General features: G+C 69.2%; 49 protein-coding genes and 4 tRNA genes (2 of these 53 running past the window's edge). 29 read left to right on the plus strand and 24 right to left on the minus strand.

What is annotated here, in order from left to right:
- Positions 1-1,606, plus strand: the 3' portion of a protein-coding gene (locus ACZ4EF_RS00525) for a DUF4357 domain-containing protein (RefSeq protein WP_467501975.1). It extends 263 nt beyond the left edge of the window; the window shows 1,606 of its 1,869 coding nt (coding positions 264-1,869); its start codon lies beyond the left edge, outside the window; the stop codon is at positions 1,604-1,606.
- The gene (locus ACZ4EF_RS00530; protein ID WP_467501976.1) at positions 1,603-2,814 is read left to right on the plus strand and encodes an McrC family protein; all 1,212 of its coding nucleotides are present in this window, start codon (positions 1,603-1,605) and stop codon (positions 2,812-2,814) included. The genes ACZ4EF_RS00525 and ACZ4EF_RS00530 overlap by 4 nt, the downstream gene beginning before the upstream one ends.
- A gap of 16 nt (positions 2,815-2,830) precedes the next feature.
- On the opposite strand, the gene ACZ4EF_RS00535 is transcribed toward ACZ4EF_RS00530, so the two are convergent.
- Together ACZ4EF_RS00535 and ACZ4EF_RS00540 are read right to left on the minus strand one after the other, a co-directional pair.
- Positions 2,831-4,489, minus strand: a complete 1,659-nt coding sequence (locus tag ACZ4EF_RS00535; protein WP_467501978.1) for an N-6 DNA methylase — start codon at positions 4,487-4,489, stop codon at positions 2,831-2,833.
- Between the two features lie 460 nt (positions 4,490-4,949).
- Entirely contained in the window at positions 4,950-5,207 is a 258-nt protein-coding gene (locus ACZ4EF_RS00540; RefSeq protein ID WP_467501980.1) for a helix-turn-helix domain-containing protein, read from the minus strand.
- Between the two features lie 75 nt (positions 5,208-5,282).
- On the opposite strand from ACZ4EF_RS00540, the gene ACZ4EF_RS00545 reads away from it, so the two are divergent.
- The 4 genes from ACZ4EF_RS00545 to ACZ4EF_RS00560 all read left to right on the plus strand — a co-directional run bounded on the left by ACZ4EF_RS00545 (position 5,283) and on the right by ACZ4EF_RS00560 (position 13,095).
- Positions 5,283-6,413: a site-specific DNA-methyltransferase gene (locus ACZ4EF_RS00545; protein WP_467501982.1), complete on the plus strand. Its 1,131-nt coding sequence runs from the start codon at positions 5,283-5,285 to the stop codon at positions 6,411-6,413.
- 114 nt (positions 6,414-6,527) lie between these two features.
- Complete coding sequence (locus tag ACZ4EF_RS00550) at positions 6,528-7,652, plus strand: hypothetical protein (protein WP_467501984.1); 1,125 nt, start codon at positions 6,528-6,530, stop codon at positions 7,650-7,652.
- A 45-nt stretch (positions 7,653-7,697) separates the two neighbouring features.
- Positions 7,698-9,926: an ATP-binding protein gene (locus ACZ4EF_RS00555; protein ID WP_467501986.1), complete on the plus strand. Its 2,229-nt coding sequence runs from the start codon at positions 7,698-7,700 to the stop codon at positions 9,924-9,926.
- A 529-nt stretch (positions 9,927-10,455) separates the two neighbouring features.
- On the plus strand, positions 10,456-13,095 hold the full coding sequence (locus tag ACZ4EF_RS00560) for a valine--tRNA ligase (protein ID WP_467501988.1): 2,640 nt from the start codon (positions 10,456-10,458) through the stop codon (positions 13,093-13,095).
- Positions 13,096-13,164: 69 nt separating this feature from the next.
- Here ACZ4EF_RS00560 and ACZ4EF_RS00565 read toward each other — a convergent pair whose 3' ends face one another.
- The 3 genes from ACZ4EF_RS00565 to ACZ4EF_RS00575 are packed head-to-tail and all read right to left on the minus strand — an operon-like array spanning position 13,165 to position 16,184.
- Positions 13,165-14,088 (minus strand): glycosyltransferase family 2 protein, encoded by a 924-nt coding sequence (locus ACZ4EF_RS00565; RefSeq protein WP_467501990.1) that lies wholly within the window; start codon positions 14,086-14,088, stop codon positions 13,165-13,167.
- A 19-nt stretch (positions 14,089-14,107) separates the two neighbouring features.
- Entirely contained in the window at positions 14,108-14,782 is a 675-nt protein-coding gene (locus ACZ4EF_RS00570) for a class I SAM-dependent methyltransferase (protein WP_467501992.1), read from the minus strand.
- A 43-nt stretch (positions 14,783-14,825) separates the two neighbouring features.
- Positions 14,826-16,184: a hypothetical protein gene (locus tag ACZ4EF_RS00575; RefSeq protein ID WP_467501994.1), complete on the minus strand. Its 1,359-nt coding sequence runs from the start codon at positions 16,182-16,184 to the stop codon at positions 14,826-14,828.
- Positions 16,185-16,850: 666 nt separating this feature from the next.
- On the opposite strand from ACZ4EF_RS00575, the gene ACZ4EF_RS00580 reads away from it, so the two are divergent.
- The 3 genes from ACZ4EF_RS00580 to ACZ4EF_RS00590 all read left to right on the plus strand — a co-directional run bounded on the left by ACZ4EF_RS00580 (position 16,851) and on the right by ACZ4EF_RS00590 (position 19,863).
- A complete protein-coding gene (locus ACZ4EF_RS00580) occupies positions 16,851-18,077 on the plus strand; it encodes a helix-turn-helix domain-containing protein (protein WP_355336051.1) in 1,227 nt (408 codons plus the stop codon).
- A 659-nt stretch (positions 18,078-18,736) separates the two neighbouring features.
- The gene (locus ACZ4EF_RS00585; protein WP_467501996.1) at positions 18,737-18,949 is read left to right on the plus strand and encodes a hypothetical protein; all 213 of its coding nucleotides are present in this window, start codon (positions 18,737-18,739) and stop codon (positions 18,947-18,949) included.
- 719 nt (positions 18,950-19,668) lie between these two features.
- The gene (locus tag ACZ4EF_RS00590) at positions 19,669-19,863 is read left to right on the plus strand and encodes a hypothetical protein (protein WP_467501998.1); all 195 of its coding nucleotides are present in this window, start codon (positions 19,669-19,671) and stop codon (positions 19,861-19,863) included.
- A gap of 646 nt (positions 19,864-20,509) precedes the next feature.
- Here the strand turns inward: ACZ4EF_RS00590 and ACZ4EF_RS00595 are convergent.
- From ACZ4EF_RS00595 to ACZ4EF_RS00620, 6 genes are all read right to left on the minus strand, one after another.
- Positions 20,510-20,650, minus strand: a complete 141-nt coding sequence (locus ACZ4EF_RS00595) for a hypothetical protein (RefSeq protein WP_467502000.1) — start codon at positions 20,648-20,650, stop codon at positions 20,510-20,512.
- A gap of 41 nt (positions 20,651-20,691) precedes the next feature.
- Positions 20,692-21,396, minus strand: a complete 705-nt coding sequence (locus ACZ4EF_RS00600; RefSeq protein WP_467502002.1) for a nucleotidyltransferase domain-containing protein — start codon at positions 21,394-21,396, stop codon at positions 20,692-20,694.
- 146 nt (positions 21,397-21,542) lie between these two features.
- On the minus strand, positions 21,543-22,361 hold the full coding sequence (locus tag ACZ4EF_RS00605) for a hypothetical protein (protein WP_467502004.1): 819 nt from the start codon (positions 22,359-22,361) through the stop codon (positions 21,543-21,545).
- Between the two features lie 287 nt (positions 22,362-22,648).
- Positions 22,649-22,722: transfer RNA gene (locus tag ACZ4EF_RS00610), tRNA-Pro, on the minus strand.
- A gap of 12 nt (positions 22,723-22,734) precedes the next feature.
- Positions 22,735-23,403, minus strand: a complete 669-nt coding sequence (locus ACZ4EF_RS00615) for a Pr6Pr family membrane protein (protein WP_467502006.1) — start codon at positions 23,401-23,403, stop codon at positions 22,735-22,737.
- A gap of 35 nt (positions 23,404-23,438) precedes the next feature.
- Positions 23,439-24,368 carry a metallophosphoesterase gene (locus ACZ4EF_RS00620; RefSeq protein WP_355336098.1) on the minus strand — a complete coding sequence of 310 codons (930 nt, stop codon included), beginning with the start codon at positions 24,366-24,368 and terminating at the stop codon, positions 23,439-23,441.
- A 264-nt stretch (positions 24,369-24,632) separates the two neighbouring features.
- Between ACZ4EF_RS00620 and ACZ4EF_RS00625 the strand changes: the two genes are divergently transcribed.
- Positions 24,633-25,091: a GatB/YqeY domain-containing protein gene (locus tag ACZ4EF_RS00625; RefSeq protein WP_391042635.1), complete on the plus strand. Its 459-nt coding sequence runs from the start codon at positions 24,633-24,635 to the stop codon at positions 25,089-25,091.
- Between the two features lie 137 nt (positions 25,092-25,228).
- Here ACZ4EF_RS00625 and ACZ4EF_RS00630 read toward each other — a convergent pair whose 3' ends face one another.
- Positions 25,229-27,586, minus strand: a complete 2,358-nt coding sequence (locus tag ACZ4EF_RS00630; RefSeq protein WP_355336102.1) for a transglycosylase domain-containing protein — start codon at positions 27,584-27,586, stop codon at positions 25,229-25,231.
- 397 nt (positions 27,587-27,983) lie between these two features.
- Between ACZ4EF_RS00630 and ACZ4EF_RS00635 the strand changes: the two genes are divergently transcribed.
- Entirely contained in the window at positions 27,984-28,316 is a 333-nt protein-coding gene (locus tag ACZ4EF_RS00635; protein ID WP_093716024.1) for a WhiB family transcriptional regulator, read from the plus strand.
- Between the two features lie 71 nt (positions 28,317-28,387).
- Here the strand turns inward: ACZ4EF_RS00635 and bagB are convergent, their stop codons facing one another.
- Positions 28,388-29,722, minus strand: a complete 1,335-nt coding sequence (gene bagB, locus ACZ4EF_RS00640; RefSeq protein WP_355336104.1) for an ATPase BagB — start codon at positions 29,720-29,722, stop codon at positions 28,388-28,390.
- 3 nt (positions 29,723-29,725) lie between these two features.
- Positions 29,726-30,844: an ATPase BagA gene (gene bagA / locus ACZ4EF_RS00645; protein ID WP_391159350.1), complete on the minus strand. Its 1,119-nt coding sequence runs from the start codon at positions 30,842-30,844 to the stop codon at positions 29,726-29,728.
- 209 nt (positions 30,845-31,053) lie between these two features.
- Here bagA and ACZ4EF_RS00650 point away from each other — a divergent pair, with 209 nt between their 5' ends.
- The 5 genes from ACZ4EF_RS00650 to ACZ4EF_RS00670 all read left to right on the plus strand — a co-directional run bounded on the left by ACZ4EF_RS00650 (position 31,054) and on the right by ACZ4EF_RS00670 (position 34,896).
- Positions 31,054-31,215: a DUF4177 domain-containing protein gene (locus ACZ4EF_RS00650; RefSeq protein ID WP_188284144.1), complete on the plus strand. Its 162-nt coding sequence runs from the start codon at positions 31,054-31,056 to the stop codon at positions 31,213-31,215.
- Positions 31,212-31,679 carry a RidA family protein gene (locus ACZ4EF_RS00655; protein WP_355336109.1) on the plus strand — a complete coding sequence of 156 codons (468 nt, stop codon included), beginning with the start codon at positions 31,212-31,214 and terminating at the stop codon, positions 31,677-31,679. Before ACZ4EF_RS00650 ends, ACZ4EF_RS00655 begins: the two co-directional genes overlap by 4 nt.
- 120 nt (positions 31,680-31,799) lie before the next feature.
- Complete coding sequence (locus tag ACZ4EF_RS00660; RefSeq protein ID WP_467502011.1) at positions 31,800-32,819, plus strand: NUDIX hydrolase; 1,020 nt, start codon at positions 31,800-31,802, stop codon at positions 32,817-32,819.
- Positions 32,816-33,649 (plus strand): MBL fold metallo-hydrolase, encoded by an 834-nt coding sequence (locus tag ACZ4EF_RS00665; protein ID WP_467502013.1) that lies wholly within the window; start codon positions 32,816-32,818, stop codon positions 33,647-33,649. Before ACZ4EF_RS00660 ends, ACZ4EF_RS00665 begins: the two co-directional genes overlap by 4 nt.
- Positions 33,646-34,896, plus strand: coding sequence for a cytochrome P450 (locus ACZ4EF_RS00670; protein ID WP_467502015.1), 1,251 nt, complete (start codon positions 33,646-33,648; stop codon positions 34,894-34,896). The genes ACZ4EF_RS00665 and ACZ4EF_RS00670 overlap by 4 nt, the downstream gene beginning before the upstream one ends.
- 100 nt (positions 34,897-34,996) lie before the next feature.
- Here the strand turns inward: ACZ4EF_RS00670 and ACZ4EF_RS00675 are convergent, their stop codons facing one another.
- Genes ACZ4EF_RS00675 through ACZ4EF_RS00685 form a run of 3 tightly spaced genes read right to left on the minus strand, consistent with a single transcriptional unit; the run spans position 34,997 to position 37,664 of the window.
- On the minus strand, positions 34,997-35,554 hold the full coding sequence (locus ACZ4EF_RS00675; protein WP_467502017.1) for a hypothetical protein: 558 nt from the start codon (positions 35,552-35,554) through the stop codon (positions 34,997-34,999).
- A 23-nt stretch (positions 35,555-35,577) separates the two neighbouring features.
- The gene (locus ACZ4EF_RS00680) at positions 35,578-36,567 is read right to left on the minus strand and encodes an ABC transporter permease (RefSeq protein ID WP_467502019.1); all 990 of its coding nucleotides are present in this window, start codon (positions 36,565-36,567) and stop codon (positions 35,578-35,580) included.
- A complete protein-coding gene (locus ACZ4EF_RS00685; protein ID WP_467502021.1) occupies positions 36,564-37,664 on the minus strand; it encodes an ABC transporter ATP-binding protein in 1,101 nt (366 codons plus the stop codon). The genes ACZ4EF_RS00680 and ACZ4EF_RS00685 overlap by 4 nt, the downstream gene beginning before the upstream one ends.
- A gap of 101 nt (positions 37,665-37,765) precedes the next feature.
- On the opposite strand from ACZ4EF_RS00685, the gene ACZ4EF_RS00690 reads away from it, so the two are divergent.
- Positions 37,766-38,248 (plus strand): GbsR/MarR family transcriptional regulator, encoded by a 483-nt coding sequence (locus ACZ4EF_RS00690; RefSeq protein WP_355336119.1) that lies wholly within the window; start codon positions 37,766-37,768, stop codon positions 38,246-38,248.
- A gap of 31 nt (positions 38,249-38,279) precedes the next feature.
- On the opposite strand, the gene ACZ4EF_RS00695 is transcribed toward ACZ4EF_RS00690, so the two are convergent.
- Positions 38,280-39,125, minus strand: a complete 846-nt coding sequence (locus ACZ4EF_RS00695) for a diacylglycerol kinase family protein (protein ID WP_355336121.1) — start codon at positions 39,123-39,125, stop codon at positions 38,280-38,282.
- Positions 39,126-39,259: 134 nt separating this feature from the next.
- On the opposite strand from ACZ4EF_RS00695, the gene ACZ4EF_RS00700 reads away from it, so the two are divergent.
- Entirely contained in the window at positions 39,260-40,543 is a 1,284-nt protein-coding gene (locus ACZ4EF_RS00700; protein ID WP_355336123.1) for an adenylosuccinate synthase, read from the plus strand.
- A gap of 95 nt (positions 40,544-40,638) precedes the next feature.
- Here the strand turns inward: ACZ4EF_RS00700 and ACZ4EF_RS00705 are convergent, their stop codons facing one another.
- Complete coding sequence (locus ACZ4EF_RS00705) at positions 40,639-42,366, minus strand: serine/threonine-protein kinase (protein WP_467502024.1); 1,728 nt, start codon at positions 42,364-42,366, stop codon at positions 40,639-40,641.
- 244 nt (positions 42,367-42,610) lie between these two features.
- Between ACZ4EF_RS00705 and ACZ4EF_RS00710 the strand changes: the two genes are divergently transcribed.
- Together ACZ4EF_RS00710 and ACZ4EF_RS00715 are read left to right on the plus strand one after the other, a co-directional pair.
- A complete protein-coding gene (locus ACZ4EF_RS00710; RefSeq protein WP_401314282.1) occupies positions 42,611-43,297 on the plus strand; it encodes a GntR family transcriptional regulator in 687 nt (228 codons plus the stop codon).
- Between the two features lie 53 nt (positions 43,298-43,350).
- Complete coding sequence (locus ACZ4EF_RS00715) at positions 43,351-44,001, plus strand: hypothetical protein (protein ID WP_188284155.1); 651 nt, start codon at positions 43,351-43,353, stop codon at positions 43,999-44,001.
- An 85-nt stretch (positions 44,002-44,086) separates the two neighbouring features.
- Here ACZ4EF_RS00715 and ACZ4EF_RS00720 read toward each other — a convergent pair whose 3' ends face one another.
- Positions 44,087-44,833, minus strand: coding sequence for an SLATT domain-containing protein (locus ACZ4EF_RS00720; RefSeq protein ID WP_402710510.1), 747 nt, complete (start codon positions 44,831-44,833; stop codon positions 44,087-44,089).
- 236 nt (positions 44,834-45,069) lie between these two features.
- Between ACZ4EF_RS00720 and purD the strand changes: the two genes are divergently transcribed.
- The 4 genes from purD to ACZ4EF_RS00740 all read left to right on the plus strand — a co-directional run bounded on the left by purD (position 45,070) and on the right by ACZ4EF_RS00740 (position 51,383).
- Positions 45,070-46,317, plus strand: a complete 1,248-nt coding sequence (gene purD, locus ACZ4EF_RS00725) for a phosphoribosylamine--glycine ligase (protein WP_355336130.1) — start codon at positions 45,070-45,072, stop codon at positions 46,315-46,317.
- 195 nt (positions 46,318-46,512) lie between these two features.
- Entirely contained in the window at positions 46,513-48,321 is a 1,809-nt protein-coding gene (locus ACZ4EF_RS00730; RefSeq protein ID WP_467502026.1) for a hypothetical protein, read from the plus strand.
- A gap of 520 nt (positions 48,322-48,841) precedes the next feature.
- Positions 48,842-50,326 (plus strand): N,N-dimethylformamidase beta subunit family domain-containing protein, encoded by a 1,485-nt coding sequence (locus tag ACZ4EF_RS00735; protein ID WP_391042664.1) that lies wholly within the window; start codon positions 48,842-48,844, stop codon positions 50,324-50,326.
- 154 nt (positions 50,327-50,480) lie between these two features.
- Entirely contained in the window at positions 50,481-51,383 is a 903-nt protein-coding gene (locus tag ACZ4EF_RS00740) for a phosphoribosylaminoimidazolesuccinocarboxamide synthase (RefSeq protein WP_355336135.1), read from the plus strand.
- 66 nt (positions 51,384-51,449) lie between these two features.
- Here the strand turns inward: ACZ4EF_RS00740 and ACZ4EF_RS00745 are convergent.
- The 4 genes from ACZ4EF_RS00745 to ACZ4EF_RS00760 form a co-directional block, all read right to left on the minus strand.
- Positions 51,450-51,525, minus strand: a tRNA-Gly gene (locus ACZ4EF_RS00745).
- A 156-nt stretch (positions 51,526-51,681) separates the two neighbouring features.
- Positions 51,682-51,757 (minus strand) — tRNA-Gly (locus ACZ4EF_RS00750).
- Between the two features lie 49 nt (positions 51,758-51,806).
- A tRNA-Gly gene (locus ACZ4EF_RS00755) sits at positions 51,807-51,878 on the minus strand.
- 141 nt (positions 51,879-52,019) lie between these two features.
- Positions 52,020-52,337: a histone-like nucleoid-structuring protein Lsr2 gene (locus tag ACZ4EF_RS00760; protein WP_188284161.1), complete on the minus strand. Its 318-nt coding sequence runs from the start codon at positions 52,335-52,337 to the stop codon at positions 52,020-52,022.
- Positions 52,338-52,740: 403 nt separating this feature from the next.
- Between ACZ4EF_RS00760 and purS the strand changes: the two genes are divergently transcribed.
- The 5 genes from purS to ACZ4EF_RS00785 all read left to right on the plus strand — a co-directional run.
- Positions 52,741-52,986, plus strand: coding sequence for a phosphoribosylformylglycinamidine synthase subunit PurS (gene purS / locus ACZ4EF_RS00765; RefSeq protein ID WP_093716007.1), 246 nt, complete (start codon positions 52,741-52,743; stop codon positions 52,984-52,986).
- Positions 52,983-53,663, plus strand: a complete 681-nt coding sequence (gene purQ / locus ACZ4EF_RS00770) for a phosphoribosylformylglycinamidine synthase subunit PurQ (RefSeq protein WP_355336137.1) — start codon at positions 52,983-52,985, stop codon at positions 53,661-53,663. The genes purS and purQ overlap by 4 nt, the downstream gene beginning before the upstream one ends.
- Positions 53,660-55,909: a phosphoribosylformylglycinamidine synthase subunit PurL gene (gene purL, locus ACZ4EF_RS00775; RefSeq protein WP_391130439.1), complete on the plus strand. Its 2,250-nt coding sequence runs from the start codon at positions 53,660-53,662 to the stop codon at positions 55,907-55,909. The genes purQ and purL overlap by 4 nt, the downstream gene beginning before the upstream one ends.
- 276 nt (positions 55,910-56,185) lie before the next feature.
- Positions 56,186-56,581, plus strand: a complete 396-nt coding sequence (locus ACZ4EF_RS00780; protein WP_355336141.1) for a hypothetical protein — start codon at positions 56,186-56,188, stop codon at positions 56,579-56,581.
- 108 nt (positions 56,582-56,689) lie between these two features.
- On the plus strand, positions 56,690-56,913 hold the start of the coding sequence (locus tag ACZ4EF_RS00785; protein ID WP_391130444.1) for a DinB family protein. 304 nt of this gene lie beyond the right edge of the window; 224 of the gene's 528 nt are visible here — the first part of the coding sequence; the start codon lies at positions 56,690-56,692; its stop codon lies beyond the right edge, outside the window.

Below are 56,913 nucleotides of genomic sequence, written 5' to 3' on the forward strand. Positions count from 1 at the left end.
GCCCGGGTGGTTGGAACTGGCCCAGGACGTCGACTGCGGGTCCCCGTCCTTCGCCGCAGGCGTGCTGGTCGGGGCACCGCGCAACGGCTGGGTGGACTGGAAGACGGAAGCGGGGGCGCCGCTCGCGGACTTCATGGAGGGGGTCTGGTCAGGTCCTGCCAGGGCCTGGCTCGTCCGGGGCTCCAATGTGTCCGGAGCCGATCTCGTCCAGAAGCTGTGGCTTCCCGAGGAGCGAGTCTCGCTCGCCGCCCCTCGCCTGCGCCAGGGGATCGGCCAGGGGACCAGCAAGGAGCGCCTGCGCACGGTTGTCGAGGAGGACTGGGGCACCACGGCCACGTACAACCAGAAGCTGGAACTCGTCGAGGAACTCCACGCGTTCCTGTCCCGGATGAAGCCCGGCGACACCGTGTGCACACTCTCCGGCGGACGGTTCTACGTCGGCGAGATCACCGGCCCCGCCGAGCAGACCGCCTCCGACAACGGCCGGTCCAATCTGCGGCGGCCCGTCGAGTGGCAGAGCACCGGCCACCCGTACGACGTGCTGCCCGAGGAGATCCAGCAGCGGCTGTCCATCCAGCACGACATCGTGGATCTCACCACCGTCCAGCCGCTCATCGAGGGGCTCGGCCTCTCCGACGAGGAGCTGGCAGACGAGGCCGAGGCCATAGAGAACGACCCCAGCGGCACGACACCCGCCCTCACCGCCCGGCGTGAGCTGGAACTCCCCGTGCCGGAACAGCACCTAGCCGACGAACTGCTGGTGCACGACGTGGCCTGGCTGCGGGACATTCGCGACCTGCTGTGGGACGAACGGCAGCTGATCCTCTATGGGCCGCCCGGAACCGGCAAGACGTACACGGCCCTCAAACTGGCCGAATACCTCGGCGGCGGGCCCGAGCAGGTGAAGCTCGTGCAGTTCCACCCCTCTTACGCTTACGAGGACTTCTTCGAGGGGTTCCGTCCGCGCGAGGACCCGGATACAAGGGAAGTCGCCTTCCGCCTCACCGCCGGTCCCCTGCGCGAGCTGGCCGACCTGGCGTCCCGCGAGGGCAATCGGCACATCCCGCACTTCCTGATCATCGACGAGATCAACCGGGCCAACCTGGCCAAGGTCTTCGGAGAGTTGTACTTCCTCCTGGAGTACCGCAACAAGTCGGTACAGCTCACCTACTCCGGCGACGACTTCGCACTGCCGCCGAACCTCTTCGTCATCGGCACGATGAACACCGCCGACCGGTCGATCGCCCTGGTGGATGCGGCGATGCGCAGGCGCTTCGCCTTCGTCGAGCTGTCACCCCGTACCGAGCCCACCAGCGGCCTGCTACGGCGCTGGCTCGACCGAGAGGGGCTCGACACCCGGGCCGCGGACCTGCTGGACGCGCTCAACTCCCGTATCGAAGAACCGGACTTCCGTATTGGCCCCTCCTACCTGATGAAGAGGGGGGTACACCGGCAGGGCGGTCTGGAGCGTACCTGGCGGACCAAGATCCTGCCGCTGCTGGAGGAGCAGCACTACGGGGAGTCCTTCGACATCGAAAAGCGCTACGGTCTCGATGCCTTGGCCCGGTCCATCGGCGACGGCGAATCATACGAGCCCTCGAAGTGACGACTGTCGAGTTGACCGAGTACGGCCCGCCCGTCACCGTGTCGCTCCCGGACGAAGTCGGGCGCTCGCTCGCTGCCTCCAGGATCATCGAGGCCGCCCCCGATCCCTACCAGGCGGGCTCTTGGCGACTGCGCGCCGGCGGCAAGGTCGGCGCCGTGGCCTTGAGGTCACCGGGGCACAGCGCCGTCACCCTCCGCATCGCCCCCAAGGTGCCGGTGGCGCGGCTGTTCTTCCTCATCGGCTACGCGTCCAACCCCCACATCCACCGGGACGGGGAGGTGAGCGTTGCCGAGCAGGACGAGGTGCTTCCCGCGCTGGCGCTGGGATTCGAGAGATCTCTCGAACGTGCCCTGCGGCAGGGAGTGCTCCAGGGATACCGGCACACGGAAGAGGCCGCACCGGTCGTCCGAGGACGTATCAGGGAAGCGGATCAGGTCCGGCGGCATTATGGGCGGGCGTTCCCGGTCGAGGTCGCCTACGACGACTACGGGACCGATATCGCCGAGAACAGGCTGCTGCGCGCTGCCACGGAGCGGCTGCTGACCGTGCCCAGAGTGCCCGACAGCGTACGCCGCCGGCTGCGCCACAACCGCGGCCGGTTGCTGGACGCACAGCCGCTGATCCCCGGCAGCCGTGATCTGCCGCAGTGGAGGGCGAGCCGGCTCAACCTCCGCTACCAGCCCGCGCTACGGCTGGCCGAGACGGTGCTGCGCAGCCTGTCCGTCGAGCACTTGAGCGGCCGGATCACCATCGATGGGTACCTCTTCGACACGCATAAGATCTTCGAGGACTTCGTCTGCACCGCACTGCGCGAGGCGCTGGCGCAATACGGGGGGCGCAGCGCACTTCAGGCGCAGGGTGTGCACCTCGATGAGGCCGAGGCTCTTCGGATGCGTCCGGACCTGGTCTGGTACGGCGACCATGGCATCCCACGAGCTGTCGCGGACGCCAAATACAAGGCGGAGAAGCCCGAAGGATTTCCGGACGCCGACCTTTATCAGATGCTTGCCTACTGCACGGCGCTCGGGCTCCGCGACGGTCATCTCGTCTATGCGAGGGGCTACGAGCCGACCGCGACCCATCGGGTGCGGCACGCGAAAATCCGCATCCACCAGCACGCCTTGGCCCTGGAGCAGTCGCCCGACGAGCTGCTGGCCGCGATCACGTCCATCGCCCGCTTGATGGTCGAAGGCGAGGTCGCGACGTGACCTCCCCCGGAATCCGTCAGGCATCGTCCTCGGGAGGCAGAAGTGCCCCGTTGGTGAGGCCGTCACGGGCAAGAGCGCTGACCTGTTCTGCCAGCCGGGTAACTTCGCCGATGTGCCCCTCGAACTCTTTGAGCGCGCGGAAGGCGGCGCCGTAACGGCGTTGTTCGTCCACGGCCATCTGCGGGATGCGCGCACCCTTGACATCGAGGCGGTAGGAACCGCTGCTGCTCGTCGAACGGCGGTTGTTGGAAGCGCTGCGTAGGAATCCTCTGAGATATTCGGTGTCCAACTGCGCGCTAGTCGAGGTCGGTTCAGGTGAAGCGAGGTCGACGAGCCCGGCACGGGAAAGGTCGGCAAGACTGACCGTCGCGCCGTCCAGCGTCCCCGGCCCTTCGCCGGCTGTGAGGGCGGGCAGCAATGCGGTCAACCGGTTGAGCCGCTCCTCGATGCCCCGTTGCAAGGCGCGGTACTCGGCGGAGAAGTCCTGTCGGGAACCGCTCAAGTGTGCGCTCGGCGTGAGGTCAACGGAGTCATTCAGAAGATCGATCAGCGGTACGTCGACGACTTGCTCGGCTGTCGGCTCCATGGGGCCGTCGGGGGCATTGGTGGTGAGGTCCACCATCCGCACCGAAGTCGCGCTGGGAGAGGGGCCGCTAGGACGGTGCAGCGTCCACAGGTGCACTGGTTGAGCGTGTGATGGCACCATGCCGGGCGGCAGTGCGACGATCTCCTTGAGGAGGCCACGGCGGACGATCTCGGCCCGGATGCGCCTGCCCGCCTTGCGGTAGGCGACTGAAGCGGGCATGACTACCAGCGACCGACCGCCCGGAGCAGTATGGGCGTAGCAGTGCTGGAGCCAGGCTAGATCCCCCTCCGCCTTGGAGGGCGTGCCCAGTTCCCAGCGGGCGTCGAGGAGCAGTTCCTCCCGGCCCCAGTCCGGACCGGCGGTCGGGGGGTCACACAGGACGAGGTCGGCTCGTAGCTCCGGCCAGCGGTCCTCGCGGAGGGAATCCCCGGTCTCGATGGCGGTGTCCTGCGATCCGGCGAGCTCGGCTCGGGCCTGGGCTAGTTCCCCAGCCGCTGGATCGATCTCCTGGCCCCGGCGTACCGGTCCTTCGGCCGGTCCGACGGAGAGAAGGAGGGTCCCGATACCGCAGGCTGGATCGAAGATGACGGAGTCGTCGGGTACTGGTCCCACGAAGTGGCTCACGGCCTTGACGAGCCGCGACGATGTGATCTGGTCGAAGCTGGCACGCCGGGCGGAGTCCAAGAGACGTTCGACCAGTTGGTCGATGACTTTGGCTGCTGATTCCTGCGCCGCCAACCCCGAAGCCAGATCGGCCAGGTTGTCGTCCAACCTCGAAACGTCGTCGTGTGTGAGGAAGCGGGCAACGCCCGCGATGCCTGCGACTATGTCGTCGCCGAAGGCACCCCGCAGTGCTTGCCACAGGCGGACGTCGTCCGAAAGGTCGGTGCCCTTCTGCTGCTTGGCCAGCCAAGAACGGACCTCGGTCAGCGAAAAGAGAGGCGTGCTCGCTCCACCGTCGGCAGGTGCTGGGAAGTCGCTGTACCGCCGCCTCCAGTTGGAAACAGCGGCACGCGTCACCCCCGCCAGCCTGGCGATCTCTGCACCGGTGATCAGCGATTCGGAGGCTGGGGGAGTGGATTCCGTCATAGCTCCACCGTACACGCAGTTGCGAGCGAAGCCGATAGGTTGTGCGTTGGCAACGTCAACGAGCATGTCGAGCGTCCTGGTTGGTCGGCGTTCGGCCAGGCGCACGGGTTGCGGGCTGCGCGGTCTTCTCGCCGCATGCTTCCATTTATGCCCATCTGTCCTGCTGCATCGCACTGGGTACGCTGCAGTGACAGGACCGTGCGCGACCGCGTCCTGCTCGCTACGGCCAGCGGCCGTGATGCGCATGTTGCCGGTACCTGCCCGCCCTCAACAGCGCGGGCATCGAACGGATCATAGGCCGCTCGACCGCCTGGACGCTGCAGTTGGGCCCGCACGCCAACGCGGCGAATCTACTCAAGCGCCGTGAGGTGTCCGGACTTCCTCGGCCTGCCGCTTTCGCTGCGACAAGCGACACGTCCGCTTTGCCATGCAAGCCGCCTAGAGGCGGCCGAGGAGACGTTCAGTCGGAGGTGCTGACGCTCGGGGAGCCGGAAGAATGAAGATCGTTTTGAGAGGGTCGGCGAACGAATGCGTACAGCTCGTCGAGTGAAAGCCCCAGCTCAGTGGCCAGGGCGGCAACGGTAAAGAACTCCGGCGTGGACGTGCGGCCCTTCTCGATGCTGCGCACGGTCTCGACGGAGATCCCCGCATTGCGGGCGACGGTCTCAGCTGACCGCCCTGAGGCGCGCCGCGCATTCGTCAGTTGGGAAGCCAGCATTTGCCCGCGGTGGTGTGCGGCGGGATCTAGCCTCCTTCGTGACATGGGTGTAACTATACCTGTATCATTACCCCCATGACGGTAACCGCGGCGGCCGCTATTGCTAGTTGGCCCGAGGATGTGTTGCGGCTGAACGCCGTCTGCCCGTACTACACGATGTTTCCGCTGGACTTCCCGCTCCAGCAGCTCGCCGCCCACCCCGCTGCGACCCGGGTGCTGGATCCGTTCTGCGGGCGGGGTACCACGCTGTACGCCGCACGTTTGGCAGGACTGCCGTCGGTGGGCATCGACATCAATCCGGTGGCCGCCGCTATCGCTCAGGCCAAGCTCATCCAGGTCACACCGGGCGCAGTGGTCCGGCTGGCCCGGCAGATCCTTGACGGTGGTGTGCGAGGGGGACTACCCGAGGGTGATTTCTGGCGGTGGTGCTTCGAGCGGCAGACGCTGCGCGAGCTGGTGACCTTGCGCGAGGCCCTGCTGGAGATATCCACGCCGACGGCGGCCATGCTTCGGGCGGTCATGTTGGGCATCTTGCACGGGCCGCGCAACAAGACCTTCCCGTCCTACCTGTCGAATCAGATGCCACGGACCTACGCTTCCAAGCCCGCCTACGCGGTGAGATTCTGGACCAAGCGCGAAATGGAGCCGGTGCGTGTCCCAGCGCTGGAGGTCATTGGGCGGCGGGCCAAACGGTTGCTGGATGCGACCCCGCTCACTCAGGGCGGGAAGGTCTACCTGGGCGATTCCGTCGAGACTCTGGATGGGCTTCGGCAAAAGTTCGACCTGGTGGTCACCTCGCCACCGTATTACGGCATGCGCACCTATGTGGCCGACCAATGGCTGCGCTCGTGGTTCCTAGGGGGCCCGCCGGAAGTCCCATACGGCACGCATGGGCAGATCGCGCGGCAGCCGAATCAAGAAGCATTCATCCATGCTCTAGCCGAGGTTTGGGCCGCTGTCGGCCGCCGCTGCCGCCAGGGTGCCCGGCTTGCGATCCGTTTCGGGGCTCTGCCTTCGGCGCGCACCGATCCTGAGGAGATGCTGCTGGCCTCCGTGAGGGAGTCGAGGGCCGGGTGGGTCGTCAAGGAGGTCCGCCAAGCCGGCACCCCCACCGGACCGAGGCGGCAAGCCGAGCAGTTCGGCAAGGCCGGCTCCGCTGTCGACGAGATTGACCTCATCGCCGAGCTGACCGGGCTGCCGCGCTGACGCGGTTACTTCCTACAACTGCGTGACGGATTCTCAGTGCCTCGTGCCATCCTGTGTAGGCCAGACGAGTGAATCACTCACCTGTGGCAGCACGAACGTGGTGTGGGGAGAGGCATGTTCGACGCGGAACAGATCAAGCAGCTCAAGCAACTGATCGGCGCCCAGGTTGAAGCCGGTCGTGTGGAGCTGGAAAAGCTTGTCGAACAGGCCCGTGCCATCCGCTCAGATGTCAGGGTGATAAGACCGCGGGCAGCGACATCGGTCGCCCTGATGGCGTCGGATGGCGGCAACAATAAGGTCGCCTTCAACCCGTTCTACTTGCAGGTCGTCCGCGTCGTGGACTCCAACGGCAAAGAGCTGTGCATGGAGGTGGTCGCCCCGATCTCCGACATCGACGACCTGAGCCGCCGTCAGTTCGACGGTGACGGCAACCCCAGCACAGCCCTGGGCAGGATGATGAACGGTCTAGGTGTCGAACGACTGCAGGACCTGTCACCAATGATGTCCGGCAACTCCCCCAGTTGGGTCCAAGTTTTCAGGGACTTGTGTGAGTGGGCCACTCTCTATGACCTCATCTGTCACCGCGACTACGCCGTGGACACTCTGATCGTCCGAGACGGCCTGTTGCGCGCCAAGATCTTCAAAGGTGAGCTGTTCGTAAAGATGGGCGAGCTGATGTACCAGGCCATAGACCGGATCTACCGTCAGGACCGGCGCAGAGTGTGGCTGGTTGGCCTGGCCAAGAAGACCCAAGTCCTGGAGTACTACCGGCTGGCGATCTCACTGTCCGGCGTGTTCGACAACCACGCCGCCTGTTTCGCAAAGGTGCCGTCGGAGATGCTTGACGAGGTGTACCTCTGGGACGAGTACACCCGGGGCATCGACGACGACTCCAAAGGCGAGAAGCCGAAGTTCAACTTCGGATCGATGTACTTCGTCCGCTTCGGTCCCTACTCCGGCGATCCTATCTGGACCGTCGATGTCATGTCCCGCCAGGACAGGGAGGCCCAGGCAATTTTCGGCTATCTGCAGGCCGACGCGGTGGCTGGATTTCCCATCCCGCTCTATCCGAACTGCATCCAGCAGGCCGATAGCTTCTCCCGTGTCGCCGACCTGGACATGGACATCATCGAGGATCACCTCGTCGACGCCGTGCGCGAGCAGGTCGGCGAGGACAAGGCCCCGGTCATTGACGCCCTACGGCTGGCTTCCGATGTGGCCGCCCGCCGCTACGAGTAACGCACGCTTCCGTCCCTCCTGCCCTCCTGTGGAGCAAGAACCGTTATGAGCCTGTTCGAGCGCGACAAAGTCGTCGGCACCTTCCGCGGCTTCTCCGAGAGTGGTATGGAGTTCCACGCCGACCTCGTGCTGCCGCACCACGACGACTTCCAGTCCATGGCCATGCATGGCCAGTTCGTCCTCGTCCAGCTTGAGCATGAGCGTGAGGCCATCCTTGGGCGGATCACGACTATCTCCTCCCAGGGACGTCTGGTGTCCCCCATCGGCGAGGACTACGCCACGCGCGCCGTGCGCGACCAGCGGCCAATACCCGACGAGTTGCGGGAGCGTTACCTGAAGTACAAGGTGGATATCCGCATCCTCGGTGTCCTGCGCATGGAGGGCGACAAGCACATCTTTGTCCCTAGCCACCGGCGTCTCCCGCATGTCGGCGCCCGGGTCGCGCTCCTGGGTGATGATCTGCTCGCCGAGGTCGTCAATGGCAATGACACCGACGATGGTGCGGTTCCCATCGGCTACCTCGCTTTCGGCGAGTTTGTCTATGCCGGCAATGACAAGCGCGTGGGCGATACCTCCTGGATGCAAGTGCAGCATCCTGCGATCATGCCGACTTTCCAGATCGACAAGCTCGTCGCCCGCCGCAGCTTCGTTTTCGCCCGCGCTGGATTCGGAAAATCAAACCTCGTCAAGCTACTCTTCTCAGCCCTTTACGAAGACCAGCCAACCGTCCCGCGCCGCTCGGGCGAAGCTCCCGTCGGTACGGTCATCTTTGATCCGGACGGCGAGTACTTCTGGCCTGACTTCAAGGGTCGCCCCGCTCTGTGCGACGTGCCACACCTGCGCGACAAGCTAGTCGTCTTCACCAACCGCAAGGGCCCCAGCCAGTACTATCAGTCCTTCGTCATCAACGGTGTCAAGATGAACATCAAGGAACTGCAGGCGTCTCGGGTGCTGGGTATCGCTCTTCCTCCGGAGAAGCAGGATCAGCAGAACGTCGTGAAGCTCAAGTCGCTCGACGGCCCCAGGTGGAATCGCCTCGTCGACTTGATCTACCGCGAGAAGTACGGTGCAGACCGCGACCAGATCCGGGAGATCCTGCAGCTCGACCCCGGCCAGGAGGCGGAGACCAACGCGGCGATCGGCAACATGACGCGCGTTGTGAACGCGCTACATGACCCTGACAGCCAACTACTCACCGCGCTGAAGGACTGCTTGTCCCAGGGCAAGCTGTGCATCGTGGACATCTCCCAGATGCGCGGTTCGCAAGGACTCCAGCTCGCCGGCGTCATCCTAGGTGACATCTTCGAGCACAATCAGAATCAGTTCACAGAGGCAGAGCCGAAGTCCATCCCCACTATTGCCGTCATCGAGGAGGCTCAGTCCGTTCTCGGCGGCTCCTCCCAGAGCGAAGACGGTCCGTTCGTCTCCTGGGTCAAGGAGGGGCGCAAGTACGACCTCGGTGCCTTGCTTATCACTCAACAGCCGGGCAGTCTTCCGCAGGAACTTCTTAGTCAGGGCGATAATTTCTTCGTCTTCCACCTGCTCTCGCAGGGCGACCTGCTCTCCCTGAAGAAGGCTAACGCCCACTTCTCCGAAGACTTGCTGGCCACCCTGCTCAACGAGCCGCTCGTCGGTAACGGTATCTACTGGTCGAGCGCCCCTGGAACCGACCGCCATTCGCGCCCCTATCCTGTCTCGGTGCGCGTTCTTAGTTTTGAGGACTCGTACAGGATGGCCGACCCCGACTACTCGCTCCCGGCCCCCGAAAGCTTCGCCTCCCAGGCTCGAACCACTGTCGAGGAGCGACGTTCCGAAGCACGAATCGCTTCCGCCAGCCTTGCCGCCAGCCATCCGCAAAGCAGCACCAGCGAAACTGATGGGGAATACCTCGCAGTAGACGACAGTGCCATCGCGATCGTCCACCTGCGGGACAACAAACCCGAGTTCCAGAGGATGATCGACACCTCTCGTGGTATCAAGTGGGGCCGGGTCGCTTACATGCTGGCCGAGAAAGCTCCCGCGCACGCGCAACGCGACGGATCAGCCTTCAGTTGGGGCAACTCCTTGGTCAAGCAGGCACTTGACCAGCTGTATCCGGATCAGTGGGTCTCGGTACCCCGAGAAGATGACAAAAAGCCGGGCACGTTCCCCAAGTTCATCATGCTCAAGGAACACGCTCCGAACACCGCGCCGGAAGTGAGTCAGAAGGCTAGTGAGGAAAATTGCGATGTGCCGTTTGATACGGGGCCGGTCGGCGAGGACCCTCCCTTCTAAATTTGGTGGCCCTCGGCGCCCTGATCTTCTGCGAGAGCTCTCGCTGACACCTTTGCGTTCACGACGTCATGAGTTTTTCTCCTCAGGCCGATTGGGAGAGGATCGCAGACCGTCACCGACAGGAAGCCAAGTTTGGATACCCCTATTTTCTGCGGGGTTGAGGAAGACTCAGGCATTTTACTTCGTTCGAGAGATACGTCCAGAGACGTGACAGGGCGGTAGCCATCATCTGATTGCTCCCGCCTAGTTGTGTGGAGGACGCGACGTCGTGCCACCTGAGGTGGCTTCAGCCGTTGCGCTCACCAGGGCATGGCCACCAGGTCATGATCATTCGCTCCGCGTCACTTCCCAACGGCGGTGCGAACTGCGCGGTTGCGGGATCCGCGGCGCAGGCGGATAGGATCTGGGCGGTCGCACGGGAGAGTTCTCGGTCACACTTGAAATCCTTCGTGCGGCCACTTTTCTGTCTTGGTCGCGGTGATGGCTGCCTGCCACCGTCAGACGAAACGAGAAGCACCAGGCCCCTAGAATGGCCGTCGTGACCGACAACACTCAGCGCCCCGCGAGCGGGCCGAACGGCGCCCCTGAACTGCCGACTCAGTACACGCCGGCCGACGTAGAGGGCCGGCTGTACGAGCGTTGGGTAGAGCGCGGTTACTTCGATGTCGATGCGAAGAGCGACAAGCCTCCGTACACGATTGTCATCCCGCCGCCGAACGTCACCGGGTCCCTGCACCTGGGCCATGCCTTCGAGCACACGCTGATCGACGCCCTCACCCGTCGTAAGCGCATGCAGGGCTACGAGACGCTGTGGCAGCCCGGTATGGATCACGCGGGCATCGCCACCCAGAACGTCGTCGAGCGCGAGCTCGCCAAGGAAGGCAAGTCCCGTCATGACCTCGGCCGCGAGGCGTTCGTCGAGCGGGTCTGGCAGTGGAAGGCCGAGTCCGGCGGTCAGATTGCCGGCCAGATGAAGCGTCTGGGTAACGGCGTCGCCTGGAGCCGTGACCGCTTCACCATGGACGAGGGACTGTCCCGCGCCGTCCAGACCGTCTTCAAGAAGATGTTCGACGATGGCCTCATCTACCGCGCCGAGCGGATCATCAACTGGTGCCCGCGCTGTCTGACGGCCATCTCCGACATTGAGGTCGACTACCAGGATGACGACGGCGAGCTCGTCTCCATGACGTACGGCGAGGGTGAGGACAGCGTCGTCGTCGCGACCACCCGCGCCGAGACGATGCTGGGCGACACCGCGGTCGCGGTTCACCCGGACGATGAGCGGTACGCGCACCTCATCGGCAAGCAGATCAAGCTGCCGCTGACGGGCCGCTCGATCCCGGTCGTTGCCGACGAGCACGTCGATCCGGAGTTCGGCACCGGTGCCGTCAAGGTGACGCCTGCACACGATCCGAACGACTTCGCCATCGGACAGCGCCACGACCTGGAGTCGATCGAGGTCCTGGACGAGCGCGGCATCATCACGGTGCACGGCCCGTTCGAAGGGCTCGACCGTTTCGAGGCGCGTTCCGCGATCGTCGCCGCGATGCGGGCCGAGGGCCGGATCGTCGCGGAGAAGCGGCCGTACGTGCACTCGGTCGGGCACTGCTCGCGGTGCAAGACAACGCTGGAGCCGCGGCTGTCGCTGCAGTGGTGGGTCAAGGTCGAAACGCTCGCCAAGGCCGCCGGCGACGCGGTCCGCGATGGCCGGGTGAACATCCACCCCGCCGACCTGTCGCAGCGCTACTTTGACTGGGTCGACAACCTCAACGACTGGTGCATCTCCAGGCAGTTGTGGTGGGGCCACCGCATCCCCGTCTGGCACGGCCCGAACGGCGAGACGGTGTGCGTCGGTCCCGACGAGCAGCCGCCGAGTGGCGACGGCTGGAAGCAGGACACCGACGTTCTCGACACCTGGTTCTCGTCCGGCCTGTGGCCCTTCTCCACGCTGGGCTGGCCGGAGCACTCCGCGGACCTTGCCAAGTTCTATCCGAACTCGGTCCTGGTGACCGGCTACGACCTGATGTTCTTCTGGGTCGCCCGGATGATGATGTTCGGCCTGTACGCGATGGACGGCGAGGTTCCCTTCCGCACCATCGCCTTCCACGGCATGGTCCGTGACGAGCACGGTAAGAAGATGTCGAAGTCCTTCGGCAACACCGTCAATCCACTGGACTGGATGGACAAGTACGGCTCCGACGCGCTGCGGTTCACGCTCGCGCGCGGCGCCAACCCCGGTACCGACGTGCCGATCGGCGAGGACTGGGTTCAGGCGTCCCGCAACTTCGCCAACAAGATCTGGAACGCGACGCGGTTCGCGATGATGAACGGTGCCACGATCGAGGGCGACCTGCCGTCGGCCGAGCGGTTGTCAGCCACCGATCGCTGGATTCTGTCCCGGCTCAACACGGTCGTGGCTGAGGCGGACGCGCTCTACGACGACTACCAGTTCGCGAAGCTCGCCGACGCCTTGTACCACTTCGCGTGGGACGAGGTCTTCGACTGGTACGTCGAACTCTCCAAGACGACGTTCATGGCTGGCGGCGACGCGGCCAAGGTCTCAGCACGCGTCTTGGGCGAGGTCCTAGACGTGACGTTGCGCCTGCTGCACCCCATCGTCCCTTTCGTGACCGAGACGTTGTGGACCACGCTCACCGGCCGCGAGTCCGTAGTGATCGCTGACTGGCCGAATGACAGCGGGTTCCGCGATGCTGCCGCCGAGAAGGAGATCGAGAATCTTCAGCAGGTGATCACCGAGGTCCGCCGCTTCCGTTCCGACCAGGGCCTCCAGCCCGGTCAGAAGGTCCCAGCGCGCCTGGACCTGTCGGACACTTCGCTCGCCGCACACGAGGCCGCCACCCGCCAACTGCTGCGGCTGCAGCCGGAAGGCGACAGCTTCAATGCCACCGCGACACTCCCCGTTGCCGGTGCCACCGTCGCGCTCGACCTTTCCGGCACCATCGACATCGCAGCCGAGCGCAAGCGGCTGGCCAAGGACTTGGCTGCAGCCGAGAAGGAGAAGGCCCAGGCGGAGGGCAAGCTCGGCAACGAGGCGTTCTTGGGGAAGGCTCCGGACCACGTCGTTGAGAAGATCCGTACCCGCCTGTCGAGGGCGGACGCGGACATCGTCCGGCTGCAGAATCAGATCGGCAATCTGCCGCCCGCGTAGCTGACAGGCAGGCAACGGATTGGGCCCCGGACGACGCGTCCGGGCCCCACTTCGTTCGGAGGGCTTCCACTACGGGATGCCCAAGCCCTCAAAAGGACTGGCCAGGGAGAAGCCGCGCTGGCGGGCGACCGCCAGGGCTTGCTCAAGGTCGTACTCTGCCATGCGGACCAGGTCGACGAGCCGGGACGGCTTGGTGGCGAGGACATCGCGAGTGATCTCTTCCGCTGAGTCGTCGCGGTTGAGGCGGTCCCGGAACAAGTCGAGGTTCTTCTCCACCACCAGCAAGGTCATGGCGTACTCGGACACCTCGGCGTCGGAGACCCGTTGGGTACGCGAGTGGACGCGGTACTCGTGAAGGGGACCGGCGATGCACACGATGTTGTTGGTGACCCCGCTGCGGAACCGCCCGGCGAGGAGGTTCACTGCGAACGCCCAATCTCCCCACTTGCGTATGCGCGGGTCGTAGAGACCACCGCGGATCGCGTCGTCGCGGCGGTAGACGATCGAGGTGGGTACATGGTGCTTGCGCAGGATCAGGTCCTCGTGGCATGGATAGGACGAGATAGTGAGTCCGTCGAAGTCTCCGATCATCCGCGACATGGTGTGAACGAATGCCAGGTGCTGGTGCGTCTTGAGGTACTTCACCGCGCGGTCCGGGTAGCTGCCGGCCTTCAGTAGATCGGTGTCGGTGGCGAGCCGGTCGTCGGCGTCGAGTTGCATCATGTACGCGAAACTCGCTGCATTGATGCCGACGTTCCTGGCGGCATGGTGCCCACTGTGCACTTTGCGGATAACGCGGACCTCTGCGCGCTCGGCACACCGTTCGATGGCGCGGAGTGTGCTCGCGTCATCGGAGCCATCGTCCACGACCAGGACCTCGTACGGGAATGTATGAGGCTGCTGAATTAAGGAATCCACAGCTTCCAGCAGGTAGTCCCCTGAGTTGAAGCACGGGATGACAAAGCTGATCCCTTCGGGCGTACTCGACTTCATGGCATCTCCTTCTCGGGGATCAGGCAGCCGAATTGGTCGCGACAACGGTGGCTCGGGTCGCTTCGAAGCAAGTGCGTCCGGTCCTGCTGTCCTGCTCGGAGTGGTCGGACCACTGGATGCTCAGGTCCCAGTCGGCGTAGATCTTCTCAACTACCTGCTGGAAAGCGGCTGGTGAGTAGTCGGCTTCACCTTCGATGCGCAGCAACTGGTCGCTCGGCGATCTGCGGGTGATGCCCGTGAAGACTTCGAGGTAGTGGTGGTTCGCCCCACGTGCCTGGCTCACCGCCCGCGTGAGGAGGGACTCGACGTCGTGCCGGGCGAGGTAGTGCAGGACGTCCTTGGCGACGACGACTCCGAAATTTTCCTTGACGGTGAAGTCTTCGACGAGGCACCGCCGGGTTTCGATCTGGTGGGCCCAGTCGCCTGCGGTGCCTATGCGGCGAAGTAACGCGGCGCGAGGGATCTGGTCGACGGCGACCACACGGAAGCCCGCACGCGCCAGAGCGAACGCGTAATTCCCGAATCCATATCCCAGATCCAGTGCGATACGCGGAGTCTGGCCGTCGATCGACTCCAGGAGGGCGTTGAACCGCTCCGAGGTCGCTGCCTGAAGGTTCTCGGCGGTGTTCCGGTTGTGCGGGATGGTATCCGCGTAGAAGGCGCGTACGGATGCCATTGAGATGGACTGCGGCATGGGTGGCTCCTCTTCGGCCTGATAGGTCCAGGACGCACAGGGCCTAGAACGGCACCGTGACCAGGTGTCCGGGAGTAAGCACCGAGGAGGCAAGTGCCTCGGTGACCTGCATAGGGCGCAGATGACTCGCAAGGGAACTGCGGTGTTCGGTGCCACGCAGCCAGTGCCGCATGAGCTGGCGATTGCTGTCGCTGTGGAACAGTCCGCCGAAGGTCTCCTCAGCCACGTACTGCTCGTCAGGCAGGAGCGCGGCGTTGGCGCGCGTAGTGATACGGGCGAACGCGTCGATTCCGTCAGCGCTGACACCACGCGGGATGTCGTAGCAGTGAACGTGCGTAGAAAACAGCGTCGACAACTGAGCCTCCAGGTCGACGCTGGAAGTGCGGCCGTTGACGTTGTACACGCCATCCGGCAGCTCGGCCCAGTCACGTATTGATGGGGTGGTCTGCTCGAAGGACAGCGTCCCGAGCGAGATAGTCCTTCCCGTCGCGTCATTCACGAGCCTGAAGGTGGAGGTCACGTCGGTCTCGCCGAAGCGAAAGCTCGCATCCGAGTCCGCTGGCCATCCGGAGCCGTCATCTGCGAAGCGCCGGGCGATCGGCTGCGAGACGCGCTGATGCTGATCGGCGGGAAAGGCGCCAAAGGCGCTGACCTCCAGCCGGAGTTGAAGGTCAGGGAAGATGTCTGCGTTGAGCGCCAGGATCTGGGTCGCGAGATCCACGTAGTGGTAGGCGCCGTGCATCATCATCCCGTAGCCGTACTTGTACGGGTGATCGTCGCGGCTCTCGAACTCGCGCTGGAGATTCCACACCCCGCCAGCGGCCCTGAGGTGGAAAGACGTCAGGGGTGCTTCCCACCGCTCCATCCGCTTCCTCAGCGAACCGATGACCTTCTGGTTGTAGATCTGGTGGTATCGACTCAGCGTCATGACGGAGTGCTCCGCCGCGGAGTCGGCTGCGACGCCGATGAGTTTGTCCATGGTCTTCGTGATGGACGACGGCTTGAACCGGCCGTCGATGACAGGGGCCAGTACGGGCTTCTCGACCAGCGAGTCGATCTGGTTCTCCACGCAGAAGCGCAGGTACGCCTCATGCGCCCGCACTTCCGTGGCTATGTATACCTTCGACGGCACGCCATGTAAGCGCAGGTGTTGAATGGCAGTGGCGATGAGCGCCTGCGGCGTCTCCTGAAGGCGGTCACCGGAATCTGGCAGGTAGACGACGTCTCGCGGTTTCACGGAAGCCGTGTTGATACGCCGGTCGATCTCCGTCCTCTGCGACGCCAGATCGATGATCGAGTACGAAGTGATGTGGCCGGACCTGATTGCATCACGAACACACGGAAGGTACTTGTTGGCGACGATCTCATCGAAACCGATCACGATGAGGTGGTGAGCTGACATCACGGGACCACCTTTCCGGAAGCCCAAAGGGCACAGTTGGTGGGCTGGCTTTGGGCGCATGCCGCCAAATACCCGTGGTGGCAATGAGGCATGCTGAGTGTTCTATCCAGCCTTTGGTCGTTGGGAATGGGTTCGGAAGCGCCGACCGTGCTAAAAGCACTTCGGCAGAAGACCTGGGGTTACGAAGGCAACGTCGGACCGATTGAGTAGGCAAATCGTTCGCAAGTCCACTGGGTCGTACGCTGCAAGAATCGGAGAGCGTCGCTCACTACTGGGCGTAAGTTGACTATTCCAATCCGTGAGCGCCGTGGGCGGACAGGTTGTCCGCAGGAATCTGACGCCCACTCCCTTGACGGGGGCGGACGATCTGCTATCGGAACTGGGGCCGTGAGGCGAGCACAGCCTTCGCGCTTCGGGTCGGCTCGGTCACGCTGGCGCTAAAACCTGCCGCGTGTGCGGCCGGGCCGTCGGCTCGACCCTCGGCGGTGACCGGGTGCGCACCTCATCTGCCGTCCACGATCGTCCTCCTGATCAGTCAGAACTGCCGCAGAAGCGGCGACCACCCGATCGGAGCGGGAAGTTAACAGTTGACGATCAGACTGGTGGGGCAGGACAAAGTCCGTAGGCTGGTCATGAGTGCTGCGACTCGAAGGGACCGAACCGTCCATGACTGAGAACCTGACGCTGGGAGACCGGCTCCGCATAGCGCGCAGGACGCGCCAACTGTCGGCTGCGCAGCTCGCGCAGAAGGTGGCGATCTCGCCGAGCTACCTCCAGAAGCTGGAGTCGGGCGCTCGCAAGGCCACCCCGTCCTTGATGCTGGCGCTGGCGAACGCCCTGCACTTCGGCCCGGAAGTGCTGACCGGCCAGCCGTACTACGGTGAGCCCGAGGCGGAGGACGGGGTGCACGCCGTTGTCCCCGAGCTGCGCCGCCTGCTGCTCTGCTACGACACCCCCGACGAGCTGGAGATCGCTCCGCGTTCTCTGGCGGTGCTCGCGTCGGAGGTCGACCAGGTGTCGGCGCTGCGTCGTGATGCGCGGTACGTGCCGATGGGGCCGTTGCTGCCGCCGATCATCAGTGAGCTGTCGCACGTGGCGCTCGACGCGAACGGGGCTGATCAGCGAAAGGCGTTCTGGCACCTGGCCAGAGCGTACCGTGCGGTGAACTCCCTGGCCCACAAGCTGGGTCACCACGATCTGTCGAACACCGCGTTGGAGCGCGTGCGATGGGCGGCTGACCGGTCCGGCGACCGGTTGATGCAGTTCACCGCTGGGTATCTCGTCGCCGGCGCGATGTTGCGACAAGGCGCCTTCGGGCCTGCCCGCCGCAAGCTTCTGGCGCTGCGGGACGAACTGGAGAGGACGCAGCCCGAGCGCGCGTTCACCGAGGACGCCCTGGCGGTTGACGGCGCCCTGGTGCTCAAGCTGGCAGTGGTCGAGTCCCGGGAGAACCGGCCGGACGCCGCCAGGGAGTATCTCCGGGAGGCCGAAGCGATCGCGATGATGGCGGGCAACCGGGACTCCATCGCGTACGAGACCTCGTTCGGACCGACGAACATCCGCATCCACGACGTCCACGCGATGATCGACATGGGAGACGCCGAGCAAGCGCTGGCCCGCTTGGTGGAGTGGGCGCCGGAGGGCGGTGAGTGGGCGCCGCCGACATCGACGGTCGGCGAACGGTCGAGTCACCATCACATTGACGTGGCAGCGGCGAAGCTCACGGTGGGAGACCGGGCGGGTGCGTTCGCGGATCTCCAGCGTGCGCGGAAGCTCGCCCCGAACCACACACGCTTCCACCCGTCGGTACGGGAGACCGCGGGCGCGCTGCTCCGCATCGACGCGCATCCGTCCAACGAGCTCTCGTCGTTCGCGAGTTGGGCTGGCATCTAGCACAAATTGACGTCTCGTCAAGAGAGCGAGGGGGCGTTACCTGCGGACAGTCTGTGTGCTCACGGCGCTTGCAGAATGGAATGGTCTTCTCACAGCCAGTTGTGAGGAGGCCATTCGCATGATGTCCGAAGCCAACCCCGGCGCTGCCGCTCGGCCGCCTCGATGGATGCCCATCGGTGAGGAAGCCGATCTGTGTGCCGCGGGGAGGTGGTGGGACGCGATCCGCGCGCCCGAAACCATCGGCCGTCGAGCCATCGCGTTTCTGGTCGAGGCCGGCCAGCAGCTCGGCCCGGTGATTCTGGACGACGGGGGACCTGAGCCGCGTATGTATTTCCTGGCGTCCGTAGGCGCCAGCGAGGGTTGGGACGAGCCGGCAACCGTCGCGCTCGGGCGTTCGTGTCATGTCGTTGTCCCTCCGGCCCACCGGATTTCTCCGCCGGGCCTGCACTGGCACAGCCTCCCCACTCAACCACGCGTCTTCGCGCGGGCTGACTCGTTGCGACGTGCCCTTGCCAAGGCACGCAAGGAGCAACAGGACCCGCGGTTCTCGCCGCGCCCTGCGCCATAGATGTATTGATCCGCACCGGCGTCGGAAGCGCGCACGGTGTGGACACGGAGCATCGTTCACCGACCCGATCACTCAACGGAAGGCCAGTCCGGTGTACGCCACCCCTCGCAAGAAGGACCCGCAGTACGACCACAGTCGGCAGCACGCGACGATTCCGCTCACCCTGCACCAGGACGACGGCACCGAGCTGGAGATCGAGCTGGTGCTGAGCCCTGACGAGATGGAGCTCCACTGGGCACTCCTGGAGCGACTGATCGACCGGCGCGACGCAGAGAACCGAGCCGCGGATCTGGCAGCGGCCTGAGGCGATGGCCGTGTTGACATCGCCGCCGGAGACGGACGCGCGGGTCGTTCTCGCTCTCGCGGCCGACGTCTCCGGCGACCGGCTGTCGGGGAAGGCGGGCGTCGTATGCGGCACGCGCCAGGGCCGGTTGGTCTACATCGGTTGGGCGAGGGTGGCCATCGACGGCTCCGCGCGACAGCTCTCGTGCCCAGTGCACGCGTGTGCCGTCTGCCGCAGTGCCGGGCGCTACGGGGACACGACGGTGCGCGGCGAGGCGACGGCTGAACCACGTCTGTGCACCCGAACCCGTCGCTCGTCGTGACGGCCCCCAACGGCTCGCCGCACACCGTGAAACTGCCCCGCAGCAGATGACTTCGGTCGTGGGACACCTTCCCGGCCGTCTGCCTGCTGCGGGGTGACCCACCTCCCTCCCTGTTGGAGAGGGGGGCGATGGGCAAGGCCCTGGGCGTCCTTCCGACGCCCAACCCCCGTACGGCCTTGCCTCTCGGCCGCCCTGTGCCCGAGCACGCTCAGATACGGGGCGGTAACGCACAAGTCCCTTGTGGCGGGCGGGTTCCCAGCACTCAGCCCGCCCGCCACAAGCGGGCGCGCGACCTCTCATGTGTTCTTCTCGTCGCCCTCAATCGGAGCCAGAATGCTCGCCGTTGTCGCCGAACCACTCAATTCAGCGCTCGCATGTACTCCAATGCACGGTGAGACCAGCGAGAGGGCCCAGTGCGGTGGCGCTTAGCGTCTCGCTTCTTCTCGTCCTGCTGATCGTCGTTGTGCTGCTGCTTCGGCAGAAGGCAGTCAAGCCGATGCCCGCGCTGGTCTGCACCCTGCTCGGTTTTGAGGCGGCCGCGTCGCGAGCGGCACCGGCGATATCACAGGGAATTGCGAACGTTGCCAACGTGATTGGCGGCATCCACTTCTAGACACACATCTCCGGCGTGCCAATGCGGAGGTTGTGCGCCCAAGGGGCCGTAATCGGGCCCCCAAAATTCAGACCGCGTGTGAATGGAGGCCGGCTGATGTCTTCCCGGGATGAAATATTCCGTCCGGCCTATCATCCGGCGGGCCGGGACGAGGAATTACGTTTCGCGATGGAGGAGTTGCGTGTCGGACGGTGGTTGCCCGTCTGGAAGCTGCTGACCCGGACCGGTACCAACTGGGGTTTGGGAGGGTTCGGAGGGGAGGCCGCAGGTGATCAGCGTCACCGCTTGGAATCGGTTCGTGCCGCGAGTGCCGAAGTTCTCGGCACTCGCAGCACGAACCAGTGCGCTACCTGCTCCTACGCAACAGATGTGCCGCAGATCACGCGCGATGAATAGAGCTTGCGGTCACGACCCGATCGAACGCGGCGCGCCTCCGGCCTGGCGATGGTGGCCTTCGCGGGCGGAGGAAAGCGCTCCTTCGGTCGGTGACGCCCAGAACCTCCCCATCGTCTCGCTGAAGGACCACGCCGACGACACGCTCGCGGCCCCTAACCAGCCGCACGCTGGCGTTCGTCCCGAGCGCTTCAGCCGTTCGCCGCGTCGCCCGGCAGAACGGCCTCCGCCTCATCCATGAAGCGGACGGCGATCAGCAGACCACGCGGCTCGCGGACGCGTCCGTGCAGCAGACGCTCGGCGCGGTCGTGCCCGAGGCGAGCTCACTTGATGACGCGGAGTTGTACTTGTAGGTGGGCCGCGGGGCCGCCCGGATCGACGTCAGAAAGCTCATGACGACGCCGGCCCATTTACTTGGGTCGGCGCCGGACGGTTCTAGGGCTTTCCACTGCGGTGGTAGCCGGCCCACAGACGGCCTCCGGCCTGGTTGAGGGCCTCGTCGGCGATTGCGATGAGTCGTGCTGTTCGGCCGTCGAGGGCCTGCTGAACGCCGGTGTGGAGGCGTGCGGTGAGGCCGGGGGCTGCGGTGTCGAGGCGGCGGGCGAGCCATTTGCCGCCGCCGTTCCAGGTGTTGTGGACGGCGAGGGCGAGTTCGGCGGTGCGGCGGGCGATTTCGGTGGAGATGAAGAGGCGTTCGCCGGGGTCGGTGCAACTGGTGAGGTCGTCGAGGAGGTCGGTGAGCGCGTAGCGGCGGTTTTCGATCTCCTCGACGGGTGTCGGTGGGGGACCGGCCGCGACCAGCGATTCGGCGTGGGCTTTGATGCGGGCGCCCACCCTGTCGGTGTCGAAGAGAAGGGTGCCGCCGGCGCACATCCACATGAGCGGGCACCGGCGTGTGGGGACTTCCCGCTCGATGAAGGCGTGCCAGGTCTCCTCGGTGTGCACGAACAGTTCGACGGGCCAGCCGTGCCGGTGGACGCTCAACCGGTACGGTGCCGGCTCACCGTCCAGGACGATGACGATGTCCAGGTCCGATGTCGCCGTGCGGCGGTCGGTGATGACGCCGCCGCAGAGGAAGGCGGCCCGTGCGTCGGGGTGGAGTTCTTTGACCACGGCGTGCGCGGCGTCGGTCGGTTCCATGGGAGAGATTGTCGATCAGCTGTGGATCGCACGCATCGTGGTTTCGTCCCTAGACCCTCTCCGGTCGATCATGGCCTTCGTATCTGGGGACTTCCCGGACGAGCCGTAGGGCGAGTGGCGCGGGGCTGGGCGGTTCTGCTCGGCGGTCAGGCAGGAACGCCGGCGCGGTTCAGGACGCTGGCCAGATCGTCCTCGGGGAGGGCCGGGTTGGCACCCGCGCTGGAGGCCAGTTCATTGAACTCGATCGCCGTGTCGGTCGACGGGCCGATGCACAGGAGGTCGAAGTACTCGGCGCCCGCGGCGTCCAGTGCGTTCTGGCGGACCTCTAGCCTGGACTGGATCTTGGGGGCCAGCTCCCACAGCATGCGGGCGAAACTGTGGACCTGAAGCGCCTCGCGGAGACGGTGGAGCGGGAGGCGCGGGTCGCCGACCGCCGCCTGGCGTGTCCTGACCACGGGGTCACGGCTGAGCCGTTCGAGCAGCGCAGGTGTGGTGGCCGGGTCCCGGACAGCCAGCCGTCGGAAGTCGCCGTCCGGGTGGTCCGCGTAGCGCGCGGCGAGACCCTCACGGGGGAAACGGGGGTGCGTCTCCGCCATCCAGGCGGAGAAGGTGCCGCCGAGCCGTGCGTAGACGCGCATCAAAACCTCCTCCGGGGTGTCGGGGTGATGCACGCTCAAGAGGTCTTCCACCAGGGGGTCCTCGGTGCGTACGAGCAGGCGCATGGGATCGGGCGGCAGACGGGGTCTCTGGGCGACGGTGCGCAGAAGCAGCGGGTGGGCGGAGGTCGCGGCCCGTCGCAGCACCCCGGGGTTGGCGAGCCTGTTTCGTACCCACTCCACGTCTCCCTTGGAGAAGGTCCCCACGGTGAAGTCGATCGTCATGCGCCGCGTCTCGCCGAGTTCGGTTCTGTGCTGGAGGTCCGCCTCGGAGTGGAAGACCGGGCGGCTCTGCTGGAGCCGGGCCATTATGTCGGCCAGCGATACTTCGCCGGCTACGAGAGATCCGGGGTTCGTAACGGCCCCCGAACGCTGTTCCGCTGGTCTGCCCTGCATGCGTGCTTCCCCCGGCCGACAATCCGTGGGGTGACGGTAGCGCCGTTGCCTGGGTTGCTTCAGGCTTTCCGCCGAGCCGGGCCGTTCCCACCGGGGGCGGCTGACGAGTTCGGCTCCCAAACGGCTCCCAAGACGCCCTCGGGAACGACTCAGGGCCCCGTCCTCAGTGAGGATCAGGGCCCTGACCTGCTGCTATACCGTCGGGGTGGCGGGATTTGAACCCACGGCCTCTTCGTCCCGAACGAAGCGCGCTACCAAGCTGCGCCACACCCCGGTGCAACGGGGTTTACTTTAGCGGACGGGGGGCTGAGGGCGAAATCCGGTTTCCTCGGGGGGCGGGGCGGTGGTGGTCGAGGAGGATCAGGAGGAGGGAGAGGGCGGCGAAGGCGAGGGCGAGGAGGAGGGCGGTGAGGAGGGTGGCGGGGTAGCCGCGGGTGTCGACGTCGAGGAAGGGATAGGGGTAGCCGGAGAAGGGGCCGCGGATGAGGGCGAAGGCGAAGTAGACGAGGGGGAGCAGGAGCCATTGGCCGGCGTAGCGCCAGGGGAAGCGGCCGGGGGCGGTGAGCAGGAGCCAGTCGAGGACGACCGTGAGGGGGGTCACGGTGTGGAGGAACTGGTTGGAGAAGGCCAGGGCGCCGGTGCGGGCGCCCAGGGCCTCGGACTCGGAGAAGTCGCTCGCTTCATTGGCGAGGACGAGGTGGTAGACGAGGCCGGTGATCACGATGCAGAGCAGGACGGCGCCGTGGATCAGCGGGGGGATCGGGGGACGCCGGGTCCAGGTGCGGTACGCGGACCAGGCGAAGGTCAGCGCGATCGCCGCGTTGGTGAGGACCGTGAAGTACGTGAAGACCCGCAGCGCCGGGAAGTGCGCGCACTCGATGGTGATTCCCGTCACCGCCGCTGCCGCGATCAGCAGCCGGAAGGCCGCCACGTACGAACGGGGGATTGCAGGCATGCCTCACCGTACGAGACGGCGGACGGCGGGACGGGTCAGCGGCTGGTGAGCGTCAGGAGTGTCGCCTCGGGCGGGCAGGCGATACGGACCGGGGTGAAGCGGTTGGCGCCGCAGCCCGCGGAGACGTGCAGGTAGGACGTGGAGCCGGTGGCCGTATGGGTGGACAGGCCCTTGACGCGGTCGGTGTCGAGGTCGCAGTTGGTGACCAGCGCGCCGTAGAAGGGGACGCAGATCTGGCCGCCGTGGGTGTGCCCGGCGAGGATCAGCGGGTAGCGGTCGGAGGTGAAGGCGTCCAGGACGCGCAGGTAGGGCGCGTGGACGACCGCCAGATTGAAGTCGGTGTCCGGGTCGGGGCCGCCCGCGACCGCGGCGTAGCGGTCGCGCTTGATGTGCGGGTCGTCCAGGCCGGTGAGGCCGAGCACGGGGCCGTGGTCGAGCTTGAGCTGCCCGCGGGAGTTGCTGAGGCCGACCCAGCCCGCCGCGTCGAACGCGTCGCGCAGCTCGCCCCAGGGGTTGCGCAGGACGCCGTGCGCGGCGCGGTCCTTGCCGTTCAGACCGTGCTGGCCGCGCGCCTTCTCCACCAAGTACCGGGCGGGATTACGGAACTTGGGGCCGTAGTAGTCGTTCGACCCGAAGACGTACGTGCCGGGGAACTGCATCAACGGGCCCAGCGCGTCCAGGACTTCGGGTACGGCGGTGGGGTCCGACAGATTGTCGCCGGTGTTGACGACCAGGTCGGGACGCAGGCCCGCCAGCGACTGGAGCCAGCGGCGCTTCTTGTTCTGGCCCGACACCATGTGGATGTCGGAGACCTGGAGGATACGGATCGGGCGCATGCCCTCGGGCAGCACCGGGATGTCGACGCGGCGCAGGCGGAAGGACCGCGCCTCGAAACCGGCCGCGTACGCCAGGCCGGCCGCGCCGGCCGCCGTCACACCGAGGGGAATTCCGTATCGCGCGCGCATACGTCCATCGTGTCAGAGTCCGGGCCGTACGCGCGCCAAGGCCCCTCGACCGGTGCCGGGCGCACCCTTCAGCTGGGCGCACCCTTCAAACGGGCGCCCTTCAGCCGGGCGCACCCTTCAGACAGGAGCCCCCTCCAGCCGGGCGCCCTTCAGCCAGGGCGCACCCTGCCACGGCCAGCCGCACAGACCCCCCGACGGGCAGTCGCCGCCCGCCTCCCTCGTATATGCGGCGCGACCACCGCGCAGGGATGCGAAACTCGGCGTATGACCACCACGCTCAAGCAGCGACTGCACGACGACCTCACCAAGGCGATCAAGGGACGCGACGAACTGCGCTCCGCCACGCTCCGGCTCACCCTCACGGCCATCACGAAGGAGGAGGTCGCGGGCACCACCGCGCGCACCCTCTCCGACGACGAGGTGCTGAAGGTGATCACGCGCGAGGCGAAGAAGCGGCGGGAGGCGGCCGAGGCCTTCGCGCAGGGCGGCCGGGCGGAGTCGGCGGAGCGGGAGCGCGCCGAGGGCGAGGTGCTGGCGGAGTACCTGCCCAAGCAGCTCGGGGACGAGGAGCTGACCGCGATCGTGCGGGACGCCATCGCCGAGTCGGGGGCCGAGGGACCGCGCGCCATGGGCGCCGTCATGAAGATCGTCAACCCGAAGGTGGCCGGGCTCGCGGAGGGCGGCCGGGTCGCCGCCGAGGTGAAGCGCCAGCTCGCGGGCTGATCCGCGCACTCATCAGCAGACCTCACGCGTAAGGGGCGCCCTCTCAGGAGGGCGCCCCTTACGACGTCACTTATGCGCGGGCCGACGCCTCACACCTGCGTCGACCTGCGTCGACCTGCGCCGGCCCGCGTCGACCCCTACGTCGCCCCCGTCGTACCCCCCGCCCGGCCGTTCCCGCCGCCGGTGGTCAGGCCGGGGAAGGTCGGGAAGGGGTTGGGGCTGCCGTTGGTGGCGCCGTTGGCACCGGTCGCGCCCACGGTCGTACCCGTCGTCGTACCGCCGTTGGTGCCGCCGCCGGCGGCGCCCGCCGTGATGGCGCCGGTGGTCGTGCCCATCGTGGTGACGCCGCCGGGGCCGTGGCCGCGGCCCTTGTGCTTGTCGTCGGTGTTGGTGGCGTTGCCCGGGTTGTTCGGATCGGGCGACGCCGGGGGGTTCTTGCCCTTGTCCTGGATGTTGAGCGGCACCGTCACGAAGCTGAGCACCGGCTTGCCCTCCAGGGACGCGGAGACGGCGTCCTTCCAGATGGGGGCGGGGCCGTCGGCGCCGTACACCAGCGGGTAGTACTTGCCGCCGATGGTGATGTTCTTCATCTTCTTGGAGTGCTTGGGGTCACCCATCCACACGGCCGCCGCCATGTTCGGCGTGTAGCCGGCGAACCAGGCCGCCCACCGGTCGTCGGTCGTACCGGTCTTACCGGCGGTGTCCCGGCCGTCGTCCAGGTTGGCCGCCTCGCCCGTACCGTCGTCGACGACGCCCTTGAGCATCGTGTTGATGGTGTCGGCCGTGTTCTGCGACATCGCCTGCGAGCAGAGCGACTTGGGCACCGTCAGCTTCTTGCCGCCCGCCGCCGTCACGGACTGGATGGCGATCGGCGTGCAGTAGACGCCGCGGTTGGCGAAGGCGGCGTACGCGGCGGCCACATTGAGCGGCGACACCTCGTTGGTGCCGAGGGTGAGCGAGGCGATCTGGTTCAGCGGCTTGCCGTCGGCGCGGTTGAGCCCCAGCTTGGTCGCCATGTTGACGATCGGGCAGAGCCCGGTCTGGCTCTCGAGCTGGAGGAAGTAGGTGTTGATCGACTTCTTCAGCGCCTCGGGCATCTGGTACGGGCCCACCTCGGACGGGTCCTCGTTGCCCGTCTCGTCGGTGCCGTGGATCGTGTTGTTGTCGCAGGTCGTGACGTCGGGGTACGTCATCTTGTTCGGCGACGGCTCCGACTGGTCCGGCTTGTAGCCCGCTTCGAGCGCCGCGGCGGCCGTGATCGGCTTGAACGTCGAACCGTTCTGGAAGCCCTGGCCGCCGCCCATGTTGGCGTTGACCGAGAAGTTGATCTGCGTCTCGTTCTTGCCGAAGCCGTACGGCTTGCTCTGGCCCATCGCGACGATCTTGCCGGTGCCGGGCTCCACCAGGGTGACGGCGGCGGCGATGGCGTCGCTCTTGTAGACGTGCTTGCTGATGCCGTCCAGCACACCCGCCTGCGCCTTGGGGTCGAGCGTGGTCTTGATCGTCAGACCGCCGGTGTCCCAGGTCTTGGCGCGCTCCTCCTTCGTCTTGCCGAAGGCGGCGTTGGTGAGGAAGGTGTTGCGCACGTAGTCGCAGAAGAAGCCCGCGCCGTTGACGGCGGTGATGCAGCCGTTCTTCGGCGAGCTGACCTTCAGGCCGAGCGGCGCCTTCTGCGCGGTGGCGGACTGCTCAGGGGTGATGTCCTTGAGCTGCGCCATGCGCGCCAGCACCGTATTGCGGCGCTTGAGGGCTTCCTGCTCGTCGTTGATCGGGTCGTAGCGGCTCGGCGACTGGACCAGGCCCGCCAGCAGCGCGGCCTCGGTGAGCGACAGGTTCTTGGCGTGCTTGCTGAAATACCGCTGCGAGGCCGCCTCGACGCCGTACGCCTGCTCGCCGAAGAAGGTGATGTTGAGGTAGTTCTCCAGGATCTTCTTCTTGCCGAGTTCCTTCTCGACCTGGATCGCGTACTTCATTTCCTTGATCTTGCGGCCGATCGTCTGCTGGGTGGCGAGGGCGACCTTGTTGGGGTCGTCGCCCGCCTCCTCCACGAAGACGTTCTTCACGTACTGCTGCGTCAGGGTCGAGGCACCCTGGGTGCCGCCCTCCGACGCGTTGTTGCTGAGCGCGCGCAGGATGCCCTTGGGGTCGAGCGCGCCGTGCTCGTAGAAGCGCGAGTCCTCGATGGCGACGATGGCGCTGAGGACATTGGGGCTCATGTCCTCGATCGGGACGACGGTGCGGTCGCGCGAGTAGACCGTGGCGATCAGGCCGCCGTGCGCGTCCAGGATCTTCGACGCCTGGCTGAGCGGCGGGGTCTTCAGCTCGCCCGGCAGGTCGTCGAAGCCGGCCGCGGTGCCCTTGGCCGACAGGCCGAGCGCGCCCACGGCGGGCAGCGCGATGCCCGCGAGGACCACGCCGGAGAGCACGCTGACGCCGAGGAACTTGGCGGCCTGCTGGGCTGTGCTCAGCCCCCCGCCCGATCGCTTGTGTGCCATGGAGGCAGCCTACGTTGCGATTCCCCGGACGTGCGCCCAACTGTTCGCCTACTCTGTAACGGACAGGGCGCGATCGTCGGGCGCGTTCCTGCCTTCCTTCGTCACTCTTGTGAGTGATGAGAACTGCCCGAAATTCGGCATATGCCGAGGGACTTGTCCCTTATGGCGAGACGATGTGTGCTACTTCGCCTCTTAAGTCCGATATTGGTGCCACATAAGCCCGCCTCACTCCGTTGGGTGATCTCCCGCGCACGCATAGTCCGTTCGGGCCATGCAAGATTGGGCCGGAAAGGGCTGTTGCGCCGCGCCTACCTTCCGTAACGTCCTCAACTGGCAACGGTGAATATGCCGCTTGCCGCCGTGGGGGAGCCTCGATTCGGGAGAGGACGGCGCCAGCATGAGTAGCTGGGTAACCGACTGGAGCACGCAGGCGGCGTGCAGGACCACAGATCCGGACGAGCTGTTCGTCCAGGGCGCGGCTCAGAACAGGGCCAAGGCGGTGTGCACCGGCTGCCCGGTGCGGACCGAGTGCCTGGCGGACGCGCTCGACAACCGGGTGGAGTTCGGCGTGTGGGGGGGTATGACCGAGCGTGAACGCCGTGCGCTGCTGCGACGGCGCCCCATGGTGACCTCGTGGCGCAGACTGCTGGAGACGGCACGCACCGAGTACGAGCGCAGCACCGGCCTCATCCCGCTCGACGACGAGGACGACTACGCCGCCGCGGGCTGACGACCGGTCAGAACCGCACCATCACGTACGTGGTCCGGCCCCGCGTCACCGCGCGGTCCGACCTCGCACCACTACGCGGCCGCGGGCCGACCGTCCGCCAACTGCTCGCCGATCGCCCGCAACCCGGTCAGATCGTGTACGTCACCGGGCAGTGCTGTCACGTCCACCATGGGCACCTCCGGGTGGACGGACACAAAGCGGTCGCGCGTGCGTCGTTCACGCGCGACCACCTGCATGCGTTCGGCATGGAGGCGCAGCAATCCGGCGGCCAGCCGTTCGGTACCGGCCGCGGTCGCTGTGCTGGACGTGCTCGCTGTGCTGCCCGTGCTCGCAGTGCTGGACGTGCCTGAGCCGCTGGCGCTCGAGCTGCCGGCGGTGCTTGCCTGACTGGACGCGGAGGCCCGCTGGGAGTCAGCCTTCCCGGTCGGATGATCCACAATGCCGCCGTCCGCAAGATTTTCTTCCAGCGCCTCCTCCAGGGCCTCGGCGGCGGCCAGCGCCCGCTCCGCGGTGAGGTGCGCGGCGCCGCTGCCGTGGACGCGGTTGAGGACGAGACCGGCGAGCGGCATGTCCTCGGCCGCCAGGCGTTCCACGAAGTAGGCCGCCTCCCGAAGGGCGTCCCGCTCCGGGGCGGCGACCACCAGGAAGGCCGTGCCCGGCGCCTGGAGCAGCCGGTACGTGGCGTCGGCGCGGGTCCTGAAGCCGCCGAACATGGTGTCCATGGCGGCCACGAAGGTCTGCACGTCGCGCAGCAGCCCGGCGCCCATCACCTTGCTGAGGGTGCCGGTCATCATCGACATCCCGATGTTGAGGAATTTCACCCCGGCCCGGCCGCCGACCTTGGCCGGGGCCATCAGCAGCTTGATGAACTTGCCGTCGAGGAAGGAGCCGAGCCGCTTGGGCGCGTCCAGGAAGTCCAGCGCGCTGCGGCTCGGCGGGGTGTCGACGATGATCAGGTCCCAGGCGTCCTGGGCCCTGAGCTGGCCCAGCTTCTCCATCGCCATGTACTCCTGCGTGCCCGCGAAACCGGCCGACAGGGACTGGTAGAAGGGGTTCTCCAGGATCGCGCGGGCCCGCTCCTGATCGGAGTGCTGGACCACGACCTCGTCGAAGGTCCGCTTCATGTCCAGCATCATCGCGTGCAGCGAACCGCCGGCGGACCGATCGATTCCGGCCACCTCGCGCGGGGTGTTGTCCAGTTCGGTCAGGCCCATGGACTGGGCCAGCCGCCGCGCCGGGTCGATCGTGAGTACGACGGCCGTACGGCCGCGCTCGGCCGCGCGTACGCCCAGGGACGCGGCGGTCGTCGTCTTGCCGACACCGCCGGAACCGCAGCACACGATGATCCGCGTCTTGGGGTCGTCGAGCAGCGGGTCGATCTCCAGCACGGGGCTCTCCAGGCTCATGGGTCAGGCCTCGTCTCCGGTGTCGGTGTCTTCGTCCGGGTGAGCGGCGGATTCTCCGCGGGCGCCGTCCTTGGCGAAGGTGCCGCCGAAGCCCGGCACGGCCTGCTTGCGCAGGCTGTCGGCCAGCCGGTAGAGCCCGCCGAGGTCCACGCCCTCGCCGATCAGCTCCAACTCCCTTACGGGAAGGCCGAGTCCGCCGATCTCGGCGCGCTGCTCGCGCTCCAGGACCACCCGCTCGGCGTGCTCGTACGCCTGGGCGAGCAGCGGGTCGACCAGCCGCTCGGCGACCCCGCCGCGCCGGGCGCCGCCGAGCCCGGCCTGGGACAGCGCCTTGGCGACGGCCGTGCGCCGCTTGCCGACGCCGCCACCGCTGCCGCCCGCCGGGAGGTCGGTGACCTGGGCGAGGGCGGCGTCCTCCAGGAGGACGGGGCGCACCATGTTGACGATGACGGCGCCCACCGGCAGCCCGGCGGAGCGCAGGTCCGCGACGCCGTCCATCGTCTCCTGGACCGGCATCTCCTCCAGGAGCGTCACCAGGTGGACGGCGGTCTGCGGGGACTTCATCACGCGCATCACGGTCTGCGCCTGGTTGTGTATGGGGCCCATCCGGGCCAGCCCGGCGACCTCGTCGTTGACGTTGAGGAAGCGGGTGATCCGCCCGGTGGGCGGGGCGTCGAGCACCACCGCGTCGTACACCGGCCAGCCCGCCTTGTCCTTGCGGCGGACGGCCTCGCAGACCTTGCCGGTCAGCAGCACGTCCCGCAGCCCGGGGGCGACGGTGGTGGCGAAGTCGATCGCGCCGAGCTTCTTGAGCGCGCGCCCGGCGCGGCCGAGCTTGTAGAACATGTCCAGGTAGTCCAGCATCGCCAGCTCGGCGTCGATGGCCAGCGCGTGCACCTCGCCGCCGCCGGGTGCGGAAGCGATTTTCCGCTCCTGGTACGGCAGCGCCTCGGTCTCGAAGAGCTGGGCGATGCCCTGCCGCTCCTCCACCTCGGCCAGCAGCACACGCCGTCCCTCGGACGCGAGCGCGAGGGACAGCGCGGCGGCGACCGTGGTCTTTCCCGTGCCGCCCTTGCCCGTCACGATGTGGAGCCTGACGGCGGAAGACTGTTGAGGGCTCACCTTGCGAGCCTAACCACTGAAGGCACCACGTACTCGGGCGGCCGTGCGGTTGGGGTGACGGCGCGATGACCGCCGGGTGTCGATCCGGGGCGGCGGCGCGGGGCCGAACGGGGGGGCTCGGCAGTGGTCCGCGGGTGGTCCGCGTACGGTCCCCGCCGGTCGGGGAGCGCCGTGCCGGACGGCCGCCGGGGAGGCACTACAGTCGCCGTATGGCGAAGAAGTGGGAATACGCGACCGTGCCGCTGCTCGTGCACGCGACGAAGCAGATCCTCGACACGTGGGGCGAGGACGGCTGGGAACTGGTGCAGGTCGTGCCGGGGATGAGCCCCGAGCAGCTCGTGGCGTACTTCAAGCGGGAGAAGGCGGCGTGAGCGGCGCCGTCGACGCGCGGCTCGCGGAGCTGGGGCTGACGCTGCCGGACGTGGTCCCGCCGCTGGCGGCCTACCAGCCCGCGGTGATCTCCGGGCGGTACGTCTTCACCTCGGGGCAGCTCCCCATGGTCGAGGGCAAGCTCGCGCTGACCGGCAAGGTCGGCGCCGAGGTCACCGCCGACGAGGCGAAGGACCTGGCCCGCATCTGCGCGCTCAACGCGCTGGCCGCCGTCCGGTCGGTCATCGGTGACCTCGACCGGATCGCCCGTGTGGTCAAGGTCGTCGGCTTCGTCGCCTCCGCCCCCGACTTCACCGGCCAGCCCGGTGTGATCAACGGCGCCAGCGAGCTGCTCGGCGAGGTCCTCGGTGAGAAGGGCGTGCACGCGCGCAGCGCCGTCGGCGTGGCCGTCCTCCCGCTGGACGCCCCGGTCGAGGTCGAGGTCCAGGTTGAGCTGACGGACTGAGTCCGCCGGTCCGCCGCCCGCGGGGAGGTCCCTGCGGGCGGCGGCTCTCGAACGTCGCGGGGAGGCCCCCGCGGGCGGCGGCTCTCGAACATCGCGCCGGATGGACGTAGCATCCCGCCCATGACCAGGACCGACGGACAGATGTTCCCCGCCTCGTGGCCGGACCGCATCCGGGCGCTGACGAGCGGGGAACTGGTCCCCGTCACGCCGCGGCGGGCGGCGACCGTACTGCTGCTGCGGGACACCGACGCCGGCGGACCGGCCGTCCACATGCTGCGCAGACGCGCCTCCATGGCCTTCGCCGGGGGCGCGTACGCGTATCCGGGCGGCGGCGTGGACCCGCGCGACGAGCGTCCCGTGGGGTGGGCCGGGCCGTCGCTGGCGGCGTGGGCGGCAGCGCTGGGGGCGAGCGAGGCGGTCGCGCAGGCCGTGGTGTGCGCGGCGGTGCGGGAGACCTTCGAGGAGTCGGGGGTGCTGCTCGCCGGGCCCGACCCCGAGACCGTCGTCGCCGACATCACCGGGGCGGACTGGGAGGCGGACCGGGCCGCGCTGGCCGCTCACCACCTGTCCTTCGCCGACTTCCTGGCCCGCCGCGAACTCGTCCTGCGCTCCGACCTGCTCGGCCCCTGGGCGCGCTGGATCACCCCGGAGTTCGAGGAGCGCCGCTACGACACCTGGTTCTTCCTCGCCACCCTCCCGGCCGGGCAGCGCACGCGGGACGTGTCGGGCGAGGCCGACCACACCGTGTGGCTGCCGCCCGCCGAGGCCGTCGCGGGCTACGACCGCGGCGAACTGAGCATGCTGCCGCCGACCGTCACCACGCTGCGCGACCTGCTGCCGTACGCCTCTGCCGCGGACGCGCTCACCGCCGCGGGTGACCGGGACCTCACCCCGGTCCTGGCCCGCGCCGCCCTCGACGAGCACGGCGACGTCGTCCTGACCTGGCCGGGACACGACGAGTTCACCCGCTTCATCCCGGGCACGGCGGGCCCGCTGCCGGACCGGGGCCAGGGCCAGTTCCAGGGTCAGGGCCGGGACCCGGACCAGGCTCAGGACCAGACTCAGGACCAGGACCGGGCTCAGGACCCGGCGCGGAGCGAGGACCCGGACCGGGCCCAGGACGAGGGAGCGGGCCGATGACCGCCGCGAAGCCGCCCGGCGAGCCGCAGGCCACCATCGGCGGGCGGGCCACCGCCCGCGCCCTGTGCGTGCTGGCGCCCAACCCCTCGGCGATGACCCTGGACGGCACCAACACCTGGATCGTGGCAGAACCCGACTCACCGCTGGCCGTCGTCATCGACCCCGGCCCGCTGGACGAGGGCCACCTCGCCCACGTGGTGGAGGTCGCCGAGCGGGCGGGCAAGCGCGTCGCCCTCACCCTGCTCACCCACGGCCACCCCGACCACGCGGAGGGCGCGGCCCGCTTCGCCGAACTGACCGGCACCCGCGTACGGGCCCTGGACCCGGCGCTGCGGCTCGGCGACGAGGGCCTGGCCGCGGGCGACACCGTCACCACCGGCGGCCTGGAACTCCAGGTCGTCCCCACACCCGGCCACACCGCCGACTCGCTCTCCTTCCACCTCCCGGCCGACGGCGCCGTCCTGACCGGCGACACCGTGCTGGGCCGCGGCACCACCGTGGTCGCGCACCCCGACGGGCGGCTCGGCGACTACCTGGACTCGCTGCGGCGGCTCCAGGCCCTGACGGTCGACGGCGGGGTGGACACCGTGCTGCCCGGGCACGGCCCCGTGCTCACCGACGCCCGCGGCGCCGTCGAGTACTACCTCGCCCACCGCGCGCACCGGCTCGCCCAGGTCGAGACCGCCGTCGAGTCGGGGCTGCTCACCGCCGCCGACGTCGTCGCCCACGTCTACGCCGACGTCGACCGCTCCCTGTGGCCCGCCGCCGAGCTCTCCGTCCAGGCCCAGCTGGCCTACCTACGCGAACACGGACTCATCGATCTGCCATGACACCCACCCCTCCCGCGTCACCCGCCGCCCCTTCGCCCGGACCCGCCTTCGAGCCCTGGTCGCCCTCCTTCGTCGCCGACCCCTACCCGGCCTACGAAGCCCTGCGCGCGGCTGGCCGCGCGCACTGGTTCGAGCCGACCAGGCAGTGGCTCATCCCGCACTACGACGACGTCAACGCCCTGCTGCGCGACCGCCGTCTGGGCCGCACCTACCTGCACCGCTTCACCCACGAGGAGTTCGGCCGCGAGGCGCCGCCCGCCGAGCACGAGCCGTTCACCACGCTCAACGGCAATGGGATGCTGGACCTCGAAGCCCCCGCGCACTCCCGCATCCGCCGCCTGGTCGCCAAGGCCTTCACCCCGCGCACGGTGGAGAATCTGGCCCCCACCGTCGAGCGCCTGGCCGCCGGACTCATCACCTCCCTGCACGCCGACGGCGGCGGCGACCTGCTCTCCCGGGTCGCCGAGCCGCTGCCGGTCGCGGTCATCGCCGAGATGCTGGGCATCCCGGCCGCCGACCGCGGTCTGCTGCGGCCCTGGTCGGCGGCGATCACCGGGATGTTCGAGCTGAACCCCACCGAGGAGAGCGCCCGCCGCGCGGTCACCGCCAGCGAGGAGTTCTCCGCGTATCTGCACGAACTCATCGCCGCCCGGCGCACCGACCCCGGCGAGGACCTGATCAGCGCGCTGATCGCGGCCCGCGAGGACGGGGACGTGCTCAGCGAGCAGGAGATGATCTCCACCATCGTGCTGCTGCTGAACGCGGGCCACGAGGCCACGGTCAACACCACCACCATCGGCTGGCTCACCCTCTTCCACCACCCCGACCAGCTCCAACTCCTCTACGACGCCCCCGACCGGCTGCGGGACGGCGTGGACGAGATGCTGCGCTACGACACCCCCTTGCAGATGTTCGAACGCTGGGTGCTGGACGACATCGAGGTCGGCGGCACGGTCATCCCGCGCGGCTCCGAGGTCGCCCTGCTCTTCGGCTCCGCCAACCGCGACCCGGCCCGCTTCACCGACCCCGACCGCTTCGACGTCACCCGCCCCGCCGCCGACAACCGCCATGTCAGCTTCGGCGCGGGCATCCACTACTGCCTCGGCGCCCCGCTGGCCCGTCTCGAACTCGGCGCGTCCTTCGGCACCTTCCTGCGCCAGGCGCCCGGCCTGCGGCTGGTCGCCGAGCCCGCCTGGAGCCCCGGCTATGTGATCCGCGGACCGGAGGAGCTGCTGGTCACCTGGTGACGGCGCGGGATCGCGCGCAGGGCCGTGGGGCGGACGGGCGGACGGGCGCAGGACCGTACGGCGGCCCCGCGCGCACGCCCCCTGCGCGGATCGCCGCGGGTCAGCCGGTGACGAGGTCGCGGCGGCGCAGCCCGGCCAGGCCGGCCGCGAGGGTCCCGGCGGCCACGAGTATCAGCCAGGCGTACGGCGTCGCGGTGATCTCGCCGCCGGGCAGCTTCGGCACGTGGGTGAACGGCGACAGGTCGAGCAGGGGCTGCGGCAGCCGCAGCACCGGGCCGAGCTGGCCCATCATCACGAAGAGCCCGAGCAGGCCCCAGGCGGCCGTGGACGCCCTCGGCAGCAGGCCGAACAGCAGGGTGCCGAGCCCGATCAGCACCCACACGGCGGGCGCCTGCGCGACGGCCGCCCCGATCAGCCGGGGGACCTGCCCGCCGATGTCGTCGATGGCGCCGCCGTAGGCCAGGCCCATCAGCAGGCCGCCGGTGGCCAGCAGGACGACCGTCCCGAGCAGCGCGTGGACGAGGTGGCTCGCGGCCCAGCGCACCCTGCCGACCGACTGGGCGAGCACGGCCTCCGCGCCCTGCCCGGTCTCCTCGGTGCGCAGCCGCAGCACGCTCTGCACGGCGAAGACGGCGGCCATGATGCCGAGCAGGCCCATCGCGGTCGACAGGAACGCGTCGGTCAGGCCCTGGTGGCCCCGCCGATCAGATCCCCGACGGAGTCGGTGACCGAGCCGTAGACCCCGCCCGCGACCGCCAGGCCCGCGGCCCACGCGTACAGGGTGCCGCGCTGCAATCGCCAGGCCAGGGCGAGGGGTCCGTTCAGCGAGCGGGCCGCCCGCGCGGGTCCCGGACGGGCGGGCAGCAGACCGGCCCCGGTGTCCCGGCGGGCGACCAGCGCGTACGCGGCGCCGCAGGTCAGTACGGCGAAGGCGGCGGCGGGCAGCAGCACCCACCACGCCTCGTCGGCGTACGGATGGAGGTGTTCGAGCCAGCCCAGCGGCGAGATCCACACCAGGGGCGAGGAGGAGTCGGTGGTCGCGGCGTCCCCGGCGGCGCGCAGCAGGAAGGCGCCGCCGAGCACGGCTCCCGCGACACCCTTGGCGAGCCGCGCGGTCTCGGTGACCTGGGCGGTCACCGCGGCGACCCCGGCGAACATCATGCCGCCGACCGCGAGGGCGAGGGCGAGCGCGACCGAGCCCGTCAGGCTCTGGCCGAGCACGGTCATGCCGCACAGGACGACCAGGGCGATGGCGACGTCGGCGGTCGCGGCGGCCGACAGGGCGGCGGTGAGCGGGGCCCGGCGGTCGACCATGGTCGCGCCGAGCATGTCCTGGCGGCCGGTCTCCTCTTCCTCACGGGTGTGCCGGACGACGATCAGCATGCTCATCAGCCCGGTGAGGGACGCGCCGAGCACGCCCATCCGCCAGCCGGTGAGCGCGCCGATCGTGTCCCAGTCGTAGATGGGTCCGAAGAGCGCGCGCAGCGGCGCGCTGGCGTTGGTGCTGCGCGCGAGGTCCGCGCGTTCGGCCTGGTCGCCGTAGAGCGTGCGGAAGGAGGCGGCGGTGCCGATGACGGACGCGGCCAGCACGTACAGCCAGGCCGGGATCATCAGCCGGTCGCGGCGCAGGGCCAGTTGGGTGAGGGCGCCGGTGCCCGCGAAGCCGCTCATCGGGGCGTCGCCTTACGCGGACCGGTCGCGGACATCCCGTCGGGCCCGGACGGCGTACCGGATGCGGACGTACCGGTCGCGGGCGCCCCGCCGGGTCCGGACGGCGTACCGGCCCGGCCCTCGGCAGCCGACGCGTGACCGTCGACGTCCGGGTCCTCGTAGTGCCTGCGGAACAGCTCCTCCAGGGTGGGCGGGCGGCTGGTGAGGCTGCGGACGCCGGTGTCGGCGAGGGCGCGCAGCAGGGCGTCGAGCTTGTCGGTGTCGGCCTGGAGGGTGACGTGGTGCCCGCTGACGTCCACGTCGTGCACGCCGGGCAGTTCGTCGAGGCCGCGCGGTGGGGCGGCCAGCTCCGCGGTGACGCTGGTGCGGGTCAGATGGCGCAGCTCGCCGAGGGCGCCGGTCTCCACGGTGCGGCCCTGGCGGATGATGCTGACCCGGTCGCAGAGCGCCTCGACCTCGCTGAGGATGTGGCTGGACAGCAGCACGGTCGCCCCGCGGTCCCTGGCCTGCTCCACGCAGCCCTGGAAGACCTCTTCCATCAGCGGGTCGAGTCCCGAGGTCGGCTCGTCCAGGATCAGCAGGTCGGCGTCCGAGGCGAAGGCGGCGACCAAGGCGACCTTCTGCCGGTTGCCCTTCGAATACGCGCCGCCCTTCTTCGTCGGATCCAGCTCGAACCGGTCGAGCAGTTCCTGTTTCCGGCTCGCGGCACCGCCGTCGGCCCGCTCGCCGGTCTCCCCGCGCCCGCGCCACCGGCCGCGCGCAGCGCCTCCGCCGCCTCCGCCGCGCAGTCTGCCGAAGAGGTCGATGATCTCGCCGCCGCTGAGATTGGGCCACAGCGTGACATCGCCCGGCACGTAGGCGATCCGCCGGTGCAGGGCCACCGCGTCCCGCCACGGGTCGCCGCCGAGCAGCCGGGCCTCGCCGCCGTCGGCTCTGATCAGGCCGAGCAGGACGCGGATCGTGGTGGACTTCCCCGCCCCGTTGGGACCCAGGAAGCCGTGCACCTCGCCGGTGCGGACGGACAGGTCGAGTCCGTCGAGTGCGTGTGTGCGGCCGAAGGTCTTGTGGAGCCCGGCCACCATGATTGCGTCCGTCATGCTTGTGAAGCTACAGTACATTCAGAAATTTGTGAAGATGACGAAGCGGATAAACTTCACTCAGCGTGACTTGGGCGGATCGGACGAGGGAGGCGGCGGCCATGGCGGACCCGCGGGACGAGGAGAGACCTGCGGAGGTGCTGACCTTCATCGAGCGCTTCGCCGCCGAGATGGTCGAGGCCGGAATGCAGCGGATGGCAGCCCGGGTCTTCTCCGCGCTGCTCGTGTCCGAGAACGGCGCGCTCAGCTCCGCCGAGCTGAGCGAAAGGCTCCAGGTCAGCCCGGCCGCGGTCTCCGGCGCCGTGCGCTACCTCGCCCAGGTCGGCATGGTGCACCGCGAGCGCGACCCCGGCTCGCGCCGCGAGCTGTACCGGGTGCACCACGACCAGTGGTACGAGACGTTCACCAGCCGCAGCGGCGTCCTCGCCCGCTGGGAGAACACCTTGCGCACCGGAATAGACACCGTCGGCGAGGAGACGGACGCGGGTCAGCGGCTCGCCGAGACCGCCGCCTTCTTCGACTTCCTGCAAAGGGAGCTCGGCGCGATGATGGACCGCTGGCGGGAGCACAAGGCCACGATGTGACGCGCGGCCCGCTGAAACGCTCCTGCCGCCCTCAGCGCGGCACCGTCAGCCGCCACGCCGACCGCTCCACCGTCCACGTACGGCTGCGCACCGGCCCGGTGACGGCGGAGTCCGCGCGGTAGCGGAAGTCCCGGCCCGAGACGGTGATGGTCCGCGCCTGCGCGCGTACGTGCTCCGCGCCCTCCGTACGGCGGACGAAGACCTCCGCCACGCCCGACGGCGAGGTGCGGACCGAGATCTCCTGCACCGGCTGGTCCAGATCGGCCAGCAGCACACCGTCGGCCTCCACGCGCAGCCGTTGCCGCGGCTGCTGACCGTTGACCGGGATCGGCGCGGTGAGGGTGCGGACCAGGGAGCGGGCGGTCTTCTCGACCGGCGTCCACCAGTGCGCGGCGGTCTGCGAGACCGGGGTGCCGCACGGGATGCTCAGCGTGCCGAGCACGATCCCGCCGCTCTCGTCGACCAGCAGGTCGAGCTCCCGCTCGACGCCGTCGAGCACCGCCCGCGCCGCCGCCAGCACCTGGCCCGGCACCCCGAGGCCGCGGGCCAGCGCGGACCGCGGCCCGATCGGCACCAGCGCGACCGGCGCCTCCCCGAGCGTGCGGTCGCGGTGCAGCGCGCGCACCATCCGCAGCAGCGCCGCGTCGTCGCCGAGCACCACAGGGTGACGGCGACCGCGGTGCGCCAGCGCGCGCTCCGCCTCCTCGGCGGAATCCGGGACGCAAACTTTTACGGAGTACGCGCCCGCGCACAGGACATCTTTGGCGATCCGCACGGATTCGCCGTCGACCGCGCGTGCCGCGGGGTCGATGACCAGGAGCAGGGGGTGCCCCCGGTCGGAGTCCGGGGGAGGATGCCCAGGAGACACGGCCGACACCTTGGTCCTTCCTCAGGTAAAATCTCGGTGCAAGAGCCCCTTGCGCCTTTGCGTCAGGGGCTTCGTCTATTCCGGGGCAGGTTCGACGGCTCTCTGCACGTTGGACATGCCCCGCCCGGAAGGGGTGTACGCCTGTGCCCGCACTTGTGCTGCTCGGTGCTCAGTGGGGTGACGAGGGCAAGGGGAAGGCCACCGACCTGCTCGGTGGCTCCGTGGACTATGTGGTGCGATACCAGGGCGGCAACAACGCCGGCCACACGGTCGTCGTCGGCGACCAGAAGTACGCACTGCATCTCCTCCCCTCCGGAATCCTGTCACCGGGGTGCACCCCGGTCATTGGGAACGGTGTCGTCGTCGACCCGGCGGTCCTGCTCTCCGAGCTGAGCGGGCTGAACGAGCGCGGTGTCGACACGTCCAAGCTCCTGATCAGCGGTAACGCGCACCTGATCACGCCGTATCACCAGACCATCGACAAGGTGACGGAGCGGTTCCTCGGCAACCGCAAGATCGGCACCACCGGGCGCGGCATCGGCCCGGCCTACGCCGACAAGATCAACCGGGTGGGCATCCGCATCCAGGATCTGTTCGACGAATCGATCCTCCAGCAGAAGGTCGACGCGGCGCTCAGCGAGAAGAACCAGGTGCTGGTCAAGCTCTTCAACCGGCGCGCGATCAGCACCGCCCAGGTCGTCGAGGAGTACCTCGGCTACGCGGAGCAGATCAGGAGCTACGTCGCCGACACGACCCTGATCCTCAACAACGCGCTCGACGAGGGCAAGGTCGTCCTGATGGAGGGCGGCCAGGGCACGCTCCTCGACGTCGACCACGGCACGTACCCCTTCGTCACGTCGTCCAACCCGACGTCCGGCGGCGCCTGCACCGGCAGCGGTATCGGCCCCACGAAGATCAGCCGGGTGATCGGCATCCTCAAGGCCTACACCACGCGTGTGGGCTCCGGACCGTTCCCCACCGAGCTGTTCGACGCGGACGGCGAGCGACTGCGCACCGTGGGGCACGAGTTCGGCGTCACCACCGGGCGCAACCGGCGCTGCGGCTGGTTCGACGCGGTCATCGCCCGTTACGCGACCCGGGTCAACGGCCTCACCGACTTCTTCCTCACCAAGCTGGACATCCTCACCGGCTGGGAGCAGATCCCGGTCTGCGTCGCGTACGAGATCGACGGCCGCCGGGTCGAGGAACTGCCCTACAGCCAGTCCGACTTCCACCACGCCAAGCCGGTCTACGAGTACCTGCCCGGTTGGACGGAGGACATCAGCAAGGCCAAGTCGCTCTCCGACCTGCCGAAGAACGCGCAGGCGTACGTGAAGGCGCTGGAGGAGATGTCGGGCGCGCCGATCTCCGCGATCGGCGTCGGCCCCGGCCGTACCGAGACGATCGAGATCAACTCGTTCCTCTAAAACGGCCCCAGGTCCCAGGCCCCGGTTCCGGTTCCGGTTCCACAGGTAAGCCCCGCTCACCCAGGTGAGCGGGGCTTACCTGTGTCCGTACGCGGTCAGTGGTCGACCTTGGTGTACGTCAGCGGCGCCTTGCTCGTGTCGAGGTTGTCGCGGCGCAGATGGGTGTCGTCCACCAGGGTGAGCGTGGTGCCGTCGCCGGGGCTGCACGAGGACGCGGGCGTCCCCGTCACCACCTGCGACGGGCTCAACTCGACCGGCGGGCCCACCGAGACGACGTGCATGGACCAGAAGCAGGCGTAGGAGGCGCTGTCGCCCGACAGTTCCACGGAGCCGTCCGCCTTCACCGTCAGCGTCCGGGTGTTGTCGCCCGCGTCGTCACTGGTGAAGGAGGTCCGCCAGGTGCCGACCATGCCGCTGGGCACCGCCGCGTTCGCGGGGTCCGCCTGGCCCGGCGACGTCCGCGCGGGACCCGAGACCGGCGGGGACGTCGGACCGGTGGGTGTGCTCACACCGGGGTCCGGATCGGCCGTGTTCTTCGTGCCCCCCTGGCCCGCGATGTACGCGGTCACGCCGCCCGCGACGACCACCAGGGCGACGATCGCCGCGATCAGCGGCCCGCGCCGCGTCTTGCGCGGCCCGCCCGCGTCCGGCCCTGCCGGCGGAGGTTGCGTGTACGTCGGCGGGGGCGGCGTCGGACCGGCCGGGGGCGCGTACGAGCCGTAGGTCGGTGAGTACGCGGTCGGCGGCGGTTGCCTGACCGGGGTCGCGCCGTCGGTGCGCGCGCCGGTGTCCGAGAGGTGGCCGGGGTCCGCCCGTGTCGGCGTGGGGGCGCCCGGTCCGCCCGCGGCCACGACCCCCACGTCCAGCTCCGTGGGCGTGGGGGACTCCGCCGCCGCCTCCACCTCCAGCAGCCGCACCGCGTGCCGTCCGAGCTGCGCCACGATCGCGCCGGACAGCCACGGCTCGGCGGTCGAGTCCTGCGCCGCGCTGTCGTGGCTCCCGCCGTCCGCCTCGCCCAGCCGCTCCAGCACCCGCGCCAGCGAGGGCCGCTCCTCGGGCTCCTTCACCAGGCAGGCGGCCACCAACTCGCGCAGCCCGTCGGGCACTTCGTCCAGGTCGGGCGGCTCCTGCACGATCCGGAACATCTGGGCGTGCACACCGCTGGCCGCCGCGCCGAACGGCTGGAGACCGGTCGACGCGTAGGCCAGCACCGAGCCGAGGCAGAAGATGTCGCAGGCGGGCGTCACCCGGTCGCCGCGCACCTGCTCGGGCGACATGAAACCGGGGGAGCCCACCATGGCGCCGGTATAGGTGAGGGAGCCGCCGTCGACGACCGTCTCCAGGGCGCGCGCGATCCCGAAGTCGATCACCCGCGGACCGTCGATGGTGATCATCACGTTCGAGGGTTTGAGATCGCGGTGCACCAGACCGGCGGCGTGGATGTCGCGCAGCGCGTGCGCGAGCCCGGAGGCGAGCACCCGCACCGAACGCTCCGGCAGCGGACCGTACTCCTTGACCACCTGGCTGAGCGAGGGCCCCGCCACATAACCGGTCGCCACCCACGGGACCTCGGCCTCGGTGTCGGCGTCCAGCACCGGCGCCGTCCACTTCCCGCCCACCCGGCGCGCGGCCTGCACCTCACGGCGGAAACGGGTGCGGAACTCCTCCTGGGACGCCAGTTCGTCGCGGACCAGCTTCACCGCCACCGTGCGCCCGCGCTCGGAACGCGCCAGGTAGACGATGCCCATCCCGCCCACCCCGAGCCTGCCCAGGAGGCGGTACGCGCCGATCGACCGCGGATCGCCGGACCTCAGCTCGTCCATCGTCGCTCTTCCCCGTCCCGCTCCGCACTGTGCGGCTCCGTCCCGGCACCGCGCCGCCGCCCACCCGTACGGCGAAGAATAAGCGTATGAACGGCAGGGGGTCAGAGGTGTTCCCCGTTCCGCTCGCCGCGCATACGCGTACGGGCTTCGCATATCGTGTGCGGCAGTCACCCGCGCGTACGAACGTACGAATCACCGGAGTACGTGGGCGCGCGCGACGCACAAGGACGACGAAGGAGACGGCATGCCGGACGGCGGCGTATCGCCTGTGCGGCGCAGCAGTCTGCGCCAGCAGATCGCCGACGCCCTGCGCGACGAGGTGCTGACCGGACGGCTCCAGGCCGGCCGCCACTTCACCGTCAAGGAGATCGCCGAGCTGTACGGCGTCTCCGCGACCCCCGTCCGCGAGGCCCTGGTCGACCTCGCGGCACAGGGACTGCTCGAAGTCGAGCAGCACCGCGGCTTCCAGGTCCGCCGTTTCACCGCGCAGGACTTCCGCACCCTCACCGAAGCGCGGCTCTTCGTCGTCGAGGCGTCCTTCCGGCGGATGGCCGAGGTCGGCATGGGCGACGTGCCGCCCGACGCCATCGCGTCCGTGCGGCGCCGCGCCGAAGCCGCCGCCCGCGCCGCCCGCTCCGGTGTCCTCGACATCCTCATCGGCTGCGACCTGCGCTTCTGGCGCGAGTTGACCGCCCTCGGCGGCAACCCGCACATCTGCGAATTCCTCGACCGCATGCGCACCCAGACCTGGATCTACGCCGTCCCCCACCTGCGCGCCCTGCACGACACCGCCGGGGTCTGCTGGTCCGACCACGTCGCCCTCGTGGACGCCGTCGCCGCCCGCGACACCGCGACCGCCCGGCAGCTCACCCTGGAGCACAGCGACCACACCAGCGCCCTCATCGAAAAGCTCGTCCCCGCCCGGCCATGACGCGACCGGCGCGGGCGTTTTAGGCTGTACGCCCCCGACCGGATGGAGTGTTCGTGGCCTGCGACTTGTGGCTGGTGCCCCTCGTGGACGTGCTCTGCCACAGCCCGGAAAACCCCTTCTCCGAGGAACTCGCCCGATACGACAAGGCGTTGAACGACGCCGGACAGCCGCCCGTCCCCGTCTACAACTACATGCCGGGGCTGTCGGGCGACGTCGGCCCGATCGCGTGCTTCGACTACGACGCCCTGCACTTCCTGCGCCGCGCCTATCTGCTCAGCCTCCAGGGGCTCGAGGTCACCCCGGTCGACGCCCTCGGCGGCGACTACGAACAGCTCCTGGAGATGTTCGAGGCCACCGCCCAGCGGTCGCACCTGGTCTGGCACTACGACCACGCGGGCGCGTACGTCCCCCTCGACTTCCCCCAGCCCGTCGTCAACGACGAACTCCTCGAAGGCGGCGGCCCCCTCGGCTCCAGCCACGGGCTGCTGCGCGAACTCGAATTCGTGGCCCCCGTCATCGGCATCGACCCCGCCAACCCGCCGCTGCCGCCCGCGCCGCCCGAACACCACACCACTCTTGAGGAGCCGGCCGTCTCACCGGTCGTGGGCAACGGGCCGTTCGCGCGGGAACACCACGTGTGGCTCGGCCTGCACGCGGCGGCGACGCGGAGCCTGGGCCAGGGCTCGATGATCGTCTTCAGCTAATCGCACCGGGCTCCTTGGCGAGCCGCACCGCGCTGCCTGGCGAGCCGCACCCGGCCACCCCGGCCACTTGGCGAGCCGCCCCCGGCTACCTCGGGCTCTCCGGCGGCCGTTGGCGCGGCATGTTGGGGCGCGTGCTCGGGTGCGCCAGGCGCGGACCCGGCGACGGCTCCTGGCGGCTCGGCCACCAGGCGGCGGACTGGGTGCGCAGCGGAGCGCCGGAGGTGTGGCCGCCGAATTCGACGATCCAGTCGGACGTCTCCATCCGGACGAGGTCGGCCAGGTCGTCGCAGAAGCGGCGCAGGATGGCCAGACAGCGTTCCGCGGCCTCGGCGGCGGTGCCCTCGGTGGGGCCGAGGACCTCGCGGACGCTCTCGGAGGCCCAGTCGAAGCGCAGGGACTCCAGGCGGCGCTGGACGGCCTGGGCGGTGGCGACGTCGCGCATCCACCCCGAGGTCAGGCCGAAGAGGCGGTCGGTGCCGAGGCAGACACCCGCCAGGAGCAGCGCGAGATAGCCCCAGCTCGCGCTGGTGTCCGCGGTGCCGGTCAGCTCCACCAGCGGCAGGGCGGCGCCGGCGGTGCCGAAGAGGACGGCGCCCAGACGCAGGGCGCGGGCGCCGCGGCGCTTGCGGACGCGGTCGTCGAGGTACCAGTCGGCGGTGCGCAGGGCGCCCGTCTCGGCCCAGCGGTACAGCTCCGCCAGGCGTTCCGCGGGCTCGCCCCAGTCGCCGAGCGGGAACGGCAGCGCCCGTAGGTCCTCGTGCTGATGGTGCAGCGCCCGCCGCTGAGGCTCGTCCCGAGGTGCTTCCTCGGGAAACATGTCCGGCTGGCTCACTGCACGCTCCCTCGTATGGCCCCAAGGGCCCCTCGTGGACCTCATATGCGGCTTTCGGCGCCGGATGTCCGGCCCGGTGGTGAAGCACTCTTCTTACCGCCGAACGGCTGAGCGCGGGGTAGCGATCTCCGGATATCCGCCCATACGGGCAGCGTGATCAGGTATAGGCCGATGAATGCGGTCGCTCGAAAGAGTGAGGGCGGCCCGCCGCCCCGCGGCCCACTACCCTGGTGCGCGTGAAGGTCCTTGTCATCGGCGGCGGCGCCCGCGAACACGCCCTGTGCCGCTCCCTCTCGCTCGACCCCGACGTCACCTCGCTGCACTGCGCGCCCGGCAACGCCGGAATCGGCGAGGTCGCCGAGCTGCACCAGGTCGACGCCCTCGACGGCGCGGCCGTCGCAGAACTCGCCGTCTCCCTCGGCGCCGACTTCGTGATCGTGGGGCCCGAGGCCCCGCTGGTCGCCGGGGTCGCCGACGCGGTACGGGCCAGCGGCATCGACTGCTTCGGCCCGTCGGCGCGGGCCGCGGAGCTGGAGGGCTCCAAGGCGTTCGCCAAGGACGTGATGGCGGCGGCCGGGGTGCCGACCGCGCGCAGTTACGTCTGCACGACGGCCGACGAGGTCGACGTGGCGCTCGACGCCTTCGGCGCGCCCTATGTCGTCAAGGACGACGGGCTCGCGGCGGGCAAGGGCGTGGTCGTCACCGGCGACCTGGCCACCGCCCGCGCGCACGCGCTGAGCTGCGACCGGGTGGTCATCGAGGAGTTCCTCGACGGCCCCGAGGTGTCGCTGTTCGCGGTCACCGACGGCGAGACGGTCGTACCGCTCCAGCCCGCGCAGGACTTCAAGCGGGCGCTGGACGACGACGAGGGCCCCAACACCGGCGGTATGGGCGCCTATTCGCCGCTGCCGTGGGCCGACCCCAAGCTCGTCGACGAGGTCGAGCGGACCGTGCTCCAGCCGACCGTGGACGAACTGCGCCGCCGCGGCACGCCCTTCGCGGGCCTGCTCTACGCCGGTCTCGCCATCACCTCGCGCGGTGTGCGGGTCATCGAGTTCAACGCGCGCTTCGGCGACCCCGAGACGCAGGTCGTACTCGCCCGGCTCAAGACGCCGCTGGCCGGACTGCTGCGGGCCGCGGCCACCGGGCAGCTCGCCGCCTTCCCGCGGCTGCGCTGGAGCGACGGCGCGGCGGTGACCGTGGTCATCGCCTCGTACAACTACCCGGACACCCCGCGCACCGGCGACCCGATCTCCGGGCTCGCGGACGTCGCCGAGAAGGACGAGCACGCGTACGTCCTGCACGCGGGCACCCGGGAGGACGACGGGCGGATCGTCAGCGCGGGCGGCCGGGTGCTGTCGGTCACCGCGACCGGTTCCGACCTCGCCAAGGCCCGTGACCGGGCCTACCGCGCGGTCGACCGGATCGGTCTCGACGGTGGCCACCACCGTACGGACATCGCCGCGAAAGCGGCCGGTCTCTGACCAAAGCCACTCCAAGGAGTGATGACTCGGCCATAAGGCTGACTCCTTCCCGGCGCCGAACTAGGGTGCCCCGAAAGCGCACTGCGGGACATTGCGGCAATCAGCCGTACGGCCATTGCGATGTCCGTGGGCGGTGCGACAGTGGGGGGAGGCCGCCATCGGGGCGGTCACCACAGCGCAGGGGGTGAGTCGCCGATGGCCGGAGAAGCAGGTGAGGCGGTCGCGCGCTCGCGTGCCCTGGCGGTGCTCCGGGTCCGGGGCGCCGCGCTCGGCGCGGCCCTGCTGCCCGCCGCCGTCGCCGTCGTCCTGCACGCGGGCGGCGCGACCGGCCGGATCGGCTCGCGCTGGGACGGTGTGCGCTGGGGGATGACCGGTGGCGCGCTCGTGGTGCTGCTGGTCGCGGCGGCCGTCGCGGCGGTGATCGTACGGGCCAGGCCCGCGGTCAGTCCCGCGGTGCCGGTGGCCGAGACCGCCGCGCCCGACCTCTACCGGATGGTCCGCGACCTGGCGGAGCGGATGGAGGTGCCCGCGCCGTCGGCGATAGAGCTGACGCCGGACTGCGACAGCTGGCTGGAGGAGCGCAGGGCCGACCGGCCCGCGGGCCGCAAGGCCAGGAAGGCCGCCAGGGAAGAGGGCAGGCGGACCGCGCCCGTGCTGGTGATCGGCTCGCCCTTCATGTGGTGGATGCGGATCGCGGAGCTGCGCGCGCTGCTCGCGCCCGTGGTGGCGGGCACGGGACCCGCCGCCGATCCGGAGATAGCGGCCGCCCGCCGCTTCGTGCGCGGCCTCGACGCGGCGGCCGGAGTCGCCGCGCACGGCCGCGAGGGCACTGTGCTGCTGCGACCGGTGTTCGGCGTCCTCGGCTGGACGGTCCGGCTGCTGCTGAACGGCTGCCGTGTCCATGTCGCCGAGATGGAGCGGGGCGTTGCCGCCTCCGCCTCCGAGCGCGCGCAGGCCGTCGACTACGGGCTGCGGATCGTCGCCCAGGAACAGGTGGGCCTGGCCTACGCGGGCTGGGACCGGCTGCTCACCCGCGTCGCGCTGCCCGCCTGGCGGATGGGCCGCTGGCCGTCCCGGCTGGACGCCGGGGTGGTCGCCGCGCTCACCGAGCTGTCCCGGCGCGACCGGCTCGCCGACGGCTTCGAGACCCGGCTGGGCGAACGCCCGGCCTGCGATCTCCTGGAGGAGCCCGGCGCGATGGACGAGGCCGTCTCGCTGCTGGCCGCCCGGCTCTTCCACGCGGGCCCGCAGCGGCCCGGCCCCGACTGGGCGCCGGTGAGCTGGAACGGCTATCCGGACGAGGTCGTCGACCGCATCTGGCGCACCGAGGCCGCCCGGCTGATACGCGTCCTGGACGAGGTGCCGCCGCCGGAGCCCGGCATCGCCGCCGCGGCCGAGGAAGAGGACGAGGGACCGGCCGCGATCGGCGGCGGGCGCCGCAGCGGCCTGCTCCTCGGCGACCGGGCCATGACCGGGCCGACCGCCGCCGCCCGCACCTCGGCGGCGGAACGGGCCGCCGCCGCGCTCGCCGACGAGCCGGGCCGCGCCACCCTCACCCGCGTCATCGAGCGGCTCTCGCGCGGCGGCAGCGAGGAGCTGGCCGCCAGGATCGGCGCGCTCGCCGCCCGCGACGAGGCGGCCCGGCACGCCGCGACGGCCGAGAACGCCAAGGGCGGCGGAAACGGCGGCGGAAGCGGGGGCGGAACGGGCGGCGGTACGGAGGAAACCCCCGTGCCCGTCTCCCCGTTGCTGCCGCCCCGCACCGGCCGTGAGCTGCTGACCGACCACGTCACCGCCGTCGTCTGCTGCGCCGCCGTGGACACCGCGGGCGCCGACGCGGGCCTGGACTGGCTGGACGGCCCCACGCTGCTCGTCGGCGGCGCCCGTCGGGCCGATCTGACCTGGCCGGTGCTCCGCCTGGTCGAGAACGGCGACGCGGCACCGCTGCGCTCCTGGCTCAGGGCCGTCGGCGTCCGCCCCGACAAGCCGATCCGGCTGGTGTGATCAACCGACGTATTGCGCCGTCGTGATCGACGGGCGTGACCCGTCGTCGTGATCGACCGACGTGACGCGCCGTCGTGACCAACCGACGTGACGCGCCGTCATGATCAACCAATGTGACAAGCGCCACGTCGCCCCCGCGTGAGCGCCGTCCGGGGGCGGTGCGTTTCGGCCACGACCGCACACCGCCCGGCACCGCCTCGCGCGCCGCCCCGCGGCGCGCCACACGGCGCGGAACCCGCCCGGCTTCTGGCCCGTACCGCCCGCTCCCGACCGCTCGGAGCGCGCGGCGCGACCTCTTGACCTGGGTCATGTGACGTTCACCACACGCCGGTTGACCGAATCTGCTTCACTCGTCGCCCGATCCGTTCCGATAATTCACCACGAACGGTAACCGGTGCGGTGCTTTCTGTGATGTGCTGGGTATGTGCGCCGCACTATTGCACCGCATGGGTGAACCACGGGTGGAGCGGGGAACCGCGGGAGCCGGCGCGGCCGGGGATCGGGTGAGGGAGGGGCTTCGATGAGTACGGACCAGATCCGACGGTGGGAGTCCGGAGCGCATGCCCACGGGGTCTCCGACCCCTTCGGCCAGGGCCCGCTGCCCTGGCTGCGCGGCGCCTCCCAGTACCTGGACGACGACGGCCAGGTCGTCCCCTGGTACGTCGACCTGGCCGTGAGCAGCGGCGACGCCGCGCACCGACCGCGCTTCCCCGGACCGCGTACCGCCGACGACGTACGCCGTCAGATCAAGGGCTTCGCCTCCGCGGGATCCGTGGTGCCCGGCGAGGCCATCGACTTCCGGATCACCGTGGACCCGCCGCAGGAGTTCACGGTCGACGTCTACCGGATCGGCCACTACGGCGGCGACGGCGCCGCGAAGATGTCCGCGAGCCCCCGGCTGTCCGGCATCGTCCAGCCCGCGCCGCTGGCCGCCGGAAGGACGGTTTCCTGCCACCACTGGTGGCAGTCCTGGCGGTTGCAGATTCCCACGTACTGGAACACCGGCGCGTACGTGGCCGTCCTCACCACCGCCGACGGCTACCGCAGCCACGTCCCCTTCACCGTCCGCGCCACCCACGAGGCGGACCTGCTCCTGCTGATGCCCGACGTGACGTGGCAGGCGTACAACCTCTACCCCGAGGACGGCAGGACCGGCGCCAGCCTGTACCACGCGTGGGACGAGAAGGGGCAGCTCCTCGGCGAGGAACAGGCCGCCACCACCGTCTCCTTCGACCGCCCCTACGCGGGCGCCGGGCTCCCGCTGCACATCGGCCACGCCTACGACTTCGTACGCTTCGCCGAGCGCTACGGCTACGACCTCGCGTACGCCGACGCCCGCGACCTGCACGCGGGCCGTATCGACCCCACGCGCTACCGCGGCCTGGTCTTCCCCGGCCACGACGAGTACTGGTCCAAGCCGATGCGCCGGGCCGCCGAGACCGCGCGCGACGCGGGCACCTCGCTGGTCTTCCTGTCGGCCAACACCATGTACTGGCAGGTCGAGCTGGCCGCGTCCCCGGCCGGGGACGCGGACCGGTTGCTGAGCTGCCGCAAGCGCCGCGGCGACAACAAGGGCCGCACCGCGCTCTGGCGCGACCTCGGCGAGCCGGAACAGCTCGTGCTCGGCGTGCAGTACGCGGGCCGCGTCCCCCAGCCGTCGCCGCTCGTCGTCCGCAACGCCGAGCACTGGCTGTGGGAGGCCACCGGCGCCACCGAGGGCGACGAGATCGACGGCCTGGTCGCGGGCGAGGCCGACCGCTACTACCCGCGCGCCCCGCTGCCCGAGAGCATCGAGCGCATCCTGCTGGCCCACTCGCCGTACGAGTCCACCGACGGCCGCCGCTGCCACCAGGAGACCTCGCTCTACCAGGCCCCCAGCGGCGCGTACGTCTTCGCCTCCGGCACCTTCGCCTGGTCCCCGGCGCTCGACCGCCCCAACCACGTCGACCCGCGCGTCCAGCGCGCCACCGCCAACCTCCTCGACCGCATCTGCAAGCACGACTGAGGGGTGGGTCCGCCGGAGCCTGCGAGCCGGAGGCGGCGCGCCGGGTCCAAGCCGCCGGAGGCGAGCGGGCGGCGAAAGGAGGAGCCCCCGCGCGCTCCAGCTGTCCCGATAAGCGAGAATCGGGAGCTGAACCGCCGAGTGGGGAGGACGACCCGTGTCCGGATTCGTCGAGAAACCCGAGCCTGTCCAGGTGCCGGGACTGGTACATCTGCACACCGGCAAGGTGCGCGATCTGTACCAGAACGCGGAGGGCGACCTGGTGATGGTCGCCAGCGACCGCACCTCCGTCTACGACTGGGTGCTGCCCACCGAGATCCCCGACAAGGGCCGGATTCTCACGCAGCTCTCGCTGTGGTGGTTCGACCTGCTCGCCGACATCGTGCCCAACCACGTGATCTCCACCGAGCTGCCCGAGGGCGCCCCCGCGCAGTGGGCGGGCCGCACCATGGTGTGCCGTTCGCTGCGCATGGTGCCGGTCGAGTGCGTCGCACGCGGCTATCTGACCGGCTCCGGCCTGGTCGAGTACAACCGGGACCGCACGGTGTGCGGCCTCGCGCTCCCCGAGGGCCTGGTGGACGGCTCCGAGCTGCCCGCGCCGATCTTCACCCCCGCCACCAAGGCCGAGGTCGGTGAGCACGACGAGAACGTGTCGTACGAGGAGGTCGCCCGCGAGGTCGGCGCCGAGACCGCGACGCTGCTCCGGCAGACCACGCTGGCCGTCTACGGCAGGGCCCGCGACATCGCGCGCGAGCGGGGCATCATCCTGGCCGACACGAAGTTCGAGTTCGGTTACGACGAACAGGGCACGCTGGTCATCGCCGACGAGGTGCTGACCCCCGACTCGTCCCGCTTCTGGCCGGCCGACCTGTGGGAGCCGGGCCGCGCGCAGCCGTCCTTCGACAAGCAGTTCGTCCGCGACCACCTCACCGACCCGGCGCTGGGCTGGGACCGCAACGGCGAGGAGCCGCCGCCCGGCCTGCCCGCCGAGGTCGTCGAGCAGTCCCGCGCCCGCTACGTGGAGGCGTACGAGCGCCTCACCGGCACCGCCTGGTCGTAGCACCCCGGCGCGGAAGCGGAGAGACGACGAAGGCCCCGGTCGTGGTGACCGGGGCCTTCGCGATGCTGGAGCGGACGACGAGATTCGAACTCGCGACCCTCACCTTGGCAAGGTGATGCTCTACCAACTGAGCCACGTCCGCAGGCCGTGCAGACACTGTACCCGATCGGACGCGGCCATTAGAAACCGATATATCCCGTCGCCCCGTGACGCGCCGAGCGGACGCCCGGCGATGCGCCGAGCGGACGCCCGGATACGACGAAGGCCCCGGTCGTGGTGACCGGGGCCTTCGTGACGCTGGAGCGGACGACGAGATTCGAACTCGCGACCCTCACCTTGGCAAGGTGATGCTCTACCAACTGAGCCACGTCCGCATTGCTGCGGTCACTCTACCCGATCCATAGGACCGGCCGGAGCGACCAGAGCGGGCGACAGGAATTGCACACTGCCCCTCCCCCCTGGAAGGGGGGCGCTCTGCTACTGAGCTACACCCGCGTGACCTCCGCTGACCTGGCCTTTCCGGCCCTGCCCTCGGCGTGCTCCACACACTAGCGGAAGGGTGGGGGTGGCTGTCCAGTCGGCACCACCGCCCCCGCCCGTTCGCCCGGCGGTTGTCAGTGAGTTGTCGCGGAACCGTCAACTGGCCTTGTTGAACGCTTCGTAGACCTTCTTGGGGATGCGCCCGCGGGCCGGGACCTCGAAGCCGTTCGACTGCGCCCAGGCGCGGACGGTGGCCGGGGTCGGGGCGATCGGCGTGCGCTTGTAGGCGCGGCCCGAAAGGGTGCGGCGGCGGCCGGCCTCCACGTAAGGAGCCAGGTCATTGCGCAGCTTGTCCGCGTTCTGGGACGAGAGGTCGATCTCGTACCACTGACCGTCGACGCCGAATGCGATGGTTTCCGCCGCTTCTCCGCCGTCCAGGTCGTCGGCGAGGGTGACCAGTACGCGTTGCGCCATAGGGATGTGGTCCTTTCGTACGCCATCGGCCTTGCCGGGGCCCGGCGATCGCACGCGGCCCGTGTGTCGTGGCGGTCGCGAGCGGGAACGGTCGCGACCGGACGCAGGGCCCCGGTGTCACGGGTGGGCCGACAAGTCGAGTGTCGACAAGTTTTCATTTGTACGATGCCACGAAATGGGCACCGCGTGATACATCGTGACACCTGTTAATTCCCCCGGGTGCCGCTTCGTAATCGGGACCCTATGTTTCACCTACGGGTTTCCCCAAGCATTTCGGCGGCCGATACATAAACGTGATCAGTGATCTAGGGGTGCGCTAGGGGTCGCGTTCATATCTACTCGCGTAGATTTTCGCACCGGGTACGCTGAGAGAACCTCACGCACCACACCACCGGGAGTGCAAGTGGCACGCGTCGTAGTCGACGTCATGCTCAAGCCGGAGATCCTCGACCCCCAGGGCCAGGCGGTGCAGCGAGCACTGCCGCGCCTGGGCTTCGACGGGATCTCCGACGTCCGCCAGGGAAAGCGCTTTGAACTAGAGGTCGAGGGGCCGGTCGACGACGCCGCCCTCGCCCGCATTCGCGAGATGGCGGAAACCTTTCTCGCGAACACCGTGATCGAGGACTTCGCCGTAAAGGTGGAGTCGTGACTGCGCGCGTTGGCGTCGTCACATTCCCCGGCACGCTCGACGACCGTGACACACAGCGCGCCGTCCGGGTCGCGGGCGCCGAAGCCGTACCGCTGTGGCACCGTGACAAGGATCTCCAGCAGGTCGACGCGGTGGTTCTGCCGGGCGGCTTCTCGTACGGCGACTATCTGCGGGCCGGCGCGATCTCGCGTTTCTCGCCGGTGATGGAAACGATCATCGAACAGGCGAAGGCCGGAATGCCGGTTCTCGGCATCTGCAATGGGTTCCAGGTGCTCACCGAGTCGCATCTGCTGCCAGGCGCGATGCTGCGCAACAACCACCTCCACTTCGTCTGCCGCGACCAGAAGCTGCGGGTCGAGACCAGCGCCACCGCCTGGACGTCGCAGTACGCGGACGGCCAGGAGATCTCCATCCCGCTGAAGAACATCGACGGCCGCTACACCGCCGCCGAGCGGGTGCTGGACGAACTGGAAGCCGAGGGCCGGGTGGTCTTCCGCTATCTGGACGGCAATCCGAACGGGTCGCTCCGTGACATCGCGGGCATCAGCAATGCCGCGGGCAATGTCGTCGGCCTCATGCCGCACCCCGAGCACGCCGTCGAGCCGCTGATCGGCACCGGCCGCACCGACGGCCTCGGATTCTTCACCTCGGTCCTGAAGAAGTTGGTCTCCGCATGACCCTCGATACCGTCAAGCACGCCGCCGAGACGCCCGAGGCCGGGCAGCCGTGGAAGGAACTCGGCCTCAAGGAGGACGAGTACGCCCGGATCCGCGAGATCCTGGGCCGCCGCCCGACCGGCGCGGAACTGGCGATGTACTCGGTCATGTGGTCGGAGCACTGCTCGTACAAGTCGAGCAAGGTGCACCTGAAGCAGTTCGGCGAGAAGGCCCCGCAGACCGACGCGCTGCTCGTCGGCATCGGTGAGAACGCGGGCGTCGTGGACGTCGGCCAGGGCTACGCCGTCACCTTCAAGATCGAGTCGCACAACCACCCGTCGTACATCGAGCCCTACCAGGGCGCGGCCACCGGCGTCGGCGGCATCGTCCGCGACATCCTCGCGATGGGCGCGCGGCCGGTCGCCGTGATGGACCCGCTGCGGTTCGGCGCGGCCGACCACCCCGACACCCGGCGCGTCCTGCCCGGCATCGTCTCGGGCGTCGGCGGCTACGGAAACTGCCTCGGCCTGCCCAACATCGGCGGCGAGGTCGTCTTCGACCCCTGCTACCAGGGCAATCCGCTGGTCAACGCGCTGTGCGTGGGCGTCATGAAGCACGAGGACATCCACCTCGCGCAGGCGTCGGGCCCCGGCAACAAGGTGATCCTGTACGGCGCCAGGACCGGCGGCGACGGCATCGGCGGCGTCTCGGTGCTGGCCAGCGAGACCTTCGACTCGACCGGCCCGTCCCGCCGCCCCGCCGTCCAGGTCGGCGACCCCTTCCAGGAGAAGCTGCTCATCGAGTGCACCCTGGAGATCTTCCGCGAGCAACTGGTCGCGGGCATCCAGGACCTCGGCGGCGCGGGCCTGTCCTGCGCCACCAGCGAGCTGGCCTCGGCCGGCTCCGGCGGCATGCGCGTCGAACTGGACACCGTGCCGCTGCGCGACGCGACGCTCTCGCCCGAGGAAATCCTCATGAGCGAGTCGCAGGAGCGCATGTGCGCGATCGTCGAGCCCGACAAGGTCGAGCGCTTCCTGGCGATCTGCGAGAAGTGGGACGTCATCGCCACCGTCATCGGTGAGGTGACCGAGGGCTCGCAACTGGAGATCTTCTGGCACGGCGAGCAGATCGTGGACGTGCCGCCGCGCTCGGTCGCGCACGACGGGCCGACGTACCACCGCCCGTACGCCCGGCCGGACTGGCAGGACGCGCTCCAGGCCGACGACGCGGGAAAGCTGCCGCGGCCCGGCACCTCCGCCGAACTGCGCGAGCAGGTGCTCAAGCTGGTCGGCTCGCCGAACCAGGCGTCCAAGGCGTGGGTCACCGACCAGTACGACCGCTTCGTGCAGGGCAACACGGTGCTGGCGCAGCCCGAGGACTCCGGCATGATCCGGATCGACGAGGAGACCGACCTCGGCGTGGCCATCGCCACCGACGGCAACGGCCGCTTCGCGAAGCTCGACCCGTACACGGGCGCGCAGTTGGCGCTCGCGGAGGCGTACCGCAATGTCGCCGCCTCCGGGGCCAAGCCGCTGGCCATCTCGGACTGCCTGAACTTCGGCTCGCCCGAGGACCCGGCCGTGATGTGGCAGTTCGCCGAGGCCACCCGCGGTCTCGCCGACGGCTGCCTCCAGCTCGGCACCCCGGTGACCGGCGGCAATGTGTCGCTGTACAACCAGACCGGCGACGTGGCGATCCACCCGACCCCGGTGGTCGCGGTGCTCGGCGTGATCGACGACGTCAACCGGCGTACGCCGATGGCCTTCAAGGACGAGGGCCACCTGATCTACCTGCTCGGTGACACCCGCGAGGAGTTCGGCGGCTCGGCCTGGTCGCAGGTCGTCCACGACCACCTCGGCGGTCTGCCGCCCGCCGTCGACCTGGACCGCGAGCGGCTGCTCGGCGAGATCCTGATCTCCGCGTCGCGCGACGGCATGATCGACGCCGCCCACGACCTCAGCGACGGCGGTCTCGTCCAGGCGGTCACCGAGTCCTGCCTGCGCGGCGGGCACGGCGCGCGGCTGGTCGTCCCGGACGGTCTGGACGCCTTCACGTTCCTGTTCTCCGAGTCCGCGGGCCGCGCCGTCGTCGCGGTGCCGCGCTCCGAGGAACTGCGCTTCACCGACATGTGCGGGGCGCGGGGGCTTCCGGCGGCGCGGATCGGCGTCATCGACGGCGACGAGATCGACGTGCAGGGGGAGTTCAGCATTCCGCTGGGCGAACTGCGCGCCGCGCACGAGGGGACGATTCCGGCGCTGCTCGCCTGAGCGTTCCGCTGATGTGACGGAAAAGTCCACCGGGTGCCCCGGCCGCGATGACGCGGCCGGGGCATCTGTGCGGTGTGGCGTGGACCGGCGATGGTCTTAACGGTGTGACGAACGGCTTGACGTCTTACGGGAATCGGGCGTCGTGGCAATTGCCGGAGGCGTCATAAGACGGCATGTGCCGGATCCACCCGTATGGCGGTGCTCGGGGCTGTGCGCCGTCACCCATGATCGTTTCGCGCGCTCGCACGTTGGCGCACGAAACGAGGGGAATGTGCAGTGATCACACGTAAGAACATCGCCGTGCTGCTGTCCGCCGCCGTGATGACGGCGGGTCTCGCCATGACCGGCGGGGCCTCGGCCACGGCCGCCGCCGCTCCGGCGAAGGAGAAGGTCAGGCCGGCCGCCGAGTGCGGTGTCCGCTCCGACGGCCGTCTGTACTGCGGCAACAAGGTCGGGGCCAGGGGCTTCGCGGACCGCTCCTACCGCTCGGCGACCCGCGGCACCCTGACCACCGGCTTCAACTGGTTCGTCTGCTGGGGCCACGGCGACCCGCACGCGGGCCAGAACGACATCTGGTACTGGACGCAGCTCGACAACGGCGCCTGGGGCAACGTTCCGGCCGTCGACCTCTACACCGGCCAGGACCCGGCGCCCGGCCTGCGGGAGTGCTGAGACCGTTCGCCGCTCGGGGATGACCGCCTCCCGGTGCCGCGGGCACCGGGGTGCCGGGGTGCCGGGAGGCCAGGGTGCCGGGGTGCCGGGGGCCGGTCAGAATGGACCGTGACCTCAGAGCAGACCGAGACCCCCGACCCGCGCACCGGCCCGCCGACCACGGGCGGTGAGCGCGAGACGCTGCGCGGCTTCCTCGACTACCACCGCGAGACCCTCGCCATGAAGTGCGACGGCCTCACCGACGACGAACTGCGCCGCTGTTCCATGCCGCCGTCCACCCTCAGCCTGCTCGGGCTCGTCCGGCACATGGCCGAGGTCGAACGCGCCTGGTT

This window comes from Streptomyces sp. NPDC025721, from assembly GCF_055558595.1.

What these genes read in the sequence shown, in the direction of transcription:
- ACZ4EF_RS00535 (WP_467501978.1), bottom strand. Translation starts at nt 4,489, where the DNA reads ATGACGGAATCCACTCCCCCAGCCTCCGAATCGCTGATCACCGGTGCA.
- ACZ4EF_RS00540 (WP_467501980.1), bottom strand. Translation starts at nt 5,207, where the DNA reads ATGCTGGCTTCCCAACTGACGAATGCGCGGCGCGCCTCAGGGCGGTCA.
- ACZ4EF_RS00545 (WP_467501982.1), top strand. Translation starts at nt 5,283, where the DNA reads ATGACGGTAACCGCGGCGGCCGCTATTGCTAGTTGGCCCGAGGATGTG.
- ACZ4EF_RS00550 (WP_467501984.1), top strand. Translation starts at nt 6,528, where the DNA reads ATGTTCGACGCGGAACAGATCAAGCAGCTCAAGCAACTGATCGGCGCC.
- ACZ4EF_RS00555 (WP_467501986.1), top strand. Translation starts at nt 7,698, where the DNA reads ATGAGCCTGTTCGAGCGCGACAAAGTCGTCGGCACCTTCCGCGGCTTC.
- ACZ4EF_RS00560 (WP_467501988.1), top strand. Translation starts at nt 10,456, where the DNA reads ATGGCCGTCGTGACCGACAACACTCAGCGCCCCGCGAGCGGGCCGAAC.
- ACZ4EF_RS00565 (WP_467501990.1), bottom strand. Translation starts at nt 14,088, where the DNA reads ATGAAGTCGAGTACGCCCGAAGGGATCAGCTTTGTCATCCCGTGCTTC.
- ACZ4EF_RS00570 (WP_467501992.1), bottom strand. Translation starts at nt 14,782, where the DNA reads ATGCCGCAGTCCATCTCAATGGCATCCGTACGCGCCTTCTACGCGGAT.
- ACZ4EF_RS00575 (WP_467501994.1), bottom strand. Translation starts at nt 16,184, where the DNA reads ATGTCAGCTCACCACCTCATCGTGATCGGTTTCGATGAGATCGTCGCC.
- ACZ4EF_RS00580 (WP_355336051.1), top strand. Translation starts at nt 16,851, where the DNA reads ATGACTGAGAACCTGACGCTGGGAGACCGGCTCCGCATAGCGCGCAGG.
- ACZ4EF_RS00595 (WP_467502000.1), bottom strand. Translation starts at nt 20,650, where the DNA reads ATGAGCTTTCTGACGTCGATCCGGGCGGCCCCGCGGCCCACCTACAAG.
- ACZ4EF_RS00600 (WP_467502002.1), bottom strand. Translation starts at nt 21,396, where the DNA reads ATGGAACCGACCGACGCCGCGCACGCCGTGGTCAAAGAACTCCACCCC.
- ACZ4EF_RS00605 (WP_467502004.1), bottom strand. Translation starts at nt 22,361, where the DNA reads ATGGCCCGGCTCCAGCAGAGCCGCCCGGTCTTCCACTCCGAGGCGGAC.
- ACZ4EF_RS00615 (WP_467502006.1), bottom strand. Translation starts at nt 23,403, where the DNA reads ATGCCTGCAATCCCCCGTTCGTACGTGGCGGCCTTCCGGCTGCTGATC.
- ACZ4EF_RS00620 (WP_355336098.1), bottom strand. Translation starts at nt 24,368, where the DNA reads ATGCGCGCGCGATACGGAATTCCCCTCGGTGTGACGGCGGCCGGCGCG.
- ACZ4EF_RS00625 (WP_391042635.1), top strand. Translation starts at nt 24,633, where the DNA reads ATGACCACCACGCTCAAGCAGCGACTGCACGACGACCTCACCAAGGCG.
- ACZ4EF_RS00630 (WP_355336102.1), bottom strand. Translation starts at nt 27,586, where the DNA reads ATGGCACACAAGCGATCGGGCGGGGGGCTGAGCACAGCCCAGCAGGCC.
- ACZ4EF_RS00635 (WP_093716024.1), top strand. Translation starts at nt 27,984, where the DNA reads ATGAGTAGCTGGGTAACCGACTGGAGCACGCAGGCGGCGTGCAGGACC.
- bagB (WP_355336104.1), bottom strand. Translation starts at nt 29,722, where the DNA reads ATGAGCCTGGAGAGCCCCGTGCTGGAGATCGACCCGCTGCTCGACGAC.
- ACZ4EF_RS00650 (WP_188284144.1), top strand. Translation starts at nt 31,054, where the DNA reads ATGGCGAAGAAGTGGGAATACGCGACCGTGCCGCTGCTCGTGCACGCG.
- ACZ4EF_RS00660 (WP_467502011.1), top strand. Translation starts at nt 31,800, where the DNA reads ATGACCAGGACCGACGGACAGATGTTCCCCGCCTCGTGGCCGGACCGC.
- ACZ4EF_RS00665 (WP_467502013.1), top strand. Translation starts at nt 32,816, where the DNA reads ATGACCGCCGCGAAGCCGCCCGGCGAGCCGCAGGCCACCATCGGCGGG.
- ACZ4EF_RS00670 (WP_467502015.1), top strand. Translation starts at nt 33,646, where the DNA reads ATGACACCCACCCCTCCCGCGTCACCCGCCGCCCCTTCGCCCGGACCC.
- ACZ4EF_RS00675 (WP_467502017.1), bottom strand. Translation starts at nt 35,554, where the DNA reads ATGGGCCTGCTCGGCATCATGGCCGCCGTCTTCGCCGTGCAGAGCGTG.
- ACZ4EF_RS00680 (WP_467502019.1), bottom strand. Translation starts at nt 36,567, where the DNA reads ATGAGCGGCTTCGCGGGCACCGGCGCCCTCACCCAACTGGCCCTGCGC.
- ACZ4EF_RS00685 (WP_467502021.1), bottom strand. Translation starts at nt 37,664, where the DNA reads ATGACGGACGCAATCATGGTGGCCGGGCTCCACAAGACCTTCGGCCGC.
- ACZ4EF_RS00690 (WP_355336119.1), top strand. Translation starts at nt 37,766, where the DNA reads ATGGCGGACCCGCGGGACGAGGAGAGACCTGCGGAGGTGCTGACCTTC.
- ACZ4EF_RS00705 (WP_467502024.1), bottom strand. Translation starts at nt 42,366, where the DNA reads ATGGACGAGCTGAGGTCCGGCGATCCGCGGTCGATCGGCGCGTACCGC.
- ACZ4EF_RS00710 (WP_401314282.1), top strand. Translation starts at nt 42,611, where the DNA reads ATGCCGGACGGCGGCGTATCGCCTGTGCGGCGCAGCAGTCTGCGCCAG.
- ACZ4EF_RS00730 (WP_467502026.1), top strand. Translation starts at nt 46,513, where the DNA reads ATGGCCGGAGAAGCAGGTGAGGCGGTCGCGCGCTCGCGTGCCCTGGCG.
- ACZ4EF_RS00735 (WP_391042664.1), top strand. Translation starts at nt 48,842, where the DNA reads ATGAGTACGGACCAGATCCGACGGTGGGAGTCCGGAGCGCATGCCCAC.
- ACZ4EF_RS00760 (WP_188284161.1), bottom strand. Translation starts at nt 52,337, where the DNA reads ATGGCGCAACGCGTACTGGTCACCCTCGCCGACGACCTGGACGGCGGA.
- purL (WP_391130439.1), top strand. Translation starts at nt 53,660, where the DNA reads ATGACCCTCGATACCGTCAAGCACGCCGCCGAGACGCCCGAGGCCGGG.